51 protein-coding genes and 2 tRNA genes (1 of these 53 running past the window's edge) are annotated in these 57,671 nt (G+C 70.9%); 33 read left to right on the forward strand and 20 right to left on the reverse strand.

Going from position 1 to position 57,671, the window contains the following annotated elements; translation table 11 throughout:
• Positions 1-364: 364 nt before the first annotated feature.
• From AB0B85_RS10345 to AB0B85_RS10425, 17 genes are all read left to right on the forward strand, one after another.
• Complete coding sequence (locus AB0B85_RS10345; protein WP_357405694.1) at positions 365-1,543, forward strand: ROK family protein; 1,179 nt, start codon at positions 365-367, stop codon at positions 1,541-1,543.
• 133 nt (positions 1,544-1,676) lie between these two features.
• Positions 1,677-3,185: a sugar ABC transporter ATP-binding protein gene (locus AB0B85_RS10350; protein WP_357406052.1), complete on the forward strand. Its 1,509-nt coding sequence runs from the start codon at positions 1,677-1,679 to the stop codon at positions 3,183-3,185.
• Positions 3,182-4,309, forward strand: coding sequence for an ABC transporter permease (locus AB0B85_RS10355; protein ID WP_357405695.1), 1,128 nt, complete (start codon positions 3,182-3,184; stop codon positions 4,307-4,309). Before AB0B85_RS10350 ends, AB0B85_RS10355 begins: the two co-directional genes overlap by 4 nt.
• Positions 4,310-4,407: 98 nt before the next feature.
• Positions 4,408-5,460, forward strand: a complete 1,053-nt coding sequence (locus AB0B85_RS10360; protein WP_357405697.1) for a substrate-binding domain-containing protein — start codon at positions 4,408-4,410, stop codon at positions 5,458-5,460.
• Between the two features lie 21 nt (positions 5,461-5,481).
• On the forward strand, positions 5,482-6,690 hold the full coding sequence (locus AB0B85_RS10365; RefSeq protein WP_357405699.1) for a Gfo/Idh/MocA family oxidoreductase: 1,209 nt from the start codon (positions 5,482-5,484) through the stop codon (positions 6,688-6,690).
• A gap of 502 nt (positions 6,691-7,192) precedes the next feature.
• Complete coding sequence (locus tag AB0B85_RS10370; RefSeq protein WP_357405701.1) at positions 7,193-8,359, forward strand: inositol-3-phosphate synthase; 1,167 nt, start codon at positions 7,193-7,195, stop codon at positions 8,357-8,359.
• A complete protein-coding gene (locus AB0B85_RS10375) occupies positions 8,343-9,284 on the forward strand; it encodes an SCO3242 family prenyltransferase (protein WP_357405703.1) in 942 nt (313 codons plus the stop codon). The genes AB0B85_RS10370 and AB0B85_RS10375 overlap by 17 nt, the downstream gene beginning before the upstream one ends.
• Entirely contained in the window at positions 9,281-10,246 is a 966-nt protein-coding gene (locus AB0B85_RS10380) for a sugar phosphate isomerase/epimerase family protein (RefSeq protein ID WP_357405705.1), read from the forward strand. The genes AB0B85_RS10375 and AB0B85_RS10380 overlap by 4 nt, the downstream gene beginning before the upstream one ends.
• A 20-nt stretch (positions 10,247-10,266) precedes the next feature.
• Complete coding sequence (locus AB0B85_RS10385) at positions 10,267-10,875, forward strand: EboA domain-containing protein (protein ID WP_357405708.1); 609 nt, start codon at positions 10,267-10,269, stop codon at positions 10,873-10,875.
• A gap of 1 nt (position 10,876) precedes the next feature.
• Positions 10,877-11,734, forward strand: a complete 858-nt coding sequence (locus tag AB0B85_RS10390) for a TatD family hydrolase (protein ID WP_357405710.1) — start codon at positions 10,877-10,879, stop codon at positions 11,732-11,734.
• A complete protein-coding gene (gene eboE / locus AB0B85_RS10395) occupies positions 11,734-12,933 on the forward strand; it encodes a metabolite traffic protein EboE (protein WP_357405712.1) in 1,200 nt (399 codons plus the stop codon). The genes AB0B85_RS10390 and eboE overlap by 1 nt, the downstream gene beginning before the upstream one ends.
• Complete coding sequence (locus tag AB0B85_RS10400) at positions 12,930-14,345, forward strand: nucleotide pyrophosphatase/phosphodiesterase family protein (RefSeq protein ID WP_357405714.1); 1,416 nt, start codon at positions 12,930-12,932, stop codon at positions 14,343-14,345. The genes eboE and AB0B85_RS10400 overlap by 4 nt, the downstream gene beginning before the upstream one ends.
• The gene (locus tag AB0B85_RS10405; RefSeq protein ID WP_357405716.1) at positions 14,342-15,409 is read left to right on the forward strand and encodes a polyprenyl synthetase family protein; all 1,068 of its coding nucleotides are present in this window, start codon (positions 14,342-14,344) and stop codon (positions 15,407-15,409) included. The genes AB0B85_RS10400 and AB0B85_RS10405 overlap by 4 nt, the downstream gene beginning before the upstream one ends.
• 215 nt (positions 15,410-15,624) lie before the next feature.
• Positions 15,625-18,477, forward strand: a complete 2,853-nt coding sequence (locus tag AB0B85_RS10410) for an RICIN domain-containing protein (protein WP_357405718.1) — start codon at positions 15,625-15,627, stop codon at positions 18,475-18,477.
• 75 nt (positions 18,478-18,552) lie between these two features.
• Complete coding sequence (locus tag AB0B85_RS10415) at positions 18,553-20,658, forward strand: ThuA domain-containing protein (protein WP_357405719.1); 2,106 nt, start codon at positions 18,553-18,555, stop codon at positions 20,656-20,658.
• 124 nt (positions 20,659-20,782) lie between these two features.
• Positions 20,783-21,286, forward strand: a complete 504-nt coding sequence (locus AB0B85_RS10420) for an ATP-binding protein (protein WP_357405721.1) — start codon at positions 20,783-20,785, stop codon at positions 21,284-21,286.
• A gap of 211 nt (positions 21,287-21,497) precedes the next feature.
• Positions 21,498-22,505: a sugar phosphate isomerase/epimerase family protein gene (locus tag AB0B85_RS10425; RefSeq protein ID WP_357405723.1), complete on the forward strand. Its 1,008-nt coding sequence runs from the start codon at positions 21,498-21,500 to the stop codon at positions 22,503-22,505.
• A 64-nt stretch (positions 22,506-22,569) separates the two neighbouring features.
• Here AB0B85_RS10425 and AB0B85_RS10430 read toward each other — a convergent pair whose 3' ends face one another.
• On the reverse strand, positions 22,570-22,977 hold the full coding sequence (locus tag AB0B85_RS10430; protein WP_357405725.1) for a hypothetical protein: 408 nt from the start codon (positions 22,975-22,977) through the stop codon (positions 22,570-22,572).
• A gap of 294 nt (positions 22,978-23,271) precedes the next feature.
• Between AB0B85_RS10430 and AB0B85_RS10435 the strand changes: the two genes are divergently transcribed.
• From AB0B85_RS10435 to AB0B85_RS10450, 4 genes are all read left to right on the forward strand, one after another.
• A tRNA-Asn gene (locus AB0B85_RS10435) sits at positions 23,272-23,344 on the forward strand.
• 252 nt (positions 23,345-23,596) lie between these two features.
• Positions 23,597-25,714, forward strand: a complete 2,118-nt coding sequence (locus AB0B85_RS10440; protein WP_357405727.1) for an MMPL family transporter — start codon at positions 23,597-23,599, stop codon at positions 25,712-25,714.
• On the forward strand, positions 25,704-26,942 hold the full coding sequence (locus tag AB0B85_RS10445) for an NAD(P)/FAD-dependent oxidoreductase (RefSeq protein ID WP_357405729.1): 1,239 nt from the start codon (positions 25,704-25,706) through the stop codon (positions 26,940-26,942). The genes AB0B85_RS10440 and AB0B85_RS10445 overlap by 11 nt, the downstream gene beginning before the upstream one ends.
• A gap of 131 nt (positions 26,943-27,073) precedes the next feature.
• Positions 27,074-27,147 (forward strand) — tRNA-Ile (locus tag AB0B85_RS10450).
• Positions 27,148-27,429: 282 nt separating this feature from the next.
• Here the strand turns inward: AB0B85_RS10450 and AB0B85_RS10455 are convergent.
• The gene (locus AB0B85_RS10455) at positions 27,430-27,840 is read right to left on the reverse strand and encodes a type II toxin-antitoxin system VapC family toxin (protein ID WP_357405731.1); all 411 of its coding nucleotides are present in this window, start codon (positions 27,838-27,840) and stop codon (positions 27,430-27,432) included.
• The gene (locus AB0B85_RS10460; protein ID WP_357405733.1) at positions 27,837-28,115 is read right to left on the reverse strand and encodes a type II toxin-antitoxin system prevent-host-death family antitoxin; all 279 of its coding nucleotides are present in this window, start codon (positions 28,113-28,115) and stop codon (positions 27,837-27,839) included. The genes AB0B85_RS10455 and AB0B85_RS10460 overlap by 4 nt, the downstream gene beginning before the upstream one ends.
• A gap of 653 nt (positions 28,116-28,768) precedes the next feature.
• Here AB0B85_RS10460 and AB0B85_RS10465 point away from each other — a divergent pair.
• Together AB0B85_RS10465 and AB0B85_RS10470 are read left to right on the forward strand one after the other, a co-directional pair.
• Positions 28,769-29,443: a GNAT family protein gene (locus AB0B85_RS10465; RefSeq protein ID WP_357405735.1), complete on the forward strand. Its 675-nt coding sequence runs from the start codon at positions 28,769-28,771 to the stop codon at positions 29,441-29,443.
• Positions 29,444-30,053: 610 nt separating this feature from the next.
• Positions 30,054-30,743: an HAD family hydrolase gene (locus AB0B85_RS10470; protein WP_357405737.1), complete on the forward strand. Its 690-nt coding sequence runs from the start codon at positions 30,054-30,056 to the stop codon at positions 30,741-30,743.
• Between the two features lie 352 nt (positions 30,744-31,095).
• Here the strand turns inward: AB0B85_RS10470 and AB0B85_RS10475 are convergent, their stop codons facing one another.
• From AB0B85_RS10475 to AB0B85_RS10495, 5 genes are all read right to left on the reverse strand, one after another.
• Positions 31,096-31,320, reverse strand: coding sequence for a hypothetical protein (locus AB0B85_RS10475; protein WP_357405739.1), 225 nt, complete (start codon positions 31,318-31,320; stop codon positions 31,096-31,098).
• A gap of 6 nt (positions 31,321-31,326) precedes the next feature.
• Entirely contained in the window at positions 31,327-31,740 is a 414-nt protein-coding gene (locus tag AB0B85_RS10480; RefSeq protein ID WP_357405741.1) for a hypothetical protein, read from the reverse strand.
• Between the two features lie 187 nt (positions 31,741-31,927).
• Positions 31,928-32,380, reverse strand: coding sequence for an SUKH-3 domain-containing protein (locus AB0B85_RS10485; protein ID WP_357405743.1), 453 nt, complete (start codon positions 32,378-32,380; stop codon positions 31,928-31,930).
• Positions 32,381-32,512: 132 nt separating this feature from the next.
• On the reverse strand, positions 32,513-33,643 hold the full coding sequence (locus AB0B85_RS10490) for an acyltransferase (RefSeq protein ID WP_357405745.1): 1,131 nt from the start codon (positions 33,641-33,643) through the stop codon (positions 32,513-32,515).
• 215 nt (positions 33,644-33,858) lie between these two features.
• Entirely contained in the window at positions 33,859-35,946 is a 2,088-nt protein-coding gene (locus tag AB0B85_RS10495; RefSeq protein WP_357406054.1) for a TIR domain-containing protein, read from the reverse strand.
• Positions 35,947-36,219: 273 nt separating this feature from the next.
• On the opposite strand from AB0B85_RS10495, the gene AB0B85_RS10500 reads away from it, so the two are divergent.
• A complete protein-coding gene (locus AB0B85_RS10500; protein WP_357405747.1) occupies positions 36,220-37,269 on the forward strand; it encodes a hypothetical protein in 1,050 nt (349 codons plus the stop codon).
• A 66-nt stretch (positions 37,270-37,335) separates the two neighbouring features.
• On the opposite strand, the gene AB0B85_RS10505 is transcribed toward AB0B85_RS10500, so the two are convergent.
• Positions 37,336-37,791 carry a hypothetical protein gene (locus tag AB0B85_RS10505; RefSeq protein ID WP_357405749.1) on the reverse strand — a complete coding sequence of 152 codons (456 nt, stop codon included), beginning with the start codon at positions 37,789-37,791 and terminating at the stop codon, positions 37,336-37,338.
• A gap of 242 nt (positions 37,792-38,033) precedes the next feature.
• On the opposite strand from AB0B85_RS10505, the gene AB0B85_RS10510 reads away from it, so the two are divergent.
• Together AB0B85_RS10510 and AB0B85_RS10515 are read left to right on the forward strand one after the other, a co-directional pair.
• Complete coding sequence (locus tag AB0B85_RS10510; RefSeq protein WP_357405751.1) at positions 38,034-38,705, forward strand: uridylate kinase; 672 nt, start codon at positions 38,034-38,036, stop codon at positions 38,703-38,705.
• Between the two features lie 174 nt (positions 38,706-38,879).
• A complete protein-coding gene (locus AB0B85_RS10515; protein WP_357405753.1) occupies positions 38,880-39,443 on the forward strand; it encodes a hypothetical protein in 564 nt (187 codons plus the stop codon).
• A 97-nt stretch (positions 39,444-39,540) separates the two neighbouring features.
• On the opposite strand, the gene AB0B85_RS10520 is transcribed toward AB0B85_RS10515, so the two are convergent.
• Entirely contained in the window at positions 39,541-42,606 is a 3,066-nt protein-coding gene (locus AB0B85_RS10520; protein WP_357405755.1) for a BTAD domain-containing putative transcriptional regulator, read from the reverse strand.
• A 214-nt stretch (positions 42,607-42,820) separates the two neighbouring features.
• On the opposite strand from AB0B85_RS10520, the gene AB0B85_RS10525 reads away from it, so the two are divergent.
• The 4 genes from AB0B85_RS10525 (at position 42,821) to AB0B85_RS10540 (ending at position 48,215) form a co-directional block, all read left to right on the forward strand.
• A complete protein-coding gene (locus AB0B85_RS10525) occupies positions 42,821-43,615 on the forward strand; it encodes a hypothetical protein (RefSeq protein WP_357405757.1) in 795 nt (264 codons plus the stop codon).
• A gap of 80 nt (positions 43,616-43,695) precedes the next feature.
• Positions 43,696-46,473, forward strand: a complete 2,778-nt coding sequence (locus tag AB0B85_RS10530; protein ID WP_357406056.1) for a BTAD domain-containing putative transcriptional regulator — start codon at positions 43,696-43,698, stop codon at positions 46,471-46,473.
• A gap of 92 nt (positions 46,474-46,565) precedes the next feature.
• Positions 46,566-47,285 carry a hypothetical protein gene (locus AB0B85_RS10535; protein ID WP_357405759.1) on the forward strand — a complete coding sequence of 240 codons (720 nt, stop codon included), beginning with the start codon at positions 46,566-46,568 and terminating at the stop codon, positions 47,283-47,285.
• Between the two features lie 42 nt (positions 47,286-47,327).
• Positions 47,328-48,215, forward strand: coding sequence for a hypothetical protein (locus tag AB0B85_RS10540; RefSeq protein ID WP_357405761.1), 888 nt, complete (start codon positions 47,328-47,330; stop codon positions 48,213-48,215).
• A gap of 101 nt (positions 48,216-48,316) precedes the next feature.
• On the opposite strand, the gene AB0B85_RS10545 is transcribed toward AB0B85_RS10540, so the two are convergent.
• From AB0B85_RS10545 to AB0B85_RS10555, 3 genes are all read right to left on the reverse strand, one after another.
• Positions 48,317-48,907 carry a DinB family protein gene (locus AB0B85_RS10545; RefSeq protein WP_357405763.1) on the reverse strand — a complete coding sequence of 197 codons (591 nt, stop codon included), beginning with the start codon at positions 48,905-48,907 and terminating at the stop codon, positions 48,317-48,319.
• An 82-nt stretch (positions 48,908-48,989) separates the two neighbouring features.
• Positions 48,990-50,297, reverse strand: a complete 1,308-nt coding sequence (locus AB0B85_RS10550; RefSeq protein ID WP_357405765.1) for a vanadium-dependent haloperoxidase — start codon at positions 50,295-50,297, stop codon at positions 48,990-48,992.
• Positions 50,298-50,413: 116 nt separating this feature from the next.
• Positions 50,414-50,875 carry a GNAT family N-acetyltransferase gene (locus AB0B85_RS10555; RefSeq protein ID WP_357405767.1) on the reverse strand — a complete coding sequence of 154 codons (462 nt, stop codon included), beginning with the start codon at positions 50,873-50,875 and terminating at the stop codon, positions 50,414-50,416.
• 33 nt (positions 50,876-50,908) lie between these two features.
• Between AB0B85_RS10555 and AB0B85_RS10560 the strand changes: the two genes are divergently transcribed.
• Entirely contained in the window at positions 50,909-51,400 is a 492-nt protein-coding gene (locus AB0B85_RS10560) for a YcxB family protein (protein WP_357405769.1), read from the forward strand.
• A 47-nt stretch (positions 51,401-51,447) separates the two neighbouring features.
• Positions 51,448-51,846, forward strand: coding sequence for a hypothetical protein (locus tag AB0B85_RS10565; RefSeq protein WP_357405771.1), 399 nt, complete (start codon positions 51,448-51,450; stop codon positions 51,844-51,846).
• Between the two features lie 21 nt (positions 51,847-51,867).
• Here the strand turns inward: AB0B85_RS10565 and AB0B85_RS10570 are convergent, their stop codons facing one another.
• The 7 genes from AB0B85_RS10570 to AB0B85_RS10600 form a co-directional block, all read right to left on the reverse strand.
• Positions 51,868-52,002 carry a hypothetical protein gene (locus AB0B85_RS10570; protein ID WP_357405773.1) on the reverse strand — a complete coding sequence of 45 codons (135 nt, stop codon included), beginning with the start codon at positions 52,000-52,002 and terminating at the stop codon, positions 51,868-51,870.
• Between the two features lie 84 nt (positions 52,003-52,086).
• Complete coding sequence (locus AB0B85_RS10575) at positions 52,087-53,274, reverse strand: FAD-dependent oxidoreductase (RefSeq protein ID WP_357405775.1); 1,188 nt, start codon at positions 53,272-53,274, stop codon at positions 52,087-52,089.
• A gap of 82 nt (positions 53,275-53,356) precedes the next feature.
• Positions 53,357-54,298 (reverse strand): RNA polymerase sigma-70 factor, encoded by a 942-nt coding sequence (locus tag AB0B85_RS10580; RefSeq protein ID WP_357405777.1) that lies wholly within the window; start codon positions 54,296-54,298, stop codon positions 53,357-53,359.
• A 10-nt stretch (positions 54,299-54,308) separates the two neighbouring features.
• Positions 54,309-55,484, reverse strand: a complete 1,176-nt coding sequence (locus tag AB0B85_RS10585) for an MFS transporter (protein ID WP_357405779.1) — start codon at positions 55,482-55,484, stop codon at positions 54,309-54,311.
• 75 nt (positions 55,485-55,559) lie between these two features.
• Complete coding sequence (locus AB0B85_RS10590; protein WP_357405781.1) at positions 55,560-56,039, reverse strand: hypothetical protein; 480 nt, start codon at positions 56,037-56,039, stop codon at positions 55,560-55,562.
• Positions 56,040-56,048: 9 nt separating this feature from the next.
• A complete protein-coding gene (locus AB0B85_RS10595) occupies positions 56,049-56,516 on the reverse strand; it encodes a GNAT family N-acetyltransferase (protein WP_357405782.1) in 468 nt (155 codons plus the stop codon).
• A 10-nt stretch (positions 56,517-56,526) separates the two neighbouring features.
• Complete coding sequence (locus AB0B85_RS10600) at positions 56,527-57,129, reverse strand: TetR/AcrR family transcriptional regulator (RefSeq protein ID WP_357406058.1); 603 nt, start codon at positions 57,127-57,129, stop codon at positions 56,527-56,529.
• Positions 57,130-57,260: 131 nt separating this feature from the next.
• On the opposite strand from AB0B85_RS10600, the gene AB0B85_RS10605 reads away from it, so the two are divergent.
• On the forward strand, positions 57,261-57,671 hold the beginning of the coding sequence (locus AB0B85_RS10605; RefSeq protein WP_357405784.1) for an aldo/keto reductase. 609 nt of this gene lie beyond the right edge of the window; only the first 411 of its 1,020 coding nucleotides appear in the window; its start codon is at positions 57,261-57,263; its stop codon lies off the right edge, out of view.

The raw sequence follows: 57,671 nt of genomic DNA on the forward strand, positions 1-57,671 counted from the left end.
GACCGGGCCGCACCGACCGGGCCGCACCGACCGGGCCGCACCGACCGGGCCGCACCGACCGGGCCGCACCGACCGGGCCGCACCGACCGGGCCGAACCGACCACCCAGCGCACCGCGCCGCCCCGCCACCGAAGATCGGCTGGCGGGGCGGTTTGGTCTGCGTCGATGAAACTGCGGGCGAGCGGACGCAGGCGGGCGGTGATCCTTTTCTTGATCGTCTAGTAGCTTTTGTTCTTTCGGACAAAAGTTCATCTCAGAACGGTTGAAGCTCTGGACACGCGGTGCGGAGCGCTCCTACTGTGTCGGACACAACACTTCGACATTGCGTCGATGTGAACGATGCCAATGAAGAGGTGGCCTCCCGGTGCGGACCGTCGACCCCCTGCACGTACGACTGTTGCGGCTGCTCCGCGACGAGGGGGCCGTCTCCCGCGCCGAGTTGGGCGATCGACTCCAGATGCCGCGCCCGCGCATGCTGGCCGAGTTGGATCGCCTGGTCGCGTTGGGTTACGTAGCCGAGGCGGGGCTCGCCGCCTCCCGGGGTGGGCGACGCTCCACCCTGGTCGAGCTGAACCCGAACCTGCGCTTCGCCGCCGTCGACCTCGGCGCCAGCTCGATGGACATCGAGGTGGTGAACGGTCGACTCGAACCGGTCGCCCAGTACGCCGAGCCGGCCGACATCCGCAACGGGCCGAAGGTGACCCTGCAACGGGTAAACGAACTGCTGCACAAGGCTCGGGTCGACGGCGCGTACGAGCGGTTGGATGCGGTGGGCATCGGCGTGCCCGGCCCTGTCAGTTTCCGCGACGGCGTACCGGTCTCGCCGCCGATCATGCCGGGCTGGGACCGCTACCCGGTGCGCGAGCTGCTCAGCCGGGAGCACGGCTGCCCGGCGGTGGTCGACAACGACGTCAACATCATGGCGATCGGCGAGCGGCACGGTGGGGTCGCCCACTCGGTGGACGACTTCCTCTTCGTGAAGATCGGCACCGGCGTCGGGTGCGGCATCTACCTCACCGGCGAGGTCTACCGGGGCACCGACGGCTGCGCCGGCGACATCGGCCACATCCAGGTCGACTCGCACGGTCCGATGTGCTCGTGCGGCAACGTCGGCTGCCTGGAGGCGCTGTTCAGCGGGGCCGCACTGGCCAAGGACGCCGCCGCGGCCGCCCGCAGTGGCACGTCGCCAGCGCTGGCCGAGCGGCTGGCCCTGCGGGGTGTCGTCACCGCGTTGGACGTCGCCGAGGGTGCCGTCGAGGGTGACCTGACCTGCATCCAGCTCATCCGGGACGGCGGACGGCGCATCGGTGGCGTGCTCGCCGGCCTGGTCAGCTTCACCAACCCGTCGATGATCGTGATCGGCGGCGGGTTGGCCCAGCTCGGGCACATCCTGCTCGCCGAGATCCGCAGCGTGGTCTACCGCCGGTCGCTGCCGCTGGCCACCGGCAACCTTCCCGTCGTGCTCTCCGAGCTCGGTGGACGTGCCGGTGTCGCCGGCGCGGCGGTGCTCGCCAGCGACGTCGCCTTCGCGGAAGCCGCATGAACCTGACCGAAATCCTGTCGTGAGCGAGGAGGAGACTGTGGCTCTGCCCGAGGATGACCCCGCCACCGCGTCGGCCGAGGCCGTCGCCGAGGCACCGCTGGTCGAGGCTCCCGCCGACACCGTCGCGGGCGAGGTGGTCCTGCGCCTCACCGATGTGGTCAAGACGTTCCCCGGCGTACGCGCACTCGACGGTGTGCAGTTGGAGGTGCGTGCCGGCGAGGTGCACTGCCTGCTCGGGCAGAACGGCGCCGGCAAGTCGACCCTGATCAAGGTGCTGTCCGGGGTGCACCAACCGGACTCCGGGCAGGTGGAGTGGCGCGGCGAACCAGCCACGTTCGCCAACCCGCAGGCCGCGATGAAGGCCGGCATCGCCACCATCTACCAGGAGCTCGACCTCGTCGAGGACCTGTCGGTGGCGGAAAATGCCTTCCTCGGGCACGAGTACCGCAGCTTCGGATTCGTCCGGCGCGGCCGGATGGCCCGGCACACCCGGCAGATCCTCAGCCGGCTCGGCCACGGTGAGATCCCGCCCGGACGGATGGTCCGGTCGCTGCCCGCCGCCGGCAAGCAGATCGTCAGCATGGCGCGGGCGCTGTCGCACGAGGCCCGACTGATCATCATGGACGAGCCGAGCGCGGTGCTGGCCCACGACGAGGTCGGCAACCTGTTCCGGATCATCCGGGAGCTGACCGCGCAGGGCATCGCCGTCATCTACATCTCCCACCGGATGGAGGAGATCCGCGAGATCGGGGACCGGGTCACCGTACTCAAGGACGGCCGGACCACAGCGGCGAACCTGCCGGCGCGCGAGACCCCGACCCGCGACCTGGTCAGCCGGATGACCGGCCGGACCATCGAGTACGTCTTCCCGGACCGGCCGGCCGACGACCCCGCGGGCGCCGACCTGCTCCAGGTGGAGGGGCTGACCCGCACCGGCGAGTTCGCCGACGTCTCGCTGAACGTGCGGGCCGGGGAGATCGTCGGCATCGCCGGCCTGGTCGGCTCGGGTCGTTCCGAGCTGCTGGAGACGATCTACGGCGCCCGCCTGGCGGAGGCCGGTTCGGTCCGGATGGACGGCAAGGTCCTGCGGCCCGGTGTTGGCGCCGCGGTGCGGGCCGGCATGGGGATGGCTCCGGAGGAGCGCAAGAGTCAGGCGCTGCTGCTCGGCGAGCCGATCTACCGCAACGTCACGCTTGCCACCTTCGGCCGGTACGCGCGGCTCGGCTTCACCAACGCCGCCAAGGAGCGCGCCGAGGCGGACCGGATCGCCGAGAGCCTGGAGCTGCGGCCCCGGGACGTCGACCGGCCGGTACGCACGCTGTCCGGCGGCAACCAGCAGAAGGTGGTGGTCGGGCGGTGGCTGCTCGGCGGCACCAGGTTGTTGCTGCTCGACGAGCCCACCCGGGGTGTGGACGTGGGCGCTCGGGCTGAGCTGTACCAGGTCATCCGGGGTTTGGCCGAGCAGGGCGTCGGGGTGCTGCTGGTCTCCAGCGAGGTGCCCGAGGTGCTGGGTCTGGCCGACCGGGTGCTGGTGATGCGGGAAGGGCGGGTCGTGCGTGAAGCGGCGGCCGGCGAACTCGACGAGAACACTGTGCTCGACCTCGTGATGGCGGGGTCCTTGATGGAAGGCGCACCGGCATGAGCGACGCGACTCCCACTCCCACCGCGACACCGGAGCGCCCGCAGCTTCCGGCCCAGTCGCCGCCGGTGGACCCGGCGGAGACGGCGGTGGCAAGCGACAAGGCAGCATCCTCGGGCCGGCTCTCCTGGTGGCGGGGTGACGGCGGCGACGGCGCCAAGCGCAACCTCGGCCTGGTCGGGGTGCTGGCGGCGCTCATCGTGGTCGGCGCGGTCACCAAGCCGGACCTGTACGGCGACCCGACCTGGGTCTGGAACAACGTGCTGGCCATCCTGCAGCTCGCCTCGGTCGTCGGCGTGGTCACTGTCGGGATGACCTTCGTGATCATCGGCGGCGGGATCGACCTGTCGGTCGGTGCGATCGTCGCGTTGGCCGGCGTCTGGTGCACCACCGTCGCCACCCAGAGCTACGGCGCCGGCGGCATGATCTTCACCGCCCTGGTGGTCGGCATCTGCGTCGGCCTGGTCAACGGTGTGCTCATCTCGTACGGCCGGTTGGTCCCCTTCATCGCGACGCTCGCGATGTTGGTGGCCGCACGAGGGCTCGCGGCATCGATCTCCAACAAGCAGACCCAGGTCTCGAGCAGCACCTTCATCAACGACATCGCGGCGCGCAAGGTGATCGGGATCCCGATCCTCGTCTACATCCTGGGCGCTGTGGTGCTGGCCGGATGGATCCTGCTCAACCGGACGACGTTCGGCCGGCGGACCATCGCCGTCGGCGGCAACCCGGAGGCGGCCCGGCTGGCCGGTATCAACGTCCGGCGGCACACCATGCTGCTCTACGCGCTCTCCGGCCTCTGCTGCGGCATCGCGGCGATCATGCTCACCTCGCAGGCCACCTCGGCGCAGGCGGCGATGGCCAACCTGTACGAGTTGGACGCGATCGCCGCGGCGATCATCGGCGGGACCCTGCTCAGCGGCGGTCGCGGCACGATTGTCGGCTCGCTGCTCGGCGTGATCATCTTCGCCACGATCACCAACCTCTTCGCCATCAACGGCCTCTCCATCGAGGCGCAGAACATGGTCAAGGGCGGCATCATCGTCGCCGCCGTCCTGATCCAGCAGTTCCAGTTCAAGTCCGTCACTCGGCTCTTCGCGCGGAACAGGGTCACCACCGCAACCTGACGCACCGCACCGTTGTCCCTGGCCACGTCGAAACTTTCGACGTGGGCAGGGCCCCGCACACCCTCATCAAGTCAGATACCGTTCCCAGGAGGTCGTTCATGACCCAGCACAGTCGCGACCTGTCGCGCCGCCGGTTGCTCTTCGGTGGAGCCGCAGTTGGCGCCGCCACCCTGTTGACCGCCTGCACCAGTAACGAGACTCCGGCGGCCAGCACCCAGACCAAGGCCGCCGGCAACGCCGAAGGCAACAACGCCCCGGGCAAGAAGGTCGTCATCGGCTTCTCCGCCCCGGCCGCCGACCACGGCTGGATGGGCGCCATCCACGCCAACGCCAAGGCGCAGGCGGCGGCCTACTCCGACGTGGAGTTCAAGGAGGTCGACGGCGGGTCGAACTCGGAGGCCCAGCGCTCCACGCTCGGCACGCTCATCGCCCAGAAGCCGGACATCATCGTCGTGCTGCCGCACGACGGCAAGGAGGTCAACGCCGTTGCCCTCCAGGCGATGCAGGCGGGCATCCCGATCGTCAACCTCGACCGGGCGTTCCCCGACGCGCTTGCCTCGCGGCTGGTGATCAAGGGCGACAACTACGGCATGGGCGTGTCGGCCGGGCACTTCATCGGCAAGCAGCTCAAGGACAAGGGCATCAGCAACCCGATCATCGGTGAGATCGCCGGTCTGGAGATCCCGCTGACCGTCGAGCGCAGCGACGGCTTCAAGGCCGCCCTGGCGACGTACGGGTTCAAGGTGAACAACCGGCGCTCGGCCGAGTTCACCTCGGACAGCGGTCAGCGCGAGGCGGCCCAGCTGCTCCAGGCGCTGCCGAAGATCGACGCCATCTGGAACCACGACGACGACCAGGGCATCGGTGTGCTCGCCGCCATCAAGCAGGCCAACCGGTCGGAGTTCTTCATGGTCGGCGGCGCGGGCTCCAAGCTCGCCATCGACGCCATCAAGGCCGACAACAGCGTGCTCAAGGCGACTGTCACCTACAACCCGTCGATGGCCTCCTCGGCGATCTCGCTCGCGCGGCTCATCGCACAGGGCCGGGGCCTGGGTGACCTGACGGAGCTGCAGGTGCCCAAGGAAGTGACCCTGGCCTCGGAGACGATCACCAAGGAGAACGCGAGCAGCTACGACAAGCTCGGGTTCTGATATATCGGGGGGAGACCCACCTTGTCCACGACAGACAAAGAACTGCGGATCGGCATGGTCGGCTACGCGTTCATGGGCGCCGCGCACTCACAGGCGTGGCGCACCGTGAACCGCGTCTTCGACCTGCCGGCGCGGGCCCGGATGGCGCTGATCTGCGGCCGAGACACCGAGAAGGTGGCTGACGCCGCTGACACGCTCGGCTGGGACGCGTACACCACGGACTGGCGTGACCTGATCAACCGGGACGACATCGACGTTGTCGATATCTGCACACCGGGCGACAGTCACGCCGAGATCGCCCTCGCCGCGCTGGCCGCCGGTAAGCATGTGCTGTGCGAGAAGCCGTTGGCCAACACGGTGGCGGAGGCACGGGCGATGACCGCCGCGGCGGACGTCGCCCGGGCCGCCGGAGTGCGGTCGATGTGCGGGTTCAACTACCGCCGGGTCCCCGCGGTCACGATGATGCGCCAACTGGTCGCCGCCGGACGGCTCGGGGTGATTCGACACGTCCGTGCGACGTACCTGCAGGACTGGATCGTGGACCCGCAGTTCCCGCTGGTCTGGCGGTTGCAGAAGGACAGGGCGGGCTCCGGCGCGCTCGGTGACATCGGTGCGCACATCATCGATCTGACCCAGTTCGTTACCGGTCAGCGGATCAGCGGGGTCAGTGCGGTCACCGAGACCTTCGTCAAGGAGCGGCCGTTGCCGGCCGAATCCAGCGGTCTCGCGGCTACTGTGGACGGCGGCTCGGCGCCCACCGGGCCGGTCACCGTTGACGACGCCGCGGTCTTCGTGGCCCGACTCGACGGTGGCGCCCTGGCCACGTACGAGGCGAGCCGCTTCGCCACCGGTCGCAAGAACGCGCTGCGCGTCGAGATCAACGGTTCGCTGGGCAGCGTGGTCTTCGACCTGGAGCGGCTCAACGAGCTGGAGTTCTACGACGCCAGCCGGCCCAGCGCGGAACAGGGCTTCAGCCGCATCCTGGTGACCGAGGGTGACCATCCGTACATGTCGGCGTGGTGGCCGCCGGGCCACATCATCGGCTACGAGCACTCGTTCACGCACGAGATGCGCGACTTCATCGAGGCGGTCGCCACCGGCGTCGACCCGACTCCCTCGTTCGCCGACGCGTTGCAGGTCCAGCTGGTGCTGGACGCGGTGGCCCGTTCGGCGGAGCTCGGCTCCTCCTGGGCCGAGGTGGAACCGGCGCTGGTTACAGCCGCCGCCTGACAGTTGACCATCCGCGTTGGCGGTGTTCGCACCGCCAACGCCCGACCGGCTTTCCGACGCCGACCGGCGAGGGACCGACAGCGGATTGCGCCCCGCGGTCGGGACGAGGTCGGCGACGGAGAGCGTGCAGCCGGGCCGTACGGCCCGGTGGCGCACGAGCAGGACGGTCGTCCGGTGCGACCGGACCGGGATTCCCCGGCCGCACCGGAGGGCCGCCACCACCTCAGCACGTCGCAGGACGCGGGGGAGACAGGGTCGAGACGCCGACCCGACCCTGTCTGCCAGCCCCGTCTGCCCGCACCCGTACCGGGAACCGGTCCGGCGTCGTCGCCGCCGACGCCGACGTCGGAAACCGGTCTCCTTTCGGTGCGGAGCGGGTGGGCGGGGCCCATCCAGGCGGCCCGAAATGTTTCCGAAACCGGGCCGTATCTTTCTGAAACATATTCTGATATTCCTATATTTAGCGGTACCGACGATTCCTCGTGGACGGGGAGGGAGCACCATGCGAACAGGTGTCTGGCTGGTTGGAGCGCGCGGTTCTGTCGCGACCACCTGCATCGTCGGAGGGCTCGCGTTGCGAGCCAATCTGGCCGGCCCGACCGGCTGCGTCACCGAGTCGCCCGAGCTGCGCGGCCCCGCCCTGCCGGCCTTCGCGGACCTCGTCTTCGGCGGGCACGACCTGACCACCACCCCGCTGTCCAAGCGGGCCGAGGCCCTGGCCGACGCCGGTGTCATCCCCTGGCGGCTGGTCGCCGCGCTCCGCGACGAGCTGGCCGCGGTCGAGCAGGAGCTGCGCCCCGCACCTGTCGGTGCCACCCAGGCCGATCGGGCTGCCGCAGTGGTCCGCGACCTCACCACCTTCCGCGAGCGGCACGGGCTGGAGCGGGTGGTGGTCGTGAACGTCTCCGCCACCGAAGCCGCCCCACCACCGCACCCGGGGCACGCCGACCCCGACGCGCTGCGCGACGCGCTCAGCGGCCCGGACGAGGTGCTGCCACCCAGTTCCCTCTACGCGTACGCGGCGGTGCTCGCCGGCTGCCCGTACGTCGACTTCACCCCGTCCACCGGGCTGCGGCTGCCCGCGCTCGTCGCGCTTGCCGAACAGGCCCGCCTGCCCTACGCCGGGCACGACGGCAAGACCGGGGAGACCCTGGTCAAGTCGGTGCTCGCGCCGATGTTCGCGATGCGCAACCTGGACGTGCGGTCCTGGTCCGGGTTCAACCTGCTCGGCGGCGGCGACGGTGCCACCCTCGCCGACCCGGCCGCGAACGCCGCGAAGGTGCAGAGCAAGCAGAGAGTGCTCGGCGAGACGCTTGGCTACGTCCCGCAGGGCGGCACCCGCATCGAGTACGTCGAAGAGCTTGGCGACTTCAAGACCGCCTGGGATCTGATCACCTTCGCCGGTTTCCTCGGCACCGGCATGCGGATGGAGTTCACCTGGCACGGCTGCGATTCCGCGCTGGCCGCGCCGCTGGTGCTCGACCTGGCCCGGCTCACCGCCGCCGCGCACGCCGCCGGGCACGTCGGGCCGCTCACCGAGCTGGGCTTCTTCTTCAAGGACCCGCTCGGCTCGCCCAGCCACTCGCTGGGCGAGCAGTGGGCCCGGCTCACCGAGTTCACCCGGCTGCTGCACGACGGCGGGAACGGTGCCGATGAGCACGCTGGCTGATCTCGCCGAGCTGGTCCGGGCGCCGGCCGCGCTCTCGGTGCCCGGTGACGTGGTCGCCGGAGCGGCGGCAGCCGGCACGCTCGGTGCGCGTACCCCTGCCCTGGCCGGCGCCTCGGTGCTGCTCTACTGGGCCGGCATGGCCGCCAACGACTGGGCCGACCGGGGCCTGGACGCCGTGGAACGGCCCGAGCGGCCGATCCCCAGCGGGCGGGTCACCCCGGCCGCCGCTGTCGGTCTCGCGGCGGGCCTCACGGCCGCCGGCGTGGGCCTGGCCGCCGCAGTGGGCGGTCGCCGCGCCGCCGCGCTCGCCGTGCCGCTGGCCGCCAGCATCTGGGGGTACGACCTAATCGCCAAGAACACCGCCGCCGGGCCGGCAGTGATGGCCGTCTGCCGGGGGCTGGACGTGCTGCTCGGCGCGTCCGGTGGCCGGGTGACAAGGGCCCTGCCGGCGGCGGTCACCGTCGCCGCGCACACCTGGACGGTCACCGCGCTGTCCCGCCGGGAGGTCACCGGCGCCGATGCGGCCCTGCCGATGCGTACCCTCGCGGGCACCGCGCTTGTCGCCGCCAGCGCCGCCGTCGCCGTGCCGGGTGCCCGGCGTGCCCGAGCGGCCGACCGGGCCGCTGGCACCAACCGGGCCGGGTCCGTCGACGAGGCCGGCGCGAGACGGTCGGCAGGTGTCGCGGCAGTGCTGCCCGCCGTGCTGGCCGGGTGGTACGCGGCCCGCTACGGCGCGGCCCAGGTCGAGGTCGTCCGGGACCCGTCGGCCGGGCGGGTCCGCGCCGCCGTCGGAGCCGGGATCACCGGCCTGCCCGCCCTGCAGGGAGCGCTCACCGCGCGCGGTGGCGCCGGCCTGCTCGGACTGGCGGTCGCGGCGGCCGCGCCGCTTGGTCGACGGCTGGCCCGGAAGGTCTCCCCGACATGACAGCTCCCCAGCCCCGACCCGCGCCGCCAGCGGCCGACGGCACCCGGTCCCCGTCGCCGTCCGGCGACGCGACGACGCTGCGGTTCGGGTACGGCACCAACGGCTTCAACAACCACCGCCTCGACGATGCGCTCGCCGTCATCGCCGACCTCGGCTACGAGGGGGTGGCGCTCACCCTGGACCACGACTACCTGGACCCGTTCGCGCCCGGCCTCACCCGTCGGGTCGCCGCGGTCAGCCGACGCCTGACCGAGCTGGGTCTGGCCGTGGTGATCGAGACCGGGGCCCGGTACCTGCTCGACCCGTGGCACAAGCACGCCCCGACGTTGCTGCACGACGACCCGACCCGGCGGATCGAGTTCCTGCGTCGGGCCGTCCGGGTCGGCGCCGACCTGGGCGCGGAGGCGGTCTCGTTCTGGGCCGGTGTCCGGCCCGAGACGGTGTCGCCGCAGTGCGCCTGGGACCGGTTGGTGGCCGGCTGCGCCACAGTTGTCGACGCCGCCGACACCGCCGGCGTCACCCTCGGCTTCGAACCCGAACCGGGGATGCTGGTGCAGGACATCGCCGACTGGCGGCGGCTGCGTGCGGCCCTCGGCGACCCGGCCCGGTTCGGCATCACCCTCGACATCGGCCACTGCCGCTGCCTGGAGCCGTGGCCGGTGCCGCAGTGCGTCGCGGAGGTCGCCCCGCACCTGGTCAACGTGCAGATCGACGACATGCGCCGGGGCGTGCACGAACATCTCGAGTTCGGGGTTGGCGAGATCGACTTCCCGCCGGTGCTGAGCGCCCTGGCCGAGGCCGGCTACCGCGGCCTGGTCGCGGTGGAGCTTCCCCGCGACTCACACGCCGCCCCGGCCGTGGCCGCCCGGTCCATCGAGTTCCTGCGTGCCGCCGCCGCGACCGCGGCGGCCCGCCGCACGGAAGACGAGGTGCCCACAGGCACACCTGGGGTGCCCGCGTAGCAACAAGGGGAGGAGACGGGATGACACCGGATTCACTGCGGGCCGCGTTGCGAGGCGTACCCGATCCCGACTGGCTGGACACGGCGCTGCGCCAGGTCACGGCCGAGCCCACCGCGATCACCCGGCTCTTCCCCACCGTCGGCAGGCGTTGCGGTCGGGCCGCGCTGCCGGACGCACCCGGCTGGACCGCCGACGACGCGGCCCGGGTGCTGCTGCTCACCAGCCTGCCCGGCGACCACGCCGCGTACGCCGAAAGCCTCTACCGGCACGGTGACGCCGCCGAGCGGCGGGCCGTGCTGCGGGCCCTGCCGCTGCTGCCGATCGGCGCGGCCGGGGTGCCGCTGCTGCACGACGCGATCCGCACCAACGACACCCGGCTGGTCGGCGCGGCCCTCGGCCCGTACGCCCGGCACCTCGACCCGGCCGCCTGGCGGCAGGCGGTGCTCAAGTGTGTGTTCAGTGGCGTGCCGTTGGCCGTCGTGGCCGACCTGGAGACCCGTGCCGACGGGGAGTTGGCCGCGATGCTGGCGGCGCTTGCCGCCGAGCGGCACGCCGCCGGCCGGGAGTTGCCCGCCGACGCCAGCGACCTGCTCGACCGGCTCACCGCCGCACTGCCCAGAGAGGCGTGACATGCGTATCTTCGACCCGCACATCCACATGACCTCACGTACCACCGACGACTACGAGCGGATGGCCGCCGCCGGCGTACGCGCCGTGGTGGAGCCGTCGTTCTGGCTGGGTCAGCCACGCACCAGCGCCGCCTCGTTCACCGACTACTTCGACTCGCTCATCGGCTGGGAGCCGTTCCGGGCCGGGCAGTTCGGGGTGCGGCACTTCGCCACAGTGGCGCTGAACCCCAAGGAGGCGAACGACCCGCGCTGCCGCCCCGTGCTCGACCTGCTGCCCCGCTACCTGGACAAGGACGCGGTGGTGGCGGTCGGTGAGATCGGGTACGACTCGATGACGCCCGAGGAGGACGAGGCGTTCGCCGCGCAGCTCGCCCTCGCCGTCGCGTACGACCTGCCGGCGCTCGTGCACACCCCGCACCGGGACAAGGCGCGCGGCTGCGAACGCACCCTCGCCGTGGTCGCCGAATCCGGCATCGAGGCGGGTCGCGTGGTGGTCGACCACCTCAACGAGGTGACCGTCAAGCTGGTCCGCGACAGCGGCTGCTGGCTCGGCTTCTCCATCTACCCGGACACGAAGATGACCCCACAGCGGATGGTCGAGTTGCTGCGCGAGTACGGCACCGAGCGGATGCTCGTCAACTCGGCGGCCGACTGGGGGCGCTCCGACCCGCTGCTGACCCGGGCCACCGGCGAGGCGATGCTGCTCGCCGGGTTCAGCGACGACGACGTCGACAAGGTGCTGTGGCGCAACCCGGTGGAGTTCTACGGGCAGTCCGGCCGGCTCGACCTCAGCGACCTGGACGTCGCCGCCAAGGTGGACCCGCAGACCGGCAACTCGATCCTGCGCGGCGGCAGCTGATGCGGCTGCGACATGCCGGCGGCGAGACGGTCCACCTGGGCTACTGCACGAACGTGCACCCCGCCGAGGACCTCGCCGGCATTCTCGGTCAACTGGACACCTACGCCGTGCCGGTCCGCGAGGCGCTCGGCAGTGACCTGCTCGGGCTCGGCCTGTGGCTGGCCGCCCCGGTCGCCGCCGAGCTGGCCGCCGACCCGACCCTGCGCCGCCGGCTGCGCACCGAGCTGGCCGCGCGCGGGTTGGAGGTGGTCACCCTCAACGGCTTCCCGTACGCGGCCTTCCAGGCCCCGGTGGTCAAGCAGGACGTCTACCACCCGGACTGGACCACCGAGCAGCGCCTGAACTACACCCTCGATCTGGCCCGGGTGCTTGCCGACCTACTGCCCGACGACGCCGCCCGGGGTTCGATCTCCACCCTGCCACTGGCCTGGCGGCAGCCCTGGGACACCGCCCGGGCCGACGCGGCCCGCCGCCGGTTGGACCAGTTGGCCGCCGGCCTGGCCGCCGTGCAGCGCGACACCGGCCGCGAGGTGCGGGTGGCCTTCGAACCGGAGCCCGGCTGCGTCGTGGAGAGCACCGGCCAGGCCGCCGAGCTGCTGTCCGGGATGGACACCGACCGGCTCGGTGTCTGCGTCGACCTGGCCCACCTGGCCTGCGCCTGGGAGGAACCGGCCGAGGCCCTGCACCGACTGCGGGCGGCGGGGCTGCCCGTGGTGAAGGTGCAGGTCTCCGCCGCCGTCGAGGCGGCCGACCCGGCCGGCGGTGCCGACGCGTTGCGCCGCTGGGTGGAGCCGCGTTTCCTGCACCAGACCCGGGGCGCCGGCTGCGCTGGCGGGGCCGACCCGGCCGACCCGGCGTACGCGGCCGACGACCTGGACGAGGCGCTGGACCGATCGTTGCCCGGACCGTGGCGGGTGCACTACCACGTGCCCCTGCACGCCCCACCCGAGGAGCCGCTCGGCTCGACCCTGCCGGTGCTGCGCGCGGCCCTGAGAGCGCTCTTCGACGGGCCGGTCGCCGGCTGCGACCACCTCGACGTCGAGACGTACACCTGGGGGGTGCTGCCGGCCGCCCGACGGCCGCGCACCGACGCGGAGCTGGCCGCCGGCATCGCCGCCGAGCTGGCCTTCGCCCGAGACGAACTGGTCAGCCTTGGTCTGGCCGAGGAGCGCACCGTGACGATGGGAGGGACGCGATGAGTCGCCGACTTGTGGTGCTCGACGTGGTGGGGCTGACCCCCCGACTGCTGGCGCACATGCCCCGGCTGCGCGGGGTCGCCGACGGCGGCTTCCGGGCCGAGTTGGGTACCGTGCTGCCCGCGGTGACCTGCTCGGTGCAGTCCACCTTCCTCACCGGCGAGCCTCCCAGCGGGCACGGGATCGTCGGCAACGGGTGGTATTTCCGGGAGCTGGGCGAGGTGTTCCTGTGGCGGCAGCACAACGCGCTCGTCGGCGGGGAGAAGCTGTGGCAGGCGGCGCGCAAGGCCGACCCCGACTACACGGTCGCCAACGTCTGCTGGTGGTACGCGATGGGCGCGGACGTCAACTGGACTGTCACCCCGCGCCCGGTGTACTACGCCGACGGGCGCAAGGAGCCGGACTGCTACACCGACCCGCCGGAGCTGCACGACGCGCTGACCGGGCGGCTGGGCACCTTCCCGCTGTTCACCTACTGGGGGCCGACGGCGGGGCTGCCGTCGTCGCGGTGGATCTGCCAGGCGGCCGAGCAAATCCTCGCCGATGTGTCACCCGACCTGACCCTGGTCTACGTTCCGCACCTGGACTACGACCTGCAACGGTTCGGTCCGTCGTCGGCTCAGGCCGCCGCCGCCGCAGCCGAGCTGGACGCGGTGCTCGGGCCCCTGCTGGACGCCGCCCGCGCCCGGGACGCCACGGTGGTGGTGCTGTCGGAGTACGGCATCACCGACGTGTCCCGGCCGGTGGACGTCAACCGGTTGCTGCGTGCCGAGAGGCTGCTGCGGGTGCACACGCAGGCGGGCATGGAATACCTCGACCCGTGGACGTCGAAGGCGTTCGCGGTCGCCGACCACCAGGTGGCGCACGTCTACGTCAAGGACCCGGCCGACGTACCCGCGGTGGCGAAGCTCTGCGCCGGCCTGCCCGGGGTGGCCGAGGTGCTCGACGCCGAGGGCAAGGCCGCGTACGGGCTGGACCATCCGCGCGCCGGTGAGCTGGTGTTGGTGGCCGAGCCGGACGCCTGGTTCACGTACTACTACTGGCTTGACGACGCCAACGCGCCGGACTTCGCCCGCCTGGTGGAGATCCACCGCAAACCCGGCTACGACCCGGCGGAGCTGTTCTTCGACCCGGCCAACCCGGGTGCCGCGAAGGCGCGCGCCGGGGTGGCGCTGGCCCGCAAGAAGCTCGGCATGCGGTATTTGATGAGCGCGGTCGGCCTGGACGCCGGTGCGCGGGCCGTGCGCGGCTCGCACGGGCGGCTGCCGACCGACCCGGCGGACGCTCCGGTGCTGCTCTGCTCCGACCCGGCGGCGGCCCGGGACAAGATCGCCGCGACCGAGGTCAAGGCGCTGCTGCTGGAGCTTGCCGGGCTGGGTGCCGGCGGTTCGGACGGGCCGGGGGAGGGGTCGTGACGGTGACCGTGGCGCCCGCCGATGCCAGCGGGCTGCGGGCACGGTTCGACGCGGAACTGGCCGGGTTCCTGGAGCGGCAGGGCCCGGACTGGCCGGACGGTGCGCCACGCGGGGTGTTCACCGCCCTGCAACGGTTCGTGCTGGCCGGTGGCAAGCGGTTACGTCCACTGTTCTGTTACTGGGGTTGGCGCGGCGCGGGGGCGGCCGACGGCACCCCGATCGTGGTGGCCGCGGCGGCGCTTGAGCTGTTCCATGCGTTCGCGCTGATCCATGACGACATCCTGGACGGCAGCGACCGCCGCCGGGGCGAGCCGTCGGTGCACCGGCTCTTCGCCGACCTGCACGCCCGCTCGTCGTGGCGCGGTGACCCGGAGGCGTACGGGCGCAACACCGCACTGCTCTGCGGGGACCTCTGCGCGGCCTGGTCGGATCAGATGTTCCACGAGTGTGGGCTGAGCACCGAACAGGTGCACCGCGGGTACGGCGTGTTCGCGCTGATGCGGACCGAGGTGATCGCGGGGGAGTACCTGGACCTGGTCTCGGGGGTGGGGGACGGCTCGGTGGCCAGCGCGCTCACGGTGATCCGGATGAAGGCCGCCCGCTACACGGTGACCAGGCCGTTGCAGATCGGGGCGGCCCTGGCCGGGGCCGAGCCCGAGTTGATCGCCGCGCTTGGCGAGTTCGGTGACCCGTTGGGTGACGCTTTCCAGCTCCGCGACGACGTGCTCGGGGTCTTCGGGGACCCGGCGGTCACCGGCAAGTCGGTCCTGGACGACCTGCGGGAGGGCAAGCCCACGGTGATGATGGCGCTGGCCCGCAGTGCCGCCGACCGGTCGCAGACCATCCGGCTGCGGGAGTTGTTCGGAAATCCGGCGTTGGACGCCGACGGCGCGGCGGAGCTGCGCGAAATCATCGAGGCGACCGGCGCCCTGGAGCGGATCGAGCAGATGATCCGGGTCCGCACCGAGGCCGCGCTCGGCGCCCTGCAGGGCGCGATGGTGGCGGACGAGGCGCGTGCCGCGCTTGTCGCGCTTGCCGGACAGGCGATCGACCGCCACGCGTGATCGGCGACTTTCGAACAGATCGACGAAAGTTGGTGCCGACTCACCGGAAGGTATGGACACATCGACACTCACAACTTAGTGTCGTGACCAGCACGGCAATGTTTCATCGAGGTGAACCGGCGGCGCGGTAACCACGACCCCCACCATCACCGCTACGGCATCCGGCGCGACGGCGCGCGCCCGCCTGGCAGTCACACGTCAGGAAGGGGCAGCACATGTCCATGAAGGACACTCCGCACCATCGATCCCGGCGACTGTCATCCGCCGGATCGGCACTGCTGCTGGCGGTCGCCGCCGGCACTGTCGCACTCGCCGCCGGCGCGGCCCCCGCACAGGCGCACACCATTGTCGCCACCGACTTCCAACAGGTCGAACTCGCCCGCGGCGTCACCGACATGGGCGAGCCGATGTCGCTGGCCGTGCTGCCGGACCGCTCCGTCCTGCACACCGCCCGCAACGGCACGCTGCGCCGCACCGACGCGAACGGCACCACCTCGGTGATCGGCACCCTGCCGGTCTACAACCACGACGAGGAGGGGTTGCAGGGCGTCGGGGTCGACCCGGGCTTCGCCAGCAACCGGCAGATCTTCCTCTACTACGCCCCGCCGCTCTCCACCCCCACCGGCGACGCGCCGGCCACCGGCACCGACTTCTCCGCCTGGAACGGGGTGAACCGCCTCTCCCGGTTCACCCTCAACTCCGACTTCACGATCAACCAGTCGAGCAAGGTCGACGTGCTCGACGTCCCGGCCAGCCGGGGCATCTGCTGCCACGTCGGTGGGGACATCGACTTCGACGCCGCCGGCAACCTCTACCTGTCCACCGGCGACGACACCAACCCGTTCGAGTCCGCCGGCTACTCGCCACTTGACGAGCGGACCAACCGCAACCCGGCGTACGACGCCCAGCGCAGCGCCGGCAACACCAACGACCTGCGCGGCAAGATCCTGCGGATCAAGGTGAACGCCAACGGCACGTACTCCATCCCGACGGGCAACCTGTTCGCCCCCGGCACGGCGAAGACCCGTCCGGAGATCTACGCGATGGGCTTCCGCAACCCGTTCCGGATCAGCGTGGACAAGGCCACCGGTGTCGTCTACGTCGGTGACTACGGGCCGGACGCCGGCACCACAAGCGCCACCCGCGGTCCGTCGGGCCAGGTGGAGTTCAACCGGGTCGCGGCACCGGGCAACTACGGCTGGCCGTACTGCACCGGCACCAACACCTCCACCGAGACGTACAACGAGTGGGACTTCGCCACCAACGCCAGCGGGGCGAAGTACAACTGCACCGGCGGGCCGACGAACAACTCGTTCCGCAACACCGGCCTGACCACCCTGCCGCCGGCCCAGCCCGCCTGGATCCGGTACGCGGGCGACGCCGGCACCCCGACCGAGTTCGGCGGCGGCTCCGAGTCGCCGATGGGGGGCCCGGTCTACCGGTACAACGCCTCGTCGACCTCCACCACGAAGTTCCCGCAGTCCTTCGACGGGCAGTTCTTCGCCACCGAGTTCGGCCGGGGCTGGATCAAGCCGATCCACGTCAACTCCGACGGCTCCCGGGGCACCATCGACACCTTTCCCTGGGTCGGCAAGCAGGTGATGGACTCGGCGTTCGGCCCGGACGGCGCGTACTACGTGCTCGACTACGGCACCGGCTACTTCAACGGCGACGCCAACTCGGCGCTCTACCGCTTCGACTACGTCGGCGGCGGCAACCGGGCACCGACTGCGGTGGCCAGCGCCAACCGGACCTCCGGTGCGGCGCCGCTCGCTGTCACTTTCTCCTCGGCCGGCTCAACCGACCCCGAGGGCGGCGCGCTGACGTACTCGTGGGCCTTCGGTGACGGGACCACCTCGACCGCCGCCAACCCGACGAAGACGTACTCCACGAACGGCACCTACACCGCCACCCTGACCGTGCGGGACCCGCAGGGCGCGACCGGCAGCAGCAGCGTGCGGATCAGCGTCGGCAACACCGCGCCGACGGTCACCATCAACAACCCCGGCAACGGCCAGCTGTTCAGCTTCGGTGACACGGTGCCGTACAGCATCACGGTGACCGACCCGGAGGACGGCACCATCGACTGCACCAAGGTCAAGATGACCTACGTGCTCGGGCACGACCAGCACGGGCACCAGATCACCTCGAAGACCGGCTGCTCCGGCTCGATCACCATTCCGGTCGACGGTGAGCACGACGACGCGGCGAACATCTTCGCGATCTTCGACGCCGAGTACACCGACGCTGGTGGGCTGACCACGCACACCCAGCACACGCTGCCGCCGCGGCACCGGCAGGCCGAGTTCTTCGGCACCTCGTCCGGGATCAACGTGTTCAGCAAGACCACCGCCGAGGGCGGCAAGACCGTCGGCGACATCAACAACGGCGACTGGATCGCGTTCCAGCCCTACCGGCTGGGCAACGTGACATCGTTCAACGCCCGGGTCTCCTCGGCGGGTGCCGGCGGCACCCTCCAGGTCCGGGCCGGCTCGGCCACCGGCACCGTGCTCGGCTCGGCCACCGTCCCGGTGACCGGCGGCTGGGAGACCTTCACCACGGTGACCGGCACGATCACCAGCCCGCCGACCGGCACGACCACGCTCTACCTGACCTTCGCCGGGTCGGGCACCGGGGCGCTCTACGACCTGGACGCGTTCACCTTCGTCACCGGCACCACCACCAGCGGAAGTGGCCCGATCAAGGGGCTGGGTGGCAAGTGCCTGGACGTCCGCAACGCCGCCACCGCCGACGGCACACAGATCCAGATCTACACCTGCAACGGCAGTGCGGCCCAGACCTGGGCGGTCACGCCGAACTCCACGATCAAGTCGTTGGGTAAGTGCCTGGACGTCGCCGGCGCCGGCACCGCCGACGGCACCAAGATCCAGCTCTACACCTGCAACGGGACCGGGGCGCAGAACTGGGCCGCGCAGGCCGACGGCACCCTGCGCAACGTGGCGTCCGGCAAATGCCTCGACGTCTCCACCAACAGTTCGGCCGACAGCACACCGGTCCACCTCTGGACCTGCACCGCAGCCGCCAACCAAAAGTGGACCCTGCCCTGAGCTGAAAGGAAGGGCCCTCTGTTGACGCCTAGTGTCGGACAAGGGGCCCTTCCTAACCGCAGTTAGGAGAGCGATATGCGCAGACTCCTGCGACCCGTCCTCGGTGCGGCCCTGGCCGCACTAGCCGTCATCGCCTGTACCACCCCGGCCAGCCCGGCCAGCGCCGCCGACGCCACGTACGACGTGCTTGTCTTCTCCAAGACCGCCGGCTTCCGGCACGACGCGATCCCGGTCGGCATCCAGACCATCCGGGACCTGGGCGCGGCGAACAACTTCACAGTCACCGCCACGGAGGACGCGAACGCGTTCACCACCGCCAACCTCGCGCAGTACGAGGCGGTCGTCTTCCTCAACACCACAGGCGACGTGCTCAACGCCAGCCAGCAGACCGCCTTCGAGTCGTACATCGGCTCGGGCCGGGGGTACGTGGGCGTGCACGCGGCCTCGGACACCGAGTACGACTGGCCGTTCTACGGCAACCTGGTCGGCGCGTGGTTCGCGTCGCACCCGGCGATCCAGCAGGCCAACATCAAGGTGGAGGACCGGGCGCACGCCGCGACCGGTCACCTGCCGCAGACGTGGACCCGCACCGACGAGTGGTACAACTACCGGACCAACGCCCGGTCCACGGCCCACGTGCTGGCCACCCTCGACGAGTCGTCGTACTCCGGTGGCGGCATGGGCGCCGACCACCCGTTGAGCTGGTGCAAGACCTACAACGGTGGCCGGTCCTTCTACACCGGGGCCGGGCACACCCAGGCGTCGTACGCCGAGCCGGCGTTCCGGACCCACCTGCTCGGTGGCATCCGGTACGCCTCCGGCCGGAGCAAGGCCGACTGCCGGCCGGAGACCGGCTACACCCCGCTCTACAACGGCTCGACGACCGGCTGGTCGCAGGCCGGCCCGGGTAGCTTCACCAACTCCGACGCCACCCTGACCTCGGTGGGCGGCATGGGGTTGTTCTGGTACAGCGCCAAGCAGTTCACCAACTACTCGCTCAAGCTGGACTGGAAGCTGGCCGGGGACGACAACTCCGGCGTCTTCATCGGCTTCCCGCCGTCGAGTAACCCGCAGTCGGCGATCGACAACGGCTACGAGGTCCAGATCGACGCCACCGACGCGGTGGACCGCACCACCGGAGCGGTCTACACGTACAAGGCCGCCGACATCGCGGCCCGGGACGCGGCGCTCAACGCGCCGGGGGAGTGGAACACCTACGAGCTGCTTGTCGAGGGGGAACGGCTACAGGTCTTCCTCAACGGGGTGAAGATCAACGACTTCACCAACACCGACCCGGTTCGCTCGCTGGCCGGCCACATCGGCATCCAGAACCACGGCACCGGTGACGACGCCTTCTTCCGCAACATCCGGATCAAGGAACTGGGCACCACCCCGCCGCCCACCGGCACGATCCAGGCCGAGGCGTTCAGCTCGGCCAACGGCGTCTCCGCGTTCACCAAGGAGGGCGCCAACGGTGGGCAGACCCTCGGCTACATCGACCCGGGCGACTGGGCCGCGTACAACGGGGTCAACCTGACCGGGGTCACCTCGTTCACGGCCCGGGTCGTCTCCGGCGGTGCGGGCGGCACCATCCAGGTGCGTACCGGCTCGGCCACCGGCCCGGTGCTCGGCACGGTAGCGGTGCCCAACACCGGCAGCTGGACGACCTTCGCGAACGTCACCACCGCGCTCGCCAACGTCCCGTCCAGCACCCAGAACCTCTACCTCACCTTCACCGGCAGCGGTACGGGGCTCTTCGACCTGGACGACTTCACGCTGGTCAAGGGCGGTGGCGGCACCCCCGGCGTCGGCCCGATCAAGGGTCTGGCGGGCAAGTGCCTGGACGTGCGCGGCGGCGGTACCGCCGACGGCACCCAGATCCAGCTCTACACCTGCAACGGCGGTACGGCGCAGACCTGGACCGTGTCCGGTTCGACCCTCCGGGCGCTCGGCAAGTGCCTGGACGTCTCCGGTGGTGCCACCGCCAACGGCACCAAGATCCAGCTCTGGACCTGCAACGGCACCGGCGCGCAGAACTGGGCGGCCCAGTCCGACGGCAGTCTGCGCCACACGGCGTCGGGCAAGTGCCTCGACGTCTCCGGCAACAACTCGGCGGACAGCACCATCGTGCACCTCTGGACCTGCCTCGGCGCGGCCAACCAGAAGTGGACCCTGCCCTGACCGACTAGAGCGGGAGGGGTCGACGCTCACGGCGTCGGCCCCTCCCGCTCCGACGCCGACCGGGTGGGCGCGTTGCGGCGACGCGGGAGACCGGCGCACAGCCGACTGGCGTACCTTGACCTGCATGGGGCGGTTCGCGCAGTGGCGCGGGATGGTGTTGGCGCAGGGGCACCGGCTGGGTGATGTGCTGCGCCGGCCCGACGAGCCGGCCGACGCGTTCGAGCCGACGGGCAGCCTGAACCGGCTCGACGCGCTGGTGGAGGGCTTCGCCGCCGGTCAGCCGGTGCGGTGGAGTCTGGCCGGGCAACCCCGACCGTTGCCGGGGCCGGTCGACGCGGTGGCGTACCGGATCATCGAGGAATCGTTGACAAACGCGTGCCGGTACGCCCCGGGGGCGCCGGTCGCGGTCCGCCTGCGCTACGACGCCACGGGCATCGCCATAGAGGTCCGCGACGAGGGCGCCGGCCCCCAACCGTCAGGCGGTGGCGCCCAGGGAGCCGGGCGGGGCCTGCTCGGGGTACGCAGGCGCACCGAACGCCTGGGCGGCACGTTGTCCGCCGGTCCGCGCGCCGGTGGTGGCTTCACCGTTCGGGCCGCACTGCCGGCACCCGAGGAGATGGCCGAATGATCACCGGGCCGCAGGGCTTTCGCAATGGGGTGCCCCGCAAATAGGGTGGGGGCGGCGACCGTGCTGGTGGCCGGTGACCCGGTGGGAGGCGCAACCCGCCGGGCCCAGGTGTGTTCCGCACCCACCGGTGACCGCCCGGCACCGCGTACGTCCGGTCACCCTCGCCCCGGTCCGCACCTGGAATCCCCCATGACAACAGGGGAGAAGAACAATGGCGCGACCCATCACGCTCTTCACCGGCCAGTGGGCCGACCTACCTTTCGAGGAGGTCTGCCGGCTCGCCTCCGAGTGGGGCTACGACGGTCTGGAGATCGCCTGCTGGGGCGACCACTTCGAGGTCGACAAGGCGCTCGCCGACGACTCGTACGTCGAGCGCAAGCGGGAGACCCTCGCGAAGCACAACCTCCAGGTCTTCACGATCTCCAACCACCTGGTCGGTCAGGCGGTCTGCGACCACCCGATCGACGAGCGGCACCAGGACATCCTGCCGGCCCGGATCTGGGGCGACGGGGAGCCCGAGGGCGTCCGCCAGCGGGCCGCCGAGGAGATCAAGGACACCGCGCGGGCGGCGGCGAAGCTCGGCGTGAAGACGGTCGTCGGCTTCACCGGTTCGTCGATCTGGCACACCCTGGCGATGTTCCCGCCGGTGCCGCCGTCGATGATCGAGCGCGGCTACCAGGACTTCGCCGACCGGTGGAACCCGATCCTGGACGTGTTCGACGAGGTCGGCGTGCGGTTCGCGCACGAGGTGCACCCGAGCGAGATCGCGTACGACTACTGGACGACGAAGCGGACGCTTGAGGCGATCGGCAACCGGCCGGCGTTCGGGCTGAACTGGGATCCGTCGCACTTCGTCTGGCAGGAGCTGGACCCGGTGAACTTCATCTTCGACTTCGCCGACCGGATCTACCACGTGGACTGCAAGGACGCCAAGGTGCGCACCGGCGACGGTCGGCGTGGCCGGCTCGCCTCGCACCTGCCCTGGGCCGACCTGCGCCGCGGGTGGGACTTCGTCTCCACCGGGCACGGCGACGTGCCCTGGGAGGACTGCTTCCGCGCGTTGAACGCGATCGGCTACGAGGGCCCGATCTCGGTCGAGTGGGAGGACGCCGGGATGGACCGACTGGTCGGCGCACCTGAGGCGTTGCAGTTCGTCCGCCGGCTGGCCTTCGACGCACCGAGCGCGGCCTTCGACGCGGCGTTCAGCAGCAAGGACTGAGCGCAGCTCGGACAGACCACGGGCCGGTCGCCCTGCGGCGACCGGCCCGTCGACGTGCGATTGGTCAGAGCGTGCTGGCGTTCGTGCCCGAGCCGGACGGCTTGGTGCGGGGGTTGTTGGTGGACGACGGCGACCCGGAGGTCGTGCCGACCGTGCTGGTGCCCGCCTTGGCGCCCACGGTTGCGGGCGTGCCGGCGAACGCGTCGTCGGCGGCGGTCAGCTCCTGCTTGCCGGTGCTGCCGTTGCCGGTGCCCAGCTTCTCGCCCAGTTTGGTCTGGCCGAGCTTGTCCTTGCCCTCGCTGTAGAACTTGTTGGCCTGGGCCTGCGCGACCCCGGCCGCCTCCTGGACGGTCGGGTGGTCGAGCACCTTGCGGCCCCGAACAACGAGCTCCTCGTACTTTTCCCGGCCGGCACGGGCGCCCAGGACGAATCCCGCAGCCAGCCCGCCAAGAAACATGATCTTTCCGCGCATGGCGGCTCCTTCCGTACCTGACGCGCCGTCGCCCCGGCGAGTTGCCCCGTCGGGAGGCGACCTGTTCGCGCCTGCGTCCTCTGTCCGCAGCTAACTACCCATCCTGCTCTCCGCTCAAGCATGCTTGTGCCGGGATGGCGATTTACCCTAATTGTCGATGCGTGGTGGGTCCTGGCCTGCGCACCTTGATCATCGGCAGGTCGGGCGGAACCCACTGGACCGCCGCCGGGGGATGTCCTGTATTCTTTTCCCGTCGCACGGCGCCGGCGTGATCCGGGGGCGCGCGATGCACGATCCCCTGTAGCTCAATTGGCAGAGCAGCCGGCTGTTAACCGGCAGGTTATTGGTTCGAGTCCAATCGGGGGAGCTTCTCCACCCAACGCCCGTCACCCCTCCCGGGGCGACGGGCGTCCTTCGTGTGCCCCACCCACCCCCGGTCGATCATGGAGTTGTGGTGCCGGTTTGAGGGGGTAATGCACCCTTCGTCCACCACCACAACTCCATGATCGACGCGACGCTGGTGGGGATGGCGGTTTTGGTCCGGTGCCGCCGGCCCGGGCGGCAGGATGGGCGATGGTGACGCACGGCTCCACTGCGTCGACTCACGGGGTGGGTGCGGATGTCCGGACGAGGCGGTAAGGCCACGCTGATCGCGGTGGTGGTCGTGCTGGCCTGGCTGGTGATCGGCGGCGTGGCCGGGCCGTACGCCGGGCGGCTCAGCGAGGTCGCCACCAACGACAACGCCGCCTTCCTGCCCACCGACGCCGAGGCGACGCGCGCCCAGAACCTCACCGGCGACTTCGTCGACCGGCAGACCATCCCGGCGCTTGTCGTCTACGAACGGCCGGCCGGCATCACCGACGCCGACCGGCAGCGGGTGAGCGCCGACGCCGCCCGGTTCGCCCAGGTGCCCGGCGTGGTCACCCCGCTGCCCCCGCCCATCCCCAGCGAGGACGGCCAGGCACTCCAGGTCGTCGTGCCGGTGGACGACGCCGAGGGTGAGGAGATCGGCACTGTCGTCGAACAGTTGCGCGACATCACCGGCGGGGACCGTGACGGGCTCACCGTGGACGTCTCCGGACCGGCCGGCCTGCTCGCCGACCTGATCAAGGTCTTCTCCGCCATCGACGGGCCACTGCTGCTCGTCACACTGGTCGTGGTGCTGATCATCCTGTTGGTGGTCTACCGCAGCCCGGTGCTCTGGATCTTTCCGCTGCTCGCCGCCGGCATGTCGTACGCCCTGGCCTCCGTCTTCGTCTACCTGCTCGCCGACGCCGACGTGGTCAAGCTCAACGGGCAGGCCCAGGGCATCCTCACCGTGCTGGTCTTCGGGGCCGGCACCGACTACGCGCTGCTGCTGATCGCCCGCTACCGGGAGGAGCTGCACCGCCACGACCGCCCCTGGGACGCGATGCGAACCGCGTGGAAGGGCGCCGCGCCCGCCATCATCGCCTCCGGCGGCACCGTCATCGTCAGCCTGCTCTGCCTGCTGCTGTCGAGCCTCAACTCCAACCGGGCGCTCGGTCCGGTCGCCGCCATCGGCATCGCCGCCACCCTGCTGGTGATGCTCACCTTCCTGCCCGCGCTGCTGGTGCTCGGCGGCCGGTGGGCGTTCTGGCCGCGACGGCCCCGGGCCGACCAGGCCGACCCGCGCGCCGAACACGGCATCTGGAGCCGCATCGCCGGGTTCGTGGCCCGGCACGCCCGACCCATCTGGCTGAGCACCGCCGTCGTGCTGGCAGTGCTCACGCTTGGCCTCACCCAGCTCGGTGCCACCACGCTCGGACAGTCCGACCTGTTCACCAAGCGCACCGACTCGGTGGACGGCCAGGACGTGATCTCCCGGCACTTCCCGGCCGGCACGGGCAGCCCGGCCACCATCTTCACCACCGAGCAGACCGCCCGGCAGGTTGCCCAGGTGGCGCAGAACGTGCCCGGCGTCGCGGACGTCCGCCCCCGCACCGCCGGCCCGCAGACCGGCCCACCCGACCCCACCGCCACGCCGAAGGTCGTCGACGGGCGGGTGCAACTGGACGCCACCCTGGCCGACCCGCCGGACAGCGACGGCGCCGAGCGGACCATCCGGGAGCTGCGGGTGGCCGTACACCAGGTGCCCGGCGCGGACGCGGTGGTCGGCGGCTTCACGGCGATCAACGTGGACACCTCCGACGCCGCGAAGCGCGACCAGAACGTCATCATCCCGGTGGTGCTTGTCGTCATCGCGGTCATCCTGGCGCTGCTGCTGCGGGCGCTGCTCGCCCCGCTGCTGCTGATCGGCACCGTGCTGCTCAGCTTCGGGGCCACCCTCGGGCTCTGCGCGCTGCTCTTCCGGCACGTGTTCGACTTTCCCGGAGTGGACTCGTCGTTCCCGCTGTTCGCGTTCGTCTTCCTGGTCGCCCTCGGCATCGACTACAACATCTTCCTGATGAGCCGGGTACGGGAGGAGTCGGTCAAGCGCGGCACCCGCGCCGGTGTGCTCGCCGGCCTCGCCGTCACCGGCGGCGTGATCACCTCCGCCGGCATCGTGCTCGCCGCGACCTTCTCCGCCCTCGCCGTGCTGCCTCTCGTGGTGCTCGTCGAGCTGGGTACGGCGGTCGCGATCGGGGTACTAATCGACACCATCATCGTCCGGTCGCTGCTGGTGCCCGCACTCGCGTACGACATCGGGCCGAAGATCTGGTGGCCGGGCCGGTTGTCCCGGGCGAACGGTGAGCGAGAGGCGCGCGATGCTGGCTGAGACCGACGTGGTCATCGTCGGCGGTGGCCTTGCCGGCCTGGCCGCCGCCCGCCGGCTGCACCGCGCCGGCGTGCCCTGGCGGCTGCTGGAGGCCGGCGGCCGACTCGGCGGCCGGGTCGCCACCGACGTCGTCGACGGCTACCTCATCGACCGCGGCTTCCAGGTGCTCAACACCGCCTACCCGCAACTCGGCACACTGCTCGACACCGAACGGCTGCACCTCGGGTACTTCACCTCCGGCGTGCTGGTGCGCAAGGGCGACGACCTGCTGCGGCTTGTCAACCCGCTGCGCGAGCCGACCGGAGCCCCAGGCACCGCGCTCGCCGGAGTCGGCACCCTGCTCGACCGGCTGCGCTTCGCCGCGCTCGCCACCGGCTGCGCCACACTGCCCACATCCCGGCTGCTCAGCGCGCCGGAGACCAGCGCCGAGACGGCCCTGCGCCGGGCCGGCCTCTCCGACACGATCATCGAGGAGCTGCTGCGGCCGTTCCTGTCCGGGGTGTTCATCGACCGGGAGCTGGCCACCTCCAGCCACGTACTGGCGATGGTGTTGCGCTCCTTCGCCCGCGGCCGGATCGGGCTGCCCGCCGAGGGCATGGCCGCGCTGCCCCGGGCCATCGCCGCCCCACTCCCCGCCGACCTGCTCGACCTGGACACCCCTGTCGCGCAGGTCGCGCCCGGCCGGGTCCGCACCCAGGCCGGCGACATCCGCTGCCGGGCCGTCGTGGTCGCCGTCGATCCACCCGCCGCGCCCGCGCTGCTGCCGGCCCTGGCGACGGTACGCATGCACAGCTACACCACCTACTACCACAGCGCACCGGAGCCGCCGCTCACCGAACCGATCCTGCTCGTCGACGGCGACCGGCGGGAGATCGTGGCGAACACAGTGGTGCTCAGCAACGCCGCACCGACCTACGCCCCGGCCGGACGACACCTGATCGCCACCTCCGTGGTCGGCCCGACCGCGCCACCCGAGTCGACCATCCGGGCCGAGTTGACCCGGCTGTACGGCCGATCCACAACCGACTGGGCCCACCTCACCACCGTGGCCGTGCCGCAGGCGCTGCCCGCCGCACCGCCACCGCAGGGGCGGCTGCGCAAGCCCGTGTCGTTGGGGGAAGGCCTGTTCGTGGCCGGTGACCACCGGGACAGCCCATCGATCCAGGGCGCGCTCGCCAGCGGCTGGCGCACGGCCGGAGCGGTGATCGAGGAGCTGCGCGCCGACTGACCGCCGTCCCGAACCGGCCGGCGCGCGCTGTTATATTCCTGTAGCCCATCGTGCTGGCGCAGGCGTGGGCGCCGGCCGGCGTGGTGCTGGCTGCTGATCGCCGAGCGGGATAAGATCCGGCGCGGTGTTTCGGGGCGGTAGCTCAGCCGGTTAGAGCAGGGGACTCATAATCCCTCGGTCGCGGGTTCGAGTCCCGCCCGCCCCACTTTTCCGCAGGTCACCGGCCCCGGCCTGGGCCGCTGATGCCGTGATCGAAGTCGGTGCAGCAGCGAAGTACAGCAGTGGACCGACCGCCAGCCTGACTTCCTGTGTCGGGACGCTCTCCGAAGCGGCGGCGGACGGGACAGCGGAAGGGCGGCTGATGACGGACGGACCGCTCGTGCGCATCAACCGATGTTGCTCGCGATGGGGCGGGCAGGGTCGCTTAGGTCGGCTGGGGCCTCGTTGTCGACGGCCGGACCCCGAACCAGTGTGGTGGATTCGTGGGTCAGTTCTGGCCAGGGCTTGCCACGGGTAGCCCTGCATCCCTGGCGCATTCGAGCAGCCGCCGGTCGTAGGTGACGAAGGCAGTGAGTGCCGTGCCGGACTCGTTGGTCAGCACTTGGGCGGTGGCCAGGTGGATGGCGTCGAGGCTGCGGAGCGTCGGCTCGGCGAACGCGGCTGCAGTCGCACGGATCGTGCTGTCGATCTCCAGTCGGAACAGTCGGCCGACGGCCGACGGCACTCCGATCAACGCTTGCGGAGCTGATCGGCGCAGCGCTCGGGGCACTTCCACCTCGACAAGGGCGGAGGAGACCAGCGGCACGTCACCGTGCGTGTTGAGCCAGGAGACAAGGTCGGCGCTGCATATCTCCTGCCGAACCATTTTGACGACGGCAGCTGAATCGAGATAGATCACCAGCGCTCCTCATCGCGCATCGCGGCGAGCGAGGCAGCCACGTCTATGTTCTCGTCACCGAGTTTTGGTGGAAGTGGCACCGAGCCGCCGCCGGTGGGGGCGACGGCTCGTCCTGCCGCCACCAACTTGGCCAGTACCGACCTGTCATCGCCTACCGGAACAAGTCGCGCGATCGGGTGTCCGCGATCGGTGATCTCGACGGTTTCGCCGCCACTCACCCGGGCCAACACCTGGCTCGTGTTCTGGTTCAGCTCCCGGACACCGATGCGTTCCATAAACACGAGTGTAGAACTAAATGTTCTACGGTGCTAGTTCCTGCCGCCATCCGGGCTGCCTGTTCACCCGACTGAGGTCGACGTTTCCAGGCCACGGCGACTTGCCGGCGGTCCGGTGGCTCGTGTCGGCATCATTGCGCACGCTCCGAGGCTTGTCAGCGGGGCAGATTCAAGGTCAGCGGATCGCCTGCGATCGTGATCGCGCGGTTCGCATGGTGGTACCTCCGGCCCACCTCGTTGATCTTTCGTGCGAACCAGTTGACCGGTGCGGCGTGGCGCTCTGCTTGGCTGCCCGGCGCGGGACTGCGGCTGGTCACGGACCCGCCGCCGAATGTAGTGGCGTCAAGGGAATGAGGAACCGCGCGGCGAGGTACGAGCCGCTGACGGTGGCACGCCTGGGTGCTCTGCTCGTCGGATCCGATGAGACGCGACGGTGGCGGTTGGTGGCGGAGTTCCTTGAGGAGTACCGCGGGGAACCAGCCGAGATACGCGCCGAGTTGAACGTCGCGTGTGCCTCAATGATCCACTGCTGGACGGCGCGGCGATCGAGGATGCCTTCCGCCGGCTGGGGGAACGGCTGTCGAGGCGAGGCGTGGTTGATCCGCCAACACCTTCGGGCGACGGCAAACGGCAGGACAGGGCATGATGCTCGGATGACATTGGCCGAGATCTGGCCCGTGCGCCGTATACGCGTGACGACGTCCGTGCTTGAGCTTGTTGTACCGGGTGAGGACGAGCTTGCCGAACTGGCGATCCATGCGGCAGCCGGCATCTACGATCCGCAGAACCGCTTTCTGGCGCGTACGCCCGTAGCGGGATGGGAGTCGGGACCCTCTCCCCAGGCCGAGTGGTCGTTCCTGCGGTACTACTGGGCGTCCCTGGCGGACTGGCGGCCGAGCAGATGGAACCTGGTAATGGCTGTGAAGGTCGATGGCGCGTGCGTCGGGGTGCAGGAGATCGGCGCGCAGGACTTCGGGATCACCAAGACCGTCTCGACGGGGTCATGGATCGCGCGGCGGTTCCAGCGGCGTGGTTACGGCAAGGAGATGCGGGGCGCCATCCTGTACCTCGCGTTCGCCGGGCTGGGTGCGGATCGCGCCGAGTCCGCTGCCTGGTCCACCAACGCGCCGTCGCTGGGAGTCTCGTGGTCGCTTGGCTATCAGTCGAACGGAACCACAATCCGGACTTTCGACGGTGCCCGCCAGGAGCAGATCAACCTGGTGCTCGACCGCGAACGGTGGGAGGGCCAGCGTGACGACATCGCGATCCACGGACTCAGCGACGAGGTGCTTGAGCTGATGGACGTTAAGCGGGCCGCATCCCGGTGATGGCCGCTTTTGCCGTGACAGAGCCAGATCCGCCACTACGGCCCCTGAGCGTGAACGAGGCAGGAGTCCTTCAGGCACTCCTCCGCCACCACTTCGCAGGTGTTGAGGAGCTCCGCGTGCAAGCGCGAGACGTCCTGGCCCGCCCGGGATGCGGCTGTGGATGCGGGACCATCCACCTCTTCCCACAAGGCAAGGACCTTCCCGCCTCACCGGCACAGACTCCGGTGCGCGTACAAGGGCAGTTTCCCGATCAGGAAGGGCAGTGGTTCGGAGGCATCTTGCTCTTCCTTGCCAGCGGGCAGCTCGCGGAGCTGGAGGTCCACTCGTTCGGTGACCCGTTGCCCATGCCGAATCCCGATCAGGTGCTCTGGTTCCTGAGAACCGGCGAAAGCGCCGGTGTTCCACTGCCCAACCAGCCGGAGCGAGGGCCGGCAGGAGATCAGTGACCCGAGAGCGGCCAGCGTGGCGAGCAGGTCAAGCCAGGCCGCTGCCGACCGCACCGACCAGGCGACATGCCGTGACGGGGCATAATCCCTCGGCCACGGGTACGGGCCACGTTGCCCGGCCCGACGCGGAGATCCGCCTTACCCACCCCGTACGGTTGCTGACCATGCAGCGGTTGGCGCTCTTCGATCTCGACAACACGCTTGTGGACCGTTCGGAGGCATTCCGGCGCTGGGCTGTCGAGTTCTGCGCCGATCGCGAACTGCCGGACGACGCGTTGGCCTGGCTGATCGCTACGGATCAGGACGGGTCCGTGCCCCGTGACTGGTTCTTTGGCGAGGTGACGCAGCGTTTCGGACTGGCAGCCTCGGTGGATGAAACATGGAGGCAGTACCGACGCCGGATGCCGGAGCTGGTGAGCTGCCGCGAAGAGGTGTTGGCGTCGCTGACGCTCTTGCGCGACGAGGGCTGGACGGTGGCGATCGTGACCAACGGTCAGGCCGACAACCAGTTGGGGAAGATCAGGCGTACTGGGCTGGACCGATGCGTCGATGCCTGGGCAGTGTCCGGGGAGTTGGGCATCCGGAAGCCGGCACGGGAGATCTTCGAGGCAGCGGCCCGTGGGTGCGGCCTCGATCTGTTGGGCGGCGGCTGGGCGATCGGTGACAGCCCTGTGCTTGATGTCGAGGGTGGTCGCGGGGCAGGGCTTGCCACCCTCTGGGTCAGCCGGGGGAAGGACTGGCCGGCGGAGCTCACCCCGCCTGACCGCACCGTCACGGACGTCGTGGCCGCTGTCCAAGTACTCCGAGGCGAAGACTCCTCCGAAGGCCAGCATGGGCCATCCGTGGGCCAGTAACCGTGGCGCGCAGCGGGCACGAGCGGGCACGAGACGCACCCTAGCGAGCCGGCAGCCGCAGGCGTTTCGGGCATCACAGCCGGTTGAGCACGCTCTTCCAAACTGACGGTCCGGGCCGCTCGCCCGCAGGCCGCATCTGGTCCGCAAGAGGCCAGCGGACGGCGGGGACTGCTGTGAGATGTCGAGGCGTTTCCGCTGCTGGAAGCCCACGTGGGCAGGTCGGCGAGGCGCCCGTCTTGATCTCGTGATTCTTCGGTCGCGGGTTCGAGTCCCGCCCGCCCACCAGCCGTTCCCTGGTCAGTCGTGCTGGCGATGACCGGGGCGCACCGCATCGAGGTCCGGACCGGCGCTCTCAGTCCGCACTGAGTCCCGCAACCGCACGATCCGCCGCCCGGTCGAGGCGGTCCGCCGCCTGGTCCAGGTCGTCCTCGAACAGGTCGACGTACACCTCGCCGGCCGGGGACGTGAGAGCCGACTCGTCATTGGAGTGGTCGGCGATCTGCGCGGCCGGGGGCTCGATCAGGAACCGGGGGAGTGGCACCGACCGGCGTTGCCTGCTGCGGTCCGCGTAGCCCACGAGCAGCTAGCTTGCTGGTAGGGGGTCGAGCCGCCATCTCAGTTCTCGTGCGGCCAGGTAGACGTGGGAGTGCTGCGCCATGTCCTCAGGTGTCCGAATATCACCCGTGGGATCGAGGTCCAGGTGCAAGAGGCCAGCGTCGTCCCGCACCACCTGGGGCTGATCGAGCATCACCCAAGAAAAGGTGTTGATGTCGACAATCTTGCGGTGCACCAAGCCGCTCAGCTCGATCGTGAGCTGTACCCATCCGGGCTGAGACGCGCGCTGGACGTCAACGACCACGGAAGCGGATTGCGCGGCATCGGGTCCGTACGTCGACCTCAGCGTCAACTCCCGGATGCACCCGTCGCCGCACTCCACGACGGAGAGAAGAGCGGGCATAGTCTCTGGCGTCAACGCACGCCAACCCTGCTCCGACACGTCCGAAGCCTACCCTCGGTCGCGGGGTCACAGGCGCGGACCGAGCTGTCTGATCACACCTTGAGGACGTCGACGCCGTACAGCGCTATCGACGCGTCGCGGGAGGCGAGAGCAGACGGCGGGCGGCAATGGCTTGGGCCTGGGTCACCGGGAGTTCCCGGAAGCCCGAGGCGGACGGGCAGCGCGGTCACTGCCCAGCCGGGGCCTCTGCGCCCTCAAGCAGTCGGGCCAGGCCGGTCAGGCCGGGGCCCAGCCTCTTGATCTGGTCGTCGAAGAGCAGATGGATCGTGCCGTCGGCGTCCATGGCCAGGCTGGCATGCCCGTCGTGCTCCTCGCCGAGCGGATAGAGCTGACCGGCCGTGGATCCGGAGAGACTGTCGAACCAGCCCTTCTGGCCGAGGCACAGCAGTGGGTCGAGGCGTACGCCGATGCGGGCGTGGTCCCGACCGGGCCCGCTCACCGGCACGACCAGCCCACCGAACTCGGTCAGGAAGGCGCGGGCGGGACCGTGCATGGCAAAGCCCTCCGGGGCGAGCGCGGACTCCCACGCGCCGACGTCCACCCGACGGTGCGGTGACCAGCCTGCCTTCCTGAGTGCCTGTGCCGCACGCTTCGGCAGCACGCGGTCGTCTCCCCGCATCACCGCACCTCTCTCCTGTCGAACTCGTTGCGCTGCACCGTACAGCTGTTGCCCCGACGGCCCGGGTCGGTGCCGACCAGCTGCGGTTGCGCCCCCACCCGACCGGGTGGGGGCGCAACCGCGCGGCTGGGCTCAGCGGCGGGTCGCCAGCTGCTCGAAGGCGTGCTTCAATCCGCGCCGGAACGCCTGGGAGCCGGGCCGTTCGACGAGCCGGTGCACCAGGTACGACAGCAGCAGCACCCCGGCCAGTGACCCGGCCAGCAGCAGCCAGCCCGGGAGGTGGCCGTGGCCGAGCCGCAGCGCCAGGAACACGACGTGGAAGTGGAGCAGGTACAGCGGGTAGGTAAGCGCGCCCAGCGTGGCGGTCCCGGGCCATCGCACCTTCCGGGTCCAGCCGAGCGCAACGCCGGTCAGCACGGCCAGGGCCACGGCGAAGAGGACCACGGCGACGGGCGTGCTGATCGGGTCGGTCGTGCTGTGCTCTGCCGCCGCCACCTCGATCGAGCGGGCCGACAGGATCGCGCTCACCGCGAGCATGCACCACAGCAGGGTGTTCGGACCGAACCGGTGGACCAGGTAGAGCACGATGCCGCACACGAACAGCGGCGCCCACTTCGGCTCCAACAGCTCGATGAGCAGTCGGGTTTCGGAGGCCTGGGCGAGCAGGGCGCCCACCAGCCACAGCCCACAGAACGCCACCACCCGCCGGTAGGTGAGGCCCGCCCAGACCAGCGCGGCGAAGAGCAGGTAGAACTTCGCCTCGACCAGCAGCGTCCAGTACACGGTGTCCAGGTTCGGTACGCCGGCGAGTCCCTGCAGCATGGTCAGGTTGGTGAGCACCTGCGTGAACGAGGGACGGTTGAACCCGGGGGTCGGCGACACGGTGAGGATCGCCGCGGTGATCAGCACCGCCACCACGTAGGCGGGCAGCAGGCGGACCGCCCGGGACGTCGCGAACTGGCTGAGCCGTCGGCCCCAGGAGCTCATGCAGATGACGAACCCGGAGATCACGAAGAACGCCGGTACACCCATCCATCCGTAGCGGGTGGCCTGCGCGACGACGTGGCCGAGGTAGCTGTCGACGTTCACGCCGTAGACGAGCCCGACCATCGGCACGACGTGGAATGCGACTACCGACAGGGCGGCGGCGAAGCGCAGGACGTCGAGCATGTGCAGGCGGTCGCCGTCGGGGCGGGCGGGGGGTGCGGGCAGCGCCGGTGCCGGGTCGGGGGCCGTCCGGATCCCGTTGTCGGTGATTGTCACCCACGCACCTTAACGATCTTCGCGTTAGCCCGGGCCGGGCGAATGGCCCACTCTGCCGTCCCCTCGGACACCCGGTGCTCGGCCGTCGGGCGAGCGTGCGGTCGGGCTCGTCGCCGGGCAGCCGGAACACCAAGATGATCTACGCGGGGCGTCGGTCCGCACCGTAGTGGTGCGACGGCGTCGTCACGCCGGTAGCGGACACGCGGCCCTGAGTGTCATTTCGCGGGCGGGCTGAGGAAGGCGTGCGGCGCTTCGGGCTTGTCGGTGAGGCTGTACGGGGGCTCGCGCAGGCCGTCGCGCAGGCTCACCAACTCGTCGATGAGTTGCCGCATCGCGGCGGCCTCGTCGCGGTCCGCCTTGATCGGCGCGTAGCCAGGCACGATGTTCTTGTGGTTGCCGCCGGGCAGGATGACCGGGTATACGCGACTGTGGTCGAAGTAGTACCGGTGCGCACTGATCTCTCTGACCACCCAGTTATCCGCCTCCGGCTTTACCATGACGTGCGGCGACACGAGCGCGACGAGTGCTCGGGACTGACGGATCGCCTCCACTATTCTGCGCGGGAACTCCTCACCGGTTCGTGGGACGTCGCGGAAGACGTGCAGTCCGGCGTCCTTCAACGCCCCCTGCCACCGATCTGCGGCCTCCGCGTCGCCCCAGTTGTACGAGATGAACGCGTCGTACTCGAAACAACTGGCGGCGGTCAGGCGAAGATCTCGGTAGAAGGCGTCCCGCTGTTGCGCGTCCAACTCCAGAAGCCCGCTCTCCCGTAGGTGGAGAACACTGACCGGCTCTTCCTCGATGTGGAATTCGCGCTTCGGCAGGACAATCGTCCCGGGTAGGTTGACCCACAGGAGCGGGTAGCCCTCACTCTCCGGCAGCGACCGCCTGTCGGGATCGGCGGGGTCCGACCTTGTTGCCTCTCGCAGTTGTCCACCGACCAGCAGGTATGCGCCATGACCGGCGCTTGGACTGCCCTCCACATGTCGCCCCGGGGCGTCTTCCTCCCGGTGCGCACTCTGCACCAGGTCGTACGCGAAATGTGTTGACCGCGTCCGTTCCACCTGAATCAGGTCGCAGTGCTGCTCGATCTTCGCCCGAATCTGCTCCCAGGATCGCCCGCCGCGGGCGGTGGGGCCGGAGCTGTCGTTTCCGCCGAGGAACCGCACTCGCGGCCCGACGTGTTCGAGGGCCCGCGCCCGCATGAACCTACGGACATTTGTCCACACGTTCAGGGGTAGCCGAGATTTCAGCTCCTTGATGTCGAACGTGAGCAGTGTCGTGTCGGTCAAGGCGACCAGATCGGCAGTCCTGCGCCGCGACATGGCGAACGCCAGTTCACCGACGATCTCACCTTCTTCGTGGATGAAGTCCGGTTGCGCCAGGCTCGCGGCGTTGCCCTTTCTGCCGGGCAGGTAGACCCCGACCTGGCCGCGCAGGATGACGAACATCGTCTCGCCGCCGTCGCCGGTCCGGCAGATGTACTCGTTGTAGCTCCGCTCAACGAGTTGACCGGCCAGGATGGCGTCGCGGAGATCCGTCTGCGTGAGGTGTTCGAAGAACGGGTTCGGCTGGCCTCGAACCTCCGCGCGCAGATAGCCCAGATGGCGGCGCTGGAGGTTCCGGATCGCCGCCTCCGCCTCCCCGTCGCTGCTGTCGATCTGCAGGATGCGTTTCGCCCAGTAGATGGTCTCCCATCCGGCCCCCGCCCGCTCCGCGGATCCCAGCCGTCGGCGGTCCTCCTCCGTCGGATCATCCCAGGCAGAGCGGTCGTCGCCGACCGACATGAGTTCGAGGTGCTGTTCCTGACCACTCTTGTCGCGGAGCCTCCGCTCGCAGTCGAAGACCACACGCATGGAAACGTCTGCGTCCTCGATCGCCCGGCGGAACGCGCGGGATACCAACACGCCGGCAGCCGGTCCGCGGCTCAGGAGCCATCCGGCTGTGTTGATGCCCCCGCCCACCGGCTGTCGCCGGCCGTCCGCGCCGGCCAGGAACCGCACGGGACCGGCATGCGCGGTCACCCGTAACGGGACGTTCTCGTTCGCCGACCACCTCCGCAGGGCCACAACGAGATCGAGCGCGGCAGTGTGCCAGTCAGCGCCACAGAAGATGACGTGACCACCGTCCCCACCGGAGGCCCAGACGGCCATGTCTTCGCCTGCGGCCTCCATCGCTGCGGCAACGATGTGGTTGACGGCGGCGATGCGGCTCTCCTGAACCTGAATGTCAACAGTCGCGGAGTGGCCGATGATGTCGCACGAGACGATCGGGACCGCGGAGTCGCCGGGTGTCGTCTGCATTGCCACGTCGCCTCCAAGGTGTCGGCAGCACGGTGAGGTACCGATCAACCTGTCCGATCGGCCGCGTGGAGTCAAACCGGTCCCGCACAGCCCGAGCGTCCTCAGGTCGAGGAGCTGGTGGTGTGGTCCTGCGGGCAGTCGAGTCGCCGTGAGGTGGTGGTCGGGGCTCCGAACAGGACGGCGGGAATGCGGCACGGGCCGTCGACCGGTGACGGCCATACTGAGGCGGCAACCTCCTGATGCCCCTCGTAGCCCAGCGGAGGAGACCCGCGGATGCGCCCGTCCATCGCCGTCGTCGGTAGCGCCAGCCCGGACCGTCAGTACACGCCGGACATGAAGGAGATCGACCTCGTACCGGACGTCTGTGCGGCGGTCGGCCGGGAGTTGGCGCGGGCCGGCTGCGACCTCATCGTGTTCTCCAGCAGTGACGACTACATCGAGAAGGACGTCGTCCGCGGTTACCTGGCCGCGGTGCAGGCCCAGGACCGCGCGTCCGTCACGGTGCGGGCGCCGTTCGACAGGGTGACACCGTTCGATGTTCCGCCGCATCTCAAGCACGTCCTGCGCGTCCTACCGGACTCGGCCGAGGAGTGGGAGGTGTCGTACTACCGCGCGGTGTTCGAGGCGGACGGCCTCATCGTGGTGGGTGGCGGGCGGGCGACCCGCATCGCCGGGATCCTGGCGGTCGCCCGGCGCATCCCCCTCATCGCGATCGCCCACTTCGGGGGTGCCGCGCTGAGCGTCTGGCAGCACCTCGACCGACACCAGAACGATGCCACCCCCGAGGCGATCAGCCGAATGGCGGCGCCCTGGGGCGACGATGCGGCCGAGCAACTCGTGGCGAGCCTGGTGGACCAGCGTTCCCGGATGCAGGAGGCCGAGCGGGCCGCGCGGCGCGACCAGTCCCGGGTCCGGCGTGGACGGACCGTGAACGGTCTGGTGGCCGCGGCGGCGATCACCGTGGCGCTGCTCACCGTCATCCTGGCCTACGGCACCGGGACGACCCTCACGGCGGTGGGATACCTGATCGGTGGATCGCTGCTCATGGCCGCCGCCGGCGCCCTCATCAACGACACGTCCGCGGAGGAGCCCAACCTGCCGTGGGCGCTGGCCCGGGGCCTGGGTGCCGGGACCCTGGCCACCATGCTGTACATGGGCTCGCAGACACTCACCAACCCTGACCCGCTCGACGCGGAGGCGACCCGGCGTCTCGCCTGGCTGCTCATTCCGCTGGGGCTCACCGCCGGGTACACACTGGACAAGGTGTTCGCCCGGCTGCGCAACGTCGACGCGCTCGCCGAAAAGCCATTCACCCAGCCGTAGGCGGGCCAAGTGCACAGCACCACCGCCCAGCCGCTGACGGGCGACGGGCACGTCGCTCGCGCCCCCTCAGCCGAGGTGGAGCAGCAGCACCTGGTCGTCGCGGAGCCCGGCGATGCTGTCGCGCAGCAGTGTCAGCCCGTCCAGACCGGCAGTGCCGCTCTCCTCGAAGTCCATCCCCATCTCCTCGAAGTGGGCCGACAACTCCTCCGCGCGGTGCCCACCAGGGTCGAGCTGAGCCAGGAACCGCCGATGGGCCGGCGTGATCAGCACGGTCAGGCCGTGCACGCTGTTGATGGCCTCCGACTCGGCGTCGAACTCCGACAGTTGCAGGTCGACGCCGCGTTCCTCCAGGTAGGTGAGGACGTAGAGCAGGCAGTACCCGGACCAGTCGTACTCCTGCCCCGCGGTAACCCCGTGCTCGGCCAGGTACGAGCGCAGCGACGATGACGACTCGGTGGCCCGGCGGGCCAGCTCGGCGACGCTCGCCCTGGGAAGCACTGTCAGTGACGCGATTGCGGACATCACACCCTCCGTCGGACGACGCTGCCGATGCGGCAGTCGGTCGGCTCGCCGGGCAGGCTACTGGGCGGGGGTGACACCGCCCCCGACGTCGGCCCGGGGCGAGCCGCGAGCTGGTGCGGCTGTCGGCGACGTACGACAATTTCCGGACGTCGGCGCGGTCGCCCGCCCAGTCGGTCAAGCAGGACGACCCGGGGCGGCCGACCCAGATCGGGTACGCCGACCTGACCCGGTAGGGCGGCGACATGGTCCACGGCACCCGCTACGAGTTGCTCGAACACCTGGTTGAGGCGGTCGGGTCCGTCGCCGTCGCCCACCCGACGCGGGTCGCCATCGACGGGCCGCCCGCCTCCGGTAAGACCACCCTCGCCGACGAGTTGGCCGTCATCCTGCGTGCACGGGGCCGCGACGTCATCCGCGCCACGATCGACGATTTCCTCCATCCCCGGGCGCAGCGCTACCTGCGGGGCGAGTTCTCGGCCGAAGGCTGCTATTACGACACCCACGACCACGGCAGGCTGAAACAGGTTCTGCTCGACCCGCTCGGTCCGGGCGGAGACCGGCGCTTCCAACCCGCGAGCTACGACCGGGCCGCGGATGCCGCGCTGTCCGCGCCGGTCACGACTGCGCCGGCCGACGCCGTGCTGGTCTTCGACGGCGTCTTCCTCCTGCGCCCGGAACTGATCGATCGGTGGGAGCTGCGCGTCTTCGTCTCGACGGCACTGGAGAGGACAGTGGGCCGTGCCGTGGTCCGGGAGCGCCGGGTGTCAGCACCGGCGGACGTCGAACGACGCTGGCGCGAGCGTTACATCCCCGCTCAGCAGCTCTATGCCGCTACGGTCCGCCCGGCTCAACGGGCGGACGTCGTCGTGCACAACGACGAGCCCCACCTGCCGGTCTGGGAGACCGCCAGATGAGGGGATCGGCGTTCCGACTGCCGGTGGCCCCGGGCGAGCCCGACGTGATGCGGGTTCCCGGCCACGACTGACAGTGCCGCGTGGTGCCGGCATCCAGCTGTGCGGTACACCTTGTGTGCCGGGCGCATGGTTGGCTCTTGATTCCGGCTACCGACAACACGTGGGGAGCACACCGTGACCGAGCCGTACCAGCCCGAGCAGCCGCAGTCGCCCTACCAGCCGGGCGGTCCGGTGTCCCCGCCGCAGCAGTACCAGCCGCACCCGGCCGGGCCGCAGGACCCCGGATCGGCTCAGCCCGGCCACCTGCCGGCACCGCCGGCGGGCAGCTCGACCCGCAAGCCGCTGCTGCTCGCCGCCGTCGCCTTCGTGGCGCTGCTGATGTTCGCGGCCACCGGAGTCACCGTGTACGAGGCGTTCATCAAGGAGGACTCCGGTCTGGCCGCGTGCAGGGCACTGGCCGGGGGCAAAGACCCCGATGGCACAGTCAACCGCTCCGGCGACATGAAGCTGACCGAAGCCGAGTACCGGCAGACCCGGAAGTTGTTTGAGGACTCCCGGTACGAGGACATTCGCAAGCACGGCACCGCGCTGATGGACATCGCCTGGCAGATCTCGCAGCTGCCCAAGGGACAGGAGTTGGGTGCGTTCGCGTTCCTCGCGTCGGCGGAGACCGCCACCACGGGCCTCGAGTCGGCCTGCGCCGACCAGGGCGTGGACGTCAATCTGAAGAACAGGTAGCGAGGCGCACGAGCGCCCTGACCCGGTGGCTGGCTCACCCCGAGCCGCAGGCGGCGCCCGTTCCGGGGCGGTGACGCAGCGGCGGGTCGGGGCTGGCTCAGGCCGCCGCGCTCACCGCTGTCACCCGATCCGTCAGGTCGCCCCGCGCCTGGGCCGGTACGCCGATCGAGGACATCGCCTCGACGTAACGCTGGTACGCCTGGGCGGCCTCGCCGTGCCGGCCCGCCGCCGTCAGCGTCCGGATGAACTCGCCGTGCACGCCCTCGTCGTGGGGTTCCAGCTCACGTGCCCGGCCGAGGTGCCGGACGGCTTCGTCGGTGTCGCCGACGGCGTGCGCCAGCGCGGCCAGTTTGCGTACCACGCGCAGGTAGACCCGACGTGCCTCCTCACGGGTCGGTCGGGACCAGTCGTCGTACGGCTCGTCCTCCAGGAAGTCGCCCCGGTAGCGCTGTTCGGCGAGCAGGAGCGTGGCGCGTGCGCCGTCTGTCGCACCGCGCTCGGCCAGCCGCAGGCCGTGCGCCGACTCGGCGAGGAACTCCTCGACATCCAGCTGCACGTGACCGACGTCGAGCGCCAGACTGGGGTGCGCGGCGATGATGAAGTGGTCCGTCGGCGTACGGCGCTGCGGGTCGAGGACGCCGCGGAGGGTGGACAGGGCCACCGACAGTCGGTGGCTGACCCGGTCCGGGTCCTGGGCGGGCCAGAGCATCTCGCCGAGCTGTTCCCGGGGCACCGCGCGACCGCGGCGGGCGGCGAGGATGCGGAGCAGGTCCCGTGCCTTGCGTGACTGCCAGGCGGTGGCCTGCACCTGCGTGCCGTCCACGAACACCTCGAACCGTCCGAGGGTGCGTACGGTGACCTGGGCGACGCAGCGGGGGCGCTGCCGGCCGAGCGTCGGTGGCGGCACGCCGGCAGCCGTCAGCCGCTCGCCGGCCAGCCGGGCGTCGACCCGCTCCTGGGGGTCCGCCCCCGGCAGCAGGCCGAGCAGCACCGCCAGGCGGTCCGCGGCCACCACCGAGCTGATGTCGCGCAGCGTCGCGGCGGCCTCCCGCCAGGCGTGGCGGGTGTCGTCGGAGTCGACGGCGGCGGCCCCGCGAAGCTCCAACGCCTCGGCGAGCGCGGCCCGGTCCCGGTGCAGGCGGGCGGCGGTGGCCGCCAGCAGCGCCACCTCGGCGGCCCGCTGGTGGTCGCCGGTGTCCAGGGCCACCCAGCCCAACGCGAGCCGCGCGGTCGCCGAGTCCGGGCCGCGTTCCAGTTCGACGGCGCGCTGGGCCAGGGCGACCGCCGTGGTGCCGTCCTCGGCGGCCAGCACGCGGGCCAACCCGGCGAGCGCCGGCACCTGGATCTGGTGGTCGTGCACGGGTTCGCTGGCGCGCAGCGCCTCCTCGTACGCCGCGCGGGCCAGGTTGGTCCGGCCCCGCAGGGCGTGCACGTCGCCGATACCCACAAGTGGGTACGCCACCTTGCGGGACCCCATGCGTTGCAGCAGCGGCACGGCGCGTTCGTAGCACCCGGCGGCCTCGGCGAGCTGACCGAGGTGGAAACGGGCCCCGCCCTCGTTGCACAGTGCCAGCGCGAGCATCGCGGCGTGCCCGTTGGCCTGGGCCAGCTCCACCGCCGGTCGCACCTCGGCAAGCGCTTCGAGATACCGGCCCTCGCCGACCAGCGCGGAGGCGCGGTTGGCGCGGATGCGGGTCACCTGGATGGTGTCGCGCGCCGCCTCGGCGGCCCGCAGCGCCTTCTCGTGATGCTCGTCGGCGGCCGGCCGATCACCGCGCAGTTTGGCGTCCAGGGCGAGCGCGGTGTGCGCGGCGGCGAGGGCCGCGTCGCTGCCGACAGCTGCCGCTGCCGCGAGGGCCCGTTCGGCGTTGCCCCGGCACGCCTCGGTGTCCCCGATCGTCCACTGGGCGGACGCGGTCCAGGCGAGCAGCCGGGCGTTGTCGGTGGACGGGTGCGGGTCGAGCACCCCGCGGTGGAAGACCTCAAGGGCGGACTGCGGTTCGCCGCGCAGATAGTGCACCAGGCCGTACTGCCAGGCGAGCCCGGCGGTGAGGGAGCCCCGCTGCTGGTCGAGCGCGGCGTAGACGGCGACCGCGGCGTCGAAGTCGCCGCGCATCTGCAGCGCCTCCCCGTAGAGCAGCCGTAGGCGGTCGGACCGGGCGTGCTCGGGGAGGGACTGGCAGGCGTCGACGACGGCCTCGGCGCCGCCCGCGGCGAGCAGTTCCGCGCCGTGGTCGGCGAGGATCGGCGCCGTCGCGTCCGGGACACCCGATTTCTGGTACGACCGGAGGGCCGGGACGAGGTGGCCGTGCTCGGCGTACCAGGCCGCCGCCCGGGCGTGCAGGCGTCGCGTCGCCGCCGGGCCCAACGGGAATCGACGGCGGGCGACGCTGGCGACGACCGGCACCATCCGGTACGCGGACCCGCCGCCGGGCACCGGCACGAGGATGCCGCAGCGGGTCAGTTGGTCCAGCCGATGGCCCGCGTGCCGGTGACCGAGGAGACGGCTCAGCTCGGGGTGGATCGGGTCGAGGTGGGCCGCGTCCCGCAGCAGTCGGTGGACTTCGGGCGACAGTTGGGCGAACACCTCCCGGGCCAGATAGGACTCCAGTGGCGTCCCCGGGTCGTCCCAGTCCGTGCCGGTGGTGGCAGTGGCCGCGATCAGGGTGACGAGCGCCGCCCAGCCGCCGGTCTCGGCGTGCACCCGGCTGGCGAGCGCCGGGTCGGTGAGCGCGTGGTCGGCGGCGAGAACGGATGCCACCTGTTCGGGCGGGAGCCGGAGATCCGCCGGACCGTACTCGGTGAGCAGGCCCGCCTGTCGCGGCGACACTGCCGGCGGGTGGCGGGTCACCAGGACGACCCTGAGCTGCGGCGGCAGCCGTTCCACAGTGTCCAGCAGGGTCTGGAGGAGGCGGCGGGGCAGGCGCGGAACGTCGTCGAGGACGAGCCAACTCGGTTCGTCGACGCGCGGCTCGGTCGCGGCAGCGACGGCGGTGAGCCAGTCCGGCCCGGCCGTCGCCAGCGCCGCGACGTCCGGTCCGTCGTACCACCGCACCGGGCGGTCGCCCAGCCAGCCTCGTACGGCGCGCGTCTTGCCGTAGCCGGCCGCGGCGACCACGACTGTGCACCGCCGGCTCCATTCTCGGTCCGTCGTGGCGTTCATCGGATGCCTTCCGGTCGACGCTGGTCCCGGTTTCATTGGGCGCCGTGCGGGTGGCCGGGCGTACGCGAGCGTCGCCGTTACGACACCGGAACCCGGCGTATTTGACGCCACCTTGACGGCGCTCTGAACCCCGCCTCGAAGGATGTCCCGGGAAGACACGCAGAGGGCGGCCAGTCCGGGTCCGGGCCTCGCGACCGATCGATGAGGAGTGGTGATGGTGACATTGCTGTCGGGACGGGCACTGCTTGCGGTGCTTGTCGTCCTGCCGACGCTTACCGCGGGGAATGCCGCGCCGGTGAGCGCCGCCGCTGGGTCAGGCCCGGGGGCGTACGCCGACGAGCCGGTGGACCGCGACGTCGAGCTGGCGCGGCTGGGCTACCGCAACGGGGTGCGGGTGGTGTTCTCCCGCGACGAGTTGTCCGGCGACTGGGGTCTTCGTCAGGACGGCGAGATGGGCCGCAACGCGCCCCTGGCGTACGACGACAAGCAGAGCATGTTGCAGACGTACCTGAGCATCACGCCCCGGTCCGTGCCGGTGCCGCGGGTGCTGCTGTCGGAGCCGCCGGCCGGCACGCCCACCCCGCCGGAGCTGGCCTACCGGACCATCGTGGCGTCGGTGGTCGTCGCCGACGATCTGGCCGTGCCGACGTCGAGCGCGATGTCCACCGCGGCGACGATGACCTGTTGGGACCTGTACTGGAACTCGTACAACTGGGCCGAGCTGCCCGGCTACCCGAATCCGGGCACCGTGTGGCACCCGGCGAAGACGTACTACTCGTCCGACTTCGGCGGCATGAAGATGTACTCCTACAGCTACCTCGCCAACTGCGGCGGGTACGCCCGACACCGGATCTACTACAAGTCGTTCGGCGACTACTACAAGCACCACGACTACGAGGTGGCGTACGCCCACTGGCAGGCGGTCAAGAAGGGTTCGGTGCACCGCTACCGCAAGGTGCACTACGACGGCGCGGAGGGGGACACCCGCAACGGCAAGTACACCGGCTGACACCGCCCGACCGCCGGCCGTGTCCAGTGCGCGACGAACCGATCGAGCTTGCCGAGCTGCGGATCTAGCCTGATCCGGTGATGTCGACGGCGGGCGCGGGCGTACGGGTCAGCCTGCTCGGGCCGGTGGAGGTGATCGTCGCCGGCAGCCCGCAGGCGGTGAACGGCCTGCGGCGCAGGGCGATACTCGCGACGTTGGCGCTGCACGTGGGTCGGGTGGTGAGCGTCGACCGACTCATCGACGTGGTCTGGGGGGAACACCTGCCGGCCACCTCGGCCAACACGCTGCAGCGCCACGTCTCCTACCTGCGCGGAGTGCTCGGCGAGCCCGGATCGATAGTGGCCCGCCCGCCCGGTTACCTGCTCAACACCGGGCCGGAGTCCACAGACGTCCGGGCCGCCGAGCACCTCCTCGAACTGGCCCGTCGGTCGTCGGACCGCAACGAACGGGTGCGGCACCTGACGGCCGCTGTGGCGCTCTGGCGTGGCCCGCCGCTGGCCGACGTGGCCGGCTCCGCCTGGCTCGAGGAGCAGGCCGAACATCTGGCCCGCCTCCGGTTGGAGGCCGAACGGGCACTCGCCGAGGCCCGGCTGTCCGTCGGCGAGCACGCCCGGCTCATCCCCGGGCTGGCCCGGCTCGTCCGGCAGCACCCCTTCGACGAGCACCTGCACGCGCAGCTGATGCTCGCCCTGTACCGCGACGGCCGACAGGGCGAGGCGGTCGCCACCTACCGGCGACTGCGCGACGCCCTCCGGGACAACCTCGGCATCGACCCGAGCCCGCGGCTGCGGGACCTGGAGTGCGCAATCCTGCGCCAGGACAGCGCGATCGCCGCACCCGCCCCGGCCGCGCCGGCACCGACGTCGGTGGCGGCGCAGCTGCCGCCCCCCGTACCGACGTTCATCGGGCGCGCGGCGGAGCTGGCCGCCCTCGACGCGCTCATCGACCGGGGCGGCGCCGTGGTGGTGTCCGGGACCGCTGGCGTCGGCAAGACAGCGCTTGCCGTGCACTGGGCGCACCGGGCGGCCGAGCGCTTTCCCGACGGGCAGCTCTACGTCAACCTGCGCGGCTTCGACCCGGGCGCCACCCCTACCGAACCGGCGCGAGCGCTGCACGGGTTCCTGGCGGCGCTGGGCGTTCCGGCCGCACGGATGCCGAGCGATCCGGAGCTGATGGTGAGCCTGTACCGCACGACAGTGGCCGGCCGGCGGCTGCTTGTCGTGTTGGACAACGCCCGCGACGCGGAACAGGTCCGGCCACTGCTGCCCGGCTCACCGGACTGCCTCACCATCGTCACCAGCCGCGACCGGCTCACCCCGCTTGTCGTCACCGAAAGCGCCCACCCGATAGTCCTCGACCTGCTCAGCCGTGGCGAAGCCCGCGACATGCTGGTCCGCCGGCTGGGGGAGCGCCAGGTCGCCGCCGAGCCCGCCGCCGCCGACCAGATCGCCGACCGGTGCGCGCGGCTACCCATCGCGCTGGCCGTCGTCGCGGCCAGAGCCGCCACCAACCGGCACTTCTCGCTTGGTGCGATCGCCGACGAGCTCGACGACCTGGACGCCTTCCACGGGGGTGACGAGGCCACCGACGTGCGGGCGGTCTTCTCCTGGTCGTGCCGACCGCTGAGCCCGGCCGCGATCCGGCTGTTCCGGCTGCTGAGCCTGCACCCCGGCCCGGACGCCTCCGCCCCGGTGGTGGCCAGCCTGGCCGGCCGCACCCCCCAGTCGATCGGGCCGCTGCTCACCGAACTGACCCGGGCGAACCTCCTCACCGAGCACACGTACGGGCGCTACGCCTGTCACGACCTGCTGCGCGCGTACGCCACAAGCCTGGCCGACGAGGCGGAGGCACCGGCCGACCGCCGCGCCGCGGTGCTCCGGCTGCTCGACCACTGCCTGCACACCGCACACGCCGCAGACCTCGTCCTGCATCCGCACTTCAGCGAGATCAGCCTCCCGCCGGCAGCGGCCGGCGTGACACCGGAGAGTCCCCGGAGCAGGTCGGCCGCCACGGCCTGGTTCACCGCCGAACTTCCCGTCCTGCTCGCCGCCGTACCACTCGCGGCGCGGCTCGGGTTCGAGGGACACGCCTGGCGGCTCGCCTGGACCCTGGCCGGCTTCCTGCACCGGCAGGGGCACTGGCAGGACTGGCTCGGCACGCAACGCATCGCGCTCGCCGCCGCGTCCCGGATCGGGGATCAGAGCGGGCAGGGCCAGGCCCACCGCAGCCTCGGTCTCGCCTGCTCCCGGCTGCGCCGCCACGACGAGGCCGACGATCACCTGCGGCGCGCGTTCGACCTGTTCACCGAGGTCGGCGACGACGCCGCGCGGGCACACACCTGCCTCAACCTCGGTCAGCTGGCCGAGCGGCGGGGGCAGCACCACGAGGCACTGCACCATTCCCGGCGGGCGTTGACCCTGTTCCGGCGGGCCGGAAACCGGGCCGGGCAGGGCTACACCCTCAACGCTGTCGGTTGGCAGGAAGGGCTGCTCGGCAACCACCACAGTGCCCTGCGATCGTGCGGCGAGGCGCTGCGGATGTTGCAGGAGGTGGGCGACGTGCAGGGGCAGGCCGACACCTGGGACAGCCTCGGCCACGCCCATCACCAGCTCGGCGACGACCGGCGCGCGATCGCCTGCTACGAACACGCGCTCGACCTCTTCACGCAGGTGAACGACCGCTACGCCGAGGCGGGCACGTACCTCAACCTGGGTGGCAGTCACCGCGCCCTCGCCGACCTCGACGCCACCCGTGCCGCGTGGCGTCGCGCCCTGACCATCCTCGACGAGCTCGGCGATGCCGGCGCCGACTCGGTCCGCGCCGACCTCGCACAGCTCGACGAGAGTCGGCTCCCCTGACGTAGCGCGCTTTCCGCGCCGTTTCCGGGCCGCTTCAGCGCGGCCCGGCACTCTTCGGACACCAGTTTCCGGAACGAGGAACGGAGTGTTCGATGACTCGCATGGCACGCCGCCTGGCGGTGATCGGGGTGGTCGGCGCGACGGTGCTGACCATGTCCACCGCGGCCGTGGCCCAGACCGACAAGCCACCGACGAAGCGCACCGACTGCGTGGTCGAGCATGTCGACGACCGCGGCGGACCCGTCCGCACCGAGACCGAGCCCGAGGGCCGGGAGTATGGCCAGTTCCGGTGCGTCGGCGGGCAGTGGACGTACGCCTGGGAGCCCTTCGGCGCGGACGACATGATCACGGCCGACGCGATCCAGATCAACCCGGCCGGTGCCGTCTCGGTGCGGCGGTTCACCGGTCCGGCGCTCGGCAACGACCTCACGGTGGGCGAGATCGCCGGCATCGCCCGCGCCGTCAGCGGCAACCGGGAGGTGTTCGTCGACCGCGCCATCGTGGCGGTCGACGACGGCAAGCAGCGGACCCCGGAGCAGATCGAGGCGCTGCTGGCCGGCAAGGACACCACCGGCGTCCGGGTGCTGGACATCATCGAGAAGCCGGACGCCGCCAGGTCGACGAAGGACGTCATCGACGAGGCCGGCGGCACCCCCGAGACAACTGTCGTCTACTTCAGCCTGTGGGGCGCGATCAAGTCGGTGTTCGCCTGGATCGTGGACACGATCGGCGAGGTCGGCGAGTGGATCGACGACCACTGCGACTGGGGGTCCCCGAACGACGTGGGTGACATCGTCACCTGCCGCTGGTAATCCGCCCGACCCCAAGCACCGAGCATTCGAGACGAGGAAGAGATGACAGCTCTGCGGGACATCACCAGGCGCGTCACGATCATCACCACGGCCCTGATCGTCGGGCTGACAGCGTCGTACACCCCGTCGCAGGCCGCCGATGACGAGGCCCGGACGACGATCACCGATCACCCCGGTGCACCGGGGACGATGCTCCAACGGTTCGAGAGCCTGACCGGGCGGCCCGTCGGCGACCTGGACACGGTGCTGGCCGTCGACGCCGGAGGCCGCAACCTCACCGGCGACCAGCTCGCGGCGCTCGTCGCCGGTGAGCGGGTGGACGGCGTCAAGGTCGTGGGCAGGATGCCGGGCAGCCGGGACCTGCTCGGCACGACAATGGCCGACCTCGCCGACGGCGCGTACGACGGCAAGGGTGACAGCGGGACGGCGACGTCACTGATCTTTGCCTCGTCGGTGCCCGGCGGCCGGAACTGGTGCCTGACCATGTGCGTGGCCAGCGGAAAGTCGGTCTGGGAGTGCCTGCTGTCGAGTCGGGGCGGCGACCAGATCTTCACAGTCGACCTGGCCGGGGACACCACTGTGGGTGGCGCGAAGGCGGCCTTCGAGAAGGCCAACGGTGTGGCCGTCGACGGGCCGTACAGCGTGGCCACGCTGATCGGCGATGGTGAGCCCACGGCGGACGAGGTCGAGATGCTCATCGACGGCAAGGACGTCGACTCGCTGCCCCGGGTGGCGACAGTTGACGCACCGGACCCCGGGTGGGCGTTGACCGACGTCGCCGAGAAGTCCGGCGTCCCGTACGCGAAGAAGACGACGATCCACATCTTCACCTTCGGACTTCCCCTCCTCGGGAAGATCCTCGTGGTCTGCGTCTCGCACGACGGCGGGAAGACCTGGAAGTGCGGCGCCCGCAAGTGGGGCGGGTTCTAGGCGAGTCCCCGCCAGGTCGACGTGCGGGTGAGCGGTTTACCGCAGAGGTATGAATACGACTCTGCGGTACACCGCTCACCAGCGGGCCCGGCTGCCCCCGGTTACGCGAAGCGGTCGGCGATCGTCGTCAGCCTGCTGACGTACGCCGGCCAGTCGTACTCCGCGGGGAGGCCGGCGGTCTCCCGCCGTAAACCGACCGCCTCGTCGTGCTGCTCGCGCATGATGTCGGCGTGACCGGCGTGGCGGGCGAGGTCGGCGATCACGTGGATGAGGATCTGCTGCAACGTCGCGTCCTGGTGGCCCGGCTGCCACCAGGGCACCCGCCCCGCCGCGTCGAGGGGAAGCTGGTCGATCGTCTCATCGGCGAAGACCCCCACCCGGCGGTACAGGTCGATCAGCCCGTCCTTCGTCTCATCCTCGGTGGCGTACCAGTCTGCCTGCGGGTCCTCGTCGAACGCCGACAGGGGGACCAGCTCCTGCGGTGTCGGGAACTCGCGCCCGAATGCGAGCCCGAAGTAGCCAGCCTCGACATTGAGGCAGTGCTTGACGACGCCCAGCAGGTTGTTGCCGGTAGCGGTGCGGGGCAACCTGGCCTCGCGCTCGCTGAGCCCGTCGAGCTTCCAGATCAGGTTGTCGCGGGTCAGCCGGAGATGGCGGTGCAGCGCGGTCTTCGCCTTGCCCAGATCAGCCATGCGGGCCAGTATTCCTCAGCCGGCCGACGGCCACGGGGTGCCGGCCGCGCGATCGGCGCGCTCGCGGACGGCGACCCCGGCCTCACCGCTGTTGTCGCAGCGGTCGGAAGTAGTGGCGGACCGCGTAGCGGGAGACCTCCGCACCGAGTTTCGCGCCCTCGACGTCGGCGGTACGGAAGTGGACGCCACCCCAGACCCGCGCGCCGATGAGCTCGTCGAGCGCCTGCGAGAAGCTGGTGAAGTGCCGGGTCGTGCCGGAGTCGACGCTGGATCCGCTGAACGCGACGTCGTCCCGGCCGAAGATGTAGCGGTACAGCGACATCCGCGCGCCGGTGCCGCAGGCGTGGCCGGAGGGGTACTCCGGGAAGGGGGGCGTGCCGAGCAACGGCTGCCAGCCCGGGTCGGCGGCCGTCCTCGGGTTGCCGTCCGTGTCGGCGAGCTGGATCGCGGTGACCGGACGCCAGTAGCTCCAGAAGTCCTTCTGGCTGAAGCACGCCACCCCGGAGTCGGCAACGATGAGGTCGGTCATCGCGAAGAAGCGCGCGGTGTGCAGGGCGTCCAACCGGCCGGTGGTGGCGAGTTGTCGCTTGATCTCCCAGGAGACGGATCGCCGGTCGTGCCACCAGATCGCGGCCTCGGTCTGGTCCTGGGTGCGGACCGTGCTCGTCGCACCGCCGACTGCCCGCACCTCGTTGAGGTCGCGGGCGTAGGCGCTGCTGGTCAGGCGGGGCGGCTCGGGGGCGCGGAACGTCGACGCGCGGGGGAGGAGGAACGGTCGCATCCGCCCGGTCCAGGCGCCCTGCGACAGGAACAGCGGCGGTGTGGGTCGCCACTGGCCGGGCACCGTGCCGGTGCGCCACTGCTGGTCCCCGAACGCGCCGTCGTCCTGCCGCGCCGCGACCATCGCGGCCGCCGTTCGCGCCCCGACCGCCACGCCTCTCTGCTTCGACAGCCCGTCGGGAATCGTGGCGATCGCCGCGTCGTACTGTGCCCGGAGCCGCTCCCGCTGGGCGGGGAAGAGAGCGGCCAGCACGTCGTGGGCGGCGGTGGCGACGGCGGCGTCCGCCGACTCCGTCCCGCTCGACGGCGGTGCGACGAGATACGGCTGGTACGGGGTCCCGGCGATCGCGTTGAGCGCGTCGTAGACGGCTCCGCTCACCATCGCGAAGCTGCGCACCTGCTCGTTGGGTTGCTGAGCCGCGACGTCCCAGATCGCCGTCTGGGCGTTGAGGTCCCAGGTGACCACCGGGTTGACCGGGCTGCGGTCGGTGACCGCGGCCGTGGCGCCCGATGCGGGCGCGGTGAACGTGGCGGCGACAAGCGCGCCGAGCGCGATGGCCGCGGGTATGGCGCGTGACCAGATCGTCAGACGGGTGGGGGCGCGGCTCATCATGATCTCCCCGTCGGTAGGTCGGCGAGGCGTGCCGTCGACAGCACGCGGCGCGCGATCGAGAATCGATGGCTGAGCGCCAATGGTATCGGCAGGCTCCGATATAAGCGACGAGATCAGCCGGTGGACTCGGCCAACCGGAGGTCGACGAACGGGATCGTGTCACCGTCGAGCAGGTACCTGTCGATCTCGACATAACCGTGCCGTTCGGCGAACCGCAGCCCGTCCTGGTTGGTGGCCAGGACAACGGTCTCGATGACCCGGGCGCCGACCTCGTAGGCCGCGGCGAGCGCCTCGTCGTACAGTCGCCCACCGAAACCCCGACGGCGATGTTCCGGCAGCACGCGGACGATCACCGTCGCCGTCGCCTGGTCGTCCATCGGCGGCCGAACCGTCGAGCAGCCCACGAGCGTGTCGCAGTGATAGGTGACGGTCAGGCGGTTGCGGTCGGCACGGGCGCGGATCTCGCCGACCGAGAGCGGGCTGGTCGGGATGATCAGGTTGTGGACGTACTGCCAGTCGGAACAGACGCCGTCGTCGCTGTCCGGCCGCACCGACTCGAAGCGAAGATCAGGCATCCGGACAGGTTAGCCGGGCACTATGGTTCTGGCGTGCACATCCGTTTCGACATTCCCGCCGACCCCGCCTACCCGGGCCGGGTGGCCGCCGCGCTCAGCCGGGTCCGCCTGCGCAGGTACGGCTACATCGGCGCGGTGCTGGCGGCGGTGGGGGTGGTCGGTCTCGTCCTCTCGCGCGGGTCCGACCGGGCCGACCAGCTCGCGCCGCTGTGGGTGGCAGTGGTGGTGGCCGGGCTGCTGTCGATGCTGTATTCGCCGTGGGTGCGGTGGCGGGCCCGACGTCGCTCCAGCGGCTACGCGGTCGAGGGCTCCTACGACATCACCGACGACAACATCATGATGAGCAGCGGCTCGCAGACCAGCGGCATCGCCTGGGACGGGGTCGCCCAGGTCAAGGAGACCCCCGAGTTCTGGATCGTGTACGTCGGGCGGATGCCGGCGACAGTCATCCCCCGCCACCTGATGTCCGCCGAGGACGCCGAGACGCTGCGTGCCCATCTGACCAGACGCGGCCTGCTCGGGTGACTGCCGTCGAGGTCGCGGGGACACCGCGCACTGCGTAGGTTGGTGCGGTGGAGGCCCGCTTCAAGCTCCGTAAGATAGTCGCCGGACTGGCGCACCTCGCCGAGGTCGCCGCGGTCGCCGAGCCTGCCGAGCAGGATCAGGTGGTCGTCTCTCCCAGTGCGTTCGACTGGTTGCGCGAGCGGTACGGACCGCATGCCGTGGTCGACAGGACGACCAACAGTGAGTTGATCGCGGAGGCGGTGGCCGGGGCGCGCTATGCGCTCGCACACGTACCGGGTCGCGACCGCGCCATGCGCGTGACACTGACGATGATCGGCGACTCCCCGGTCGACACCGGCGACGGCGACATCAAGTTGGCCGCCGCCGAGGCGGTGGCTGCCGCGCTGGGTGGCCGCATGGAACCGGCTCCGTACCTCGGCGCCAACGGCGCTGTCTTCCCGGACTAGCCACCCGATGGCCCGCGCGGGTCAGGGGGTGAAGGCGCGGTGGTAGGCGGTGGGCGTGGTGGCGAACGCCGCGGCCACCGCCGACCGCGTCGCGGCCACCATCGAGTACGCGCGACCGGCTCCCACCCGGCCCACGCAGCGGAGGTAGGACCCCATGAGCGACCTCGCTGGAACCCGGTTGTGCGGGGTCGGGCCCGGCGGTGGGCCGCCCAGCACCGACGTCACCAGCGGTCCGGTGTGTCACGGCGTAGCCGCGAGGGCCTCCGTGCGGGTCGCGAGGATGCGGTGGCGGCGCACCGGGTACGGGATCGGGTGGGCGATGCTCCAGGCCGCGCCCGCGCAGACGATCTCCTTGTAGCGCGCCGCCAGAGCGCCCTTGAGCAGGGCCGGCTTGGCCCGGTCGTCGGCGGTCACGTACTGGATGAGGCCGTCGCGGCGACCGAGGCTGATGCACTGGTTGTAGTAGCGCAGCGGGGCCTTCGGGATCTTCGTCCGACCGGTCAACCGGATGGCGATGGCGTCGGCGGCCTGCCAGGCCATCGGAATTCCCGAGGCGCAGGACATCCGCAGCGGTTTGCCGCCCGGCCCGTCGGCGAGCGCGGCGTCGCCGACCGCGTACACGTCGGGGTGGGAGACCGACCGCATCGTGGCGTCCACGACGATCTGCCCGGTGCCCGCGACAGTCAGGGTCGTGGCGGCGGCGATGGGGTGGACGGCGAAGCCGGCCGTCCAGACGGTCACCTGGGCCGGGAGCACCCGGCCGCCGCCGGTGACCACGCCGGTGGCGTCGACCCGGGCGACGTCGGTGTGCTCGTGGACGGTGATGCCGAGCCGGGCGCACACCCCACGCAGGTGCCGCTGCGCCTGTGCGGTGAGCCAGTCGCCGAGAGCACCCCGGGTGGCCAGCGCGACGTCGAGGTCCGGCCGGGCCTCCGCGATCTCGGTGACCGCTTCGAGGCCGGTGAGGCCACCGCCGACGACGAGCACTGTCGCGCCGGCCGGGAGCTGGGCCAGCCGGTCGCGCAACCGCAACGCCGACGGCCGGCCGGAGATGTCGTACGCGTGCTCGGCGACACCGGGCACGCCGTGGTCGGCGGCGGCGCTGCCGAGGGCGTAGACGAGGGTGTCGTAGGCGATCTCGTCGGTGTCGCGCCCGTCGGTCAGCGCGACGGTCCTGCGGTCCACGTCGACGGCGGTGACCCGGGCCTGTCGCACCCGCACGCCGCTGCCCGCGTACACCTTGCTCAGCTCGTGGTGCTTGAGGTCCTGGCCGGTGGCGAGCTGGTGCATGCGGACCCGCTCGACGAAGTCGGTGTCGGCGTTGACGACGGTGATCTCGATGTCGTCGGGGTGCAGTCGCCGGGCGAGGCGCCCGGCGGCGACCGCCCCGGCGTATCCGGCTCCGAGGACGACGATGCGGTGCTTCATGGCGGCACTCCTGTCTCGGTGGTTGTCGCTTCCTGAACCGGACGGCGACGCGATTGCTGACAGGAGGCGGCTATGACCTGGGTCACCAGACGTGCAGGAGCGGTTCTCCGTGCTCGGCGGTGGACCACTGGCGCGTGGCGCGTTCGAGCTTGTCGGGGTTGACCTGGACGCGGATGGCCGCGACACCGTCGGGTGTCACCTCCAGGCACATGACGCCGACGACCCGGTCGCCGGTCACCACCACCACCGCCGGGCCGCCGTTGACGACCTCGGCGTAGAGGGCCGGGCTGCCGCTGACCAGGTTCCGCTTGACGTCGCTGGGCCGGAACAGGCCCCGCAGGAACTTCGCCACCGCCAGCGCGCCGACGATCGGCCTGGTCCGGGCCGGGATCTTGCCGCCGCCGTCGCCGACGCTTGTCGCGTCGTCGGTCAGCAACTCCACCAGTCGCTGGACCTGGCCGCTGTTGGCGGCCGTGAGGAACTCGGCGACGATCTTCCGCGCGGCGGCGCCGTCGACCTCCGCGCGAGCCCGTTCGCCGGTGACGTGCTGCCTGGCACGCCGGTAGATCTGCTGGCAGTTCGCCTCGCTGACGCCGAGGATCTCGGCGATCTCACCGTGCGGGTAGCCGAACGCCTCGCGCAGCACATACACCGCGCGCTCGTTGGGCGACAGCCGCTCCAGCAGGGTGAGCACCGCCATGGAGACCGATTCGCGCTGCTCGACGGTGTCGACCGGGCCGAGCATCCGGTCCCCGGCGAGGACCGGTTCGGGAAGCCACGTGCCCACATAGGTCTCCCGCCGGGCCCGCGCCGAGGTGAGCTGGTTGAGGCACAGGTTGGTGAGCACCCTCGTCAGCCACGCCTCGGGCGTCTCGACGTGCTCCCGGTCGGCGGCCTGCCAGCGCAGGAACGTGTCCTGGACGGCGTCCTCGGCGTCGCTGGCCGAGCCCAGCAGCCGATAGGCGATCGCCTCCAGACGGCCCCTGGAGCGCTCGAACACCTCGACCTCGTCCGGACTGAGCATGGCTCGATAGTTAACCACGCATGAGACCCCCCGCCAGCCGAATCGGACGGTAGAGCGCGGTGGCCGCGGCCGTCAGACAGATCACGACGGCGGCGAGGAGCGGCGGACGGGCACCGAGATGGACAGCCGCGGAGCCGAGGGGGATCGCCACGACGAGAGGCCCGAACATTGCGGTGTTGGCCGTCGCGCACACTCGGCCCAGCAGCGCCGACGGCGTGTGCGTCTGCACAGCGGTCACCGCCGCGACAAGGGTCCAGGGCAGGCCGACGCCGGCCACCACCGCCCCGAGGACAGTGGCCGGCCACCACGGCAGGCAACGGGCCAGGCAGCCGAGCGCGAACAGCGCCGTGCCGGCGACACCTACCGCGACGGCGCCCCGGGCCGCGATGAGCCGGCCGACGAGCAGGCCACCGAGGATGGAACCGGCGCCCTGCGCGCTGGCAAGCACACCCAGGAACGTCGTCGGCAGCCGCAGTTCGGTGACGACGACCGCGTAGATTCCCGCCGTCGTGAATCCGGACATGGCGATGGACACCGCGGCGAGCACGACCGGCAGGCGTGTCGCTCGCTGTCCGAACAGGACCACCAGTCCGGTACGCGGGCCGCCGCCGCGTTCGGTGGGTTGGTCGGCGGGCGTCCGGTTCAGGCGGAGCACCGCGTACAGGACGGCGACCACTACCGGCATGGCCGCGCTGAGCACGGCGACCGCGGAGCCGCCCCACCACGCGTAGAGGCCGGCTCCGGCGAGGGGAGCGACGAGTTTCATGCCCTCCTGGGCGCTGGAGCGCCACCCGTTGACGTGGCCGAGTTCGCTCGGCGCGAGTGCCGACGGCAGCAGCGCCGTCTCGCCGGCGTCGATGAGCACGTAGCTGACGCCGTAGGCGCAGGAGACGGCGAAGATGAGCCAGGTCTGCCCCGGCCCCCGCACCGTGAGGAGTGTCAGCAGTGCGGCGGCCAGCATGAGGTTGACGGCGATGACAAGCGGCCGCCGGGGTGCTCGGTCGAGCAGGCCGCCCAGCCACGGGCCGGCGAGCACCGGGGCGTACACGCAGAGGCCGGCGAGAGCGGCGAGACCTGTGGAGCCGGTGAGGTCCAGGATCCAGATGCCGGCGACCAGGGACATCGCGCTGCTGCCGAACCCGGACAGCAGGGAGATCGCCACGAACAGGCTTGCGTTGCGACGCATGAGCGCTCCGAGTTGAGTCGAGGTGACTCACATCCTCAGTCTTGAGTTGAACGCTGGCAATGCTGCCGGGCTCTGTCAACGCGCCGTTGACAGAGCGGCGTCGATCATGGTTGCGGCCGTTCGCGCGGGCGCGGGCAGGCGCTCGCCCGCTTCGGCGAGATCGGCGGCGAGGTGCACTGTCAACGCGTACAGCGAGCCCGGGGCGGCATCCAGCGCGGCGTCCACAGTGCTCCGCACGAGTGCCGCACGACGAAATCGCCCGTCCCACCGCCGATCGGCGTCGACCCACCGGCCAAGGTCGGCGACCGCCGACCGCAGCGCCGCGATCTGCGGGGGCAACCGGAGGTCGAGGTGCTGCCGTCGCGACCAGCGCGCCGCCGCCAGCCGCTGTCGACGCTGCTCGGCGGCCTGCCGGCTGCCCAGGCCGAGCGCCGTCGCGATCTGCGCCCACGTCGCGCCGTCGTGACGGGCCCGGTCGATGATCTCCAGCTCCTGCTCGTCCAGCCGAGCCCGGGTGGCGCGAATCTCAGCCAGCCGATCCAGCTCCGACGTCATCCGTCAACGTTACATTGACGTGCTCTCGTCGACTGCCGTCCTGGGCGTGCGGACCATGAACACATCCACCGGATCCTCGGTGTCGAGGGTGAAACCGTGCCGCTCGTACAGTCGCCGGGCCGGGCTGCCCCGCAACACGTTCAGCTGGACCAGTGTGCCGTCACTGTCGCAGCGGTCCAGCAGCTCGCGCAGCACGGCCGTGCCGATGCCGCTGCCCTGTAGCTGCGGGACCAGGTAGAAGTGCTCCAGCCAGTGGGCGTCCTCGTCCGGACGCAGCGCCACGCAGCCGGCGAACGCGCCGTCAACCTCGACCACCCAGGTGTACGCCGCCGCGAACCCGTCCCGCAGGCGCTGCCGCACCCGCTTGTCGTCGTACCGCCCCAGCCGCTCCAGGTCGGCCCGCAGCGCCACCGCCCGCAACTCGGCCACCGCCTCGACATCCGCTACCGAGGCCGGCCGCATCGTCCAGTCCGCCATGGTCCGCAAGCTATCGCGGCCCGGCGCTCTGGTCCCGGCGCAGCCCGTCGACGAGGAGTTCGACCATGCGACGTGCGTCGTAGCGGGGCTGACAGGCGCCGATGCAGAGATTGCCGACGCCGCGCAGCAACTCGAAGGCGGTCACGTCGGAGCGGATCTCGCCCGCCGCGGCAGCGGCGTCGAGCAGTTGCGCACAGACCGGCACGAGGCGGTCCAGGAAGTAGGCGTGCAGCGTCTCGAAGGTCGCGTTGTCGGACTGTAGCGCCTCGGCGAGGCCGTGCTTCGTGACCAGGAAGTCGACGAAGAGGTTGATCCACTCAGCGAGGGCGGCGTGCGGTGTGCTGCTGGCGGCCAGCAGGGTCGGCCCGGCCTCCGCGCACGCCTCGACCTGGTGCCGGTAGACGGCCACGATGAGGTCGGCGCGGGTCGGGAAGTGGCGGTAGAACGTGCCCACACCGACGCCGGCCCGGGCGGCGATGTCGCGTACGGGCGCGTCCACGCCCGAGGTGACGAAGGCCGCGGCGGCGGCGTCCAGCAGTGTCGCCTCGTTGCGTCGAGCGTCGGCCCGCTTGCGGGGGGCCGAGCGCCCCGATCCGCTGTCGATGTCGGCCACCGCGCTGTTACCCCCATCACTTGGCAAACGGAACAGTGTTCCGTATCGTTCGTGGCGGAACGTGGTTCCGCTTACTCAGGATGTCAGAGCGGGTGGGCCAGTGCCAATCACCCTTCCGTAGAGGAGCAGTCATGCAGTACCGCACCCTGGGGCGCACCGGCGTCCAGGTCAGCACCCTCGCGCTCGGCGCGATGAACTTCGGCAAGCTGGGGCACACCACCCAGGACGAGGCGACGGCGATCGTCGACGCCGCGCTGGACGCCGGAATCAACCTGATCGACACCGCCGACATGTACAGCCAGGGCGAATCGGAGGAAATGGTCGGCAAGGCCATCGCCGGACGCCGCGACGACATCGTGCTGGCCACGAAGGCCGGCATGCCGATGGGCGACGAGCGCAATCAGCGCGGCAGCTCGCGCCGCTGGCTCGTCACCGAACTGGACAACAGCCTGCGCCGTCTCGGCGTCGACCACGTCGACCTCTACCAGATCCACAGGTGGGACCCGACCACCAGCGACGAGGAGACCCTGTCGGCGCTTACC

The organism is Micromonospora sp. NPDC049044 (genome assembly GCF_040649215.1).
Classification (GTDB): Bacteria; Actinomycetota; Actinomycetes; order Mycobacteriales; family Micromonosporaceae; genus Micromonospora.

Bases quoted from the DNA above. Each gene is read 5' to 3' on its own strand.
- AB0B85_RS10355 (WP_357405695.1), top strand. From the start codon at position 3,182: ATGAGCGACGCGACTCCCACTCCCACCGCGACACCGGAGCGCCCGCAG.
- AB0B85_RS10360 (WP_357405697.1), top strand. From the start codon at position 4,408: ATGACCCAGCACAGTCGCGACCTGTCGCGCCGCCGGTTGCTCTTCGGT.
- AB0B85_RS10370 (WP_357405701.1), top strand. From the start codon at position 7,193: ATGCGAACAGGTGTCTGGCTGGTTGGAGCGCGCGGTTCTGTCGCGACC.
- AB0B85_RS10375 (WP_357405703.1), top strand. From the start codon at position 8,343: ATGAGCACGCTGGCTGATCTCGCCGAGCTGGTCCGGGCGCCGGCCGCG.
- AB0B85_RS10380 (WP_357405705.1), top strand. From the start codon at position 9,281: ATGACAGCTCCCCAGCCCCGACCCGCGCCGCCAGCGGCCGACGGCACC.
- AB0B85_RS10385 (WP_357405708.1), top strand. From the start codon at position 10,267: ATGACACCGGATTCACTGCGGGCCGCGTTGCGAGGCGTACCCGATCCC.
- AB0B85_RS10390 (WP_357405710.1), top strand. From the start codon at position 10,877: ATGCGTATCTTCGACCCGCACATCCACATGACCTCACGTACCACCGAC.
- eboE (WP_357405712.1), top strand. From the start codon at position 11,734: ATGCGGCTGCGACATGCCGGCGGCGAGACGGTCCACCTGGGCTACTGC.
- AB0B85_RS10400 (WP_357405714.1), top strand. From the start codon at position 12,930: ATGAGTCGCCGACTTGTGGTGCTCGACGTGGTGGGGCTGACCCCCCGA.
- AB0B85_RS10410 (WP_357405718.1), top strand. From the start codon at position 15,625: ATGTCCATGAAGGACACTCCGCACCATCGATCCCGGCGACTGTCATCC.
- AB0B85_RS10415 (WP_357405719.1), top strand. From the start codon at position 18,553: ATGCGCAGACTCCTGCGACCCGTCCTCGGTGCGGCCCTGGCCGCACTA.
- AB0B85_RS10420 (WP_357405721.1), top strand. From the start codon at position 20,783: ATGGGGCGGTTCGCGCAGTGGCGCGGGATGGTGTTGGCGCAGGGGCAC.
- AB0B85_RS10425 (WP_357405723.1), top strand. From the start codon at position 21,498: ATGGCGCGACCCATCACGCTCTTCACCGGCCAGTGGGCCGACCTACCT.
- AB0B85_RS10430 (WP_357405725.1), bottom strand. From the start codon at position 22,977: ATGCGCGGAAAGATCATGTTTCTTGGCGGGCTGGCTGCGGGATTCGTC.
- AB0B85_RS10440 (WP_357405727.1), top strand. From the start codon at position 23,597: ATGTCCGGACGAGGCGGTAAGGCCACGCTGATCGCGGTGGTGGTCGTG.
- AB0B85_RS10445 (WP_357405729.1), top strand. From the start codon at position 25,704: ATGCTGGCTGAGACCGACGTGGTCATCGTCGGCGGTGGCCTTGCCGGC.
- AB0B85_RS10460 (WP_357405733.1), bottom strand. From the start codon at position 28,115: ATGGAACGCATCGGTGTCCGGGAGCTGAACCAGAACACGAGCCAGGTG.
- AB0B85_RS10465 (WP_357405735.1), top strand. From the start codon at position 28,769: ATGACATTGGCCGAGATCTGGCCCGTGCGCCGTATACGCGTGACGACG.
- AB0B85_RS10470 (WP_357405737.1), top strand. From the start codon at position 30,054: ATGCAGCGGTTGGCGCTCTTCGATCTCGACAACACGCTTGTGGACCGT.
- AB0B85_RS10485 (WP_357405743.1), bottom strand. From the start codon at position 32,380: ATGCGGGGAGACGACCGCGTGCTGCCGAAGCGTGCGGCACAGGCACTC.
- AB0B85_RS10495 (WP_357406054.1), bottom strand. From the start codon at position 35,946: ATGCAGACGACACCCGGCGACTCCGCGGTCCCGATCGTCTCGTGCGAC.
- AB0B85_RS10500 (WP_357405747.1), top strand. From the start codon at position 36,220: ATGCGCCCGTCCATCGCCGTCGTCGGTAGCGCCAGCCCGGACCGTCAG.
- AB0B85_RS10505 (WP_357405749.1), bottom strand. From the start codon at position 37,791: ATGTCCGCAATCGCGTCACTGACAGTGCTTCCCAGGGCGAGCGTCGCC.
- AB0B85_RS10510 (WP_357405751.1), top strand. From the start codon at position 38,034: ATGGTCCACGGCACCCGCTACGAGTTGCTCGAACACCTGGTTGAGGCG.
- AB0B85_RS10520 (WP_357405755.1), bottom strand. From the start codon at position 42,606: ATGAACGCCACGACGGACCGAGAATGGAGCCGGCGGTGCACAGTCGTG.
- AB0B85_RS10525 (WP_357405757.1), top strand. From the start codon at position 42,821: ATGGTGACATTGCTGTCGGGACGGGCACTGCTTGCGGTGCTTGTCGTC.
- AB0B85_RS10530 (WP_357406056.1), top strand. From the start codon at position 43,696: ATGTCGACGGCGGGCGCGGGCGTACGGGTCAGCCTGCTCGGGCCGGTG.
- AB0B85_RS10535 (WP_357405759.1), top strand. From the start codon at position 46,566: ATGACTCGCATGGCACGCCGCCTGGCGGTGATCGGGGTGGTCGGCGCG.
- AB0B85_RS10540 (WP_357405761.1), top strand. From the start codon at position 47,328: ATGACAGCTCTGCGGGACATCACCAGGCGCGTCACGATCATCACCACG.
- AB0B85_RS10545 (WP_357405763.1), bottom strand. From the start codon at position 48,907: ATGGCTGATCTGGGCAAGGCGAAGACCGCGCTGCACCGCCATCTCCGG.
- AB0B85_RS10550 (WP_357405765.1), bottom strand. From the start codon at position 50,297: ATGAGCCGCGCCCCCACCCGTCTGACGATCTGGTCACGCGCCATACCC.
- AB0B85_RS10555 (WP_357405767.1), bottom strand. From the start codon at position 50,875: ATGCCTGATCTTCGCTTCGAGTCGGTGCGGCCGGACAGCGACGACGGC.
- AB0B85_RS10570 (WP_357405773.1), bottom strand. From the start codon at position 52,002: ATGGGGTCCTACCTCCGCTGCGTGGGCCGGGTGGGAGCCGGTCGCGCG.
- AB0B85_RS10575 (WP_357405775.1), bottom strand. From the start codon at position 53,274: ATGAAGCACCGCATCGTCGTCCTCGGAGCCGGATACGCCGGGGCGGTC.
- AB0B85_RS10580 (WP_357405777.1), bottom strand. From the start codon at position 54,298: ATGCTCAGTCCGGACGAGGTCGAGGTGTTCGAGCGCTCCAGGGGCCGT.
- AB0B85_RS10585 (WP_357405779.1), bottom strand. From the start codon at position 55,484: ATGCGTCGCAACGCAAGCCTGTTCGTGGCGATCTCCCTGCTGTCCGGG.
- AB0B85_RS10590 (WP_357405781.1), bottom strand. From the start codon at position 56,039: ATGACGTCGGAGCTGGATCGGCTGGCTGAGATTCGCGCCACCCGGGCT.
- AB0B85_RS10595 (WP_357405782.1), bottom strand. From the start codon at position 56,516: ATGGCGGACTGGACGATGCGGCCGGCCTCGGTAGCGGATGTCGAGGCG.